At 41.8% G+C, this 57,671-nt stretch carries 49 protein-coding genes and 2 pseudogenes (1 of these 51 running past the window's edge); 23 read left to right on the forward strand and 28 right to left on the reverse strand.

Annotated features, from left to right (window positions below; all coding sequences use genetic code 11):
- Nucleotides 1-330: 330 nt before the first annotated feature.
- From V7K31_RS31930 to V7K31_RS22835, 3 genes and pseudogenes are all read right to left on the reverse strand, one after another.
- Nucleotides 331-492: pseudogene (locus tag V7K31_RS31930) on the reverse strand (IS982 family transposase); the annotation flags it as partial.
- Complete coding sequence (gene ptsP / locus V7K31_RS22830; RefSeq protein ID WP_335097226.1) at nucleotides 480-2,984, reverse strand: phosphoenolpyruvate--protein phosphotransferase; 2,505 nt, start codon at nucleotides 2,982-2,984, stop codon at nucleotides 480-482. The gene ptsP and the pseudogene V7K31_RS31930, both read right to left, overlap by 13 nt.
- Nucleotides 2,985-3,051: 67 nt before the next feature.
- Nucleotides 3,052-3,333, reverse strand: a complete 282-nt coding sequence (locus V7K31_RS22835) for a hypothetical protein (RefSeq protein WP_335097040.1) — start codon at nucleotides 3,331-3,333, stop codon at nucleotides 3,052-3,054.
- A gap of 569 nt (nucleotides 3,334-3,902) precedes the next feature.
- Between V7K31_RS22835 and V7K31_RS22840 the strand changes: the two genes are divergently transcribed.
- The 3 genes from V7K31_RS22840 (at nucleotide 3,903) to V7K31_RS22850 (ending at nucleotide 8,180) form a co-directional block, all read left to right on the forward strand.
- Nucleotides 3,903-4,286 carry a hypothetical protein gene (locus V7K31_RS22840; RefSeq protein ID WP_335097041.1) on the forward strand — a complete coding sequence of 128 codons (384 nt, stop codon included), beginning with the start codon at nucleotides 3,903-3,905 and terminating at the stop codon, nucleotides 4,284-4,286.
- Between the two features lie 254 nt (nucleotides 4,287-4,540).
- Nucleotides 4,541-5,719 (forward strand): GNAT family N-acetyltransferase, encoded by a 1,179-nt coding sequence (locus V7K31_RS22845; protein WP_335097042.1) that lies wholly within the window; start codon nucleotides 4,541-4,543, stop codon nucleotides 5,717-5,719.
- A 523-nt stretch (nucleotides 5,720-6,242) separates the two neighbouring features.
- Nucleotides 6,243-8,180 (forward strand): acetate--CoA ligase family protein, encoded by a 1,938-nt coding sequence (locus tag V7K31_RS22850; protein ID WP_335097043.1) that lies wholly within the window; start codon nucleotides 6,243-6,245, stop codon nucleotides 8,178-8,180.
- A 488-nt stretch (nucleotides 8,181-8,668) separates the two neighbouring features.
- Here the strand turns inward: V7K31_RS22850 and V7K31_RS22855 are convergent, their stop codons facing one another.
- On the reverse strand, nucleotides 8,669-9,235 hold the full coding sequence (locus V7K31_RS22855) for a PadR family transcriptional regulator (RefSeq protein ID WP_335097044.1): 567 nt from the start codon (nucleotides 9,233-9,235) through the stop codon (nucleotides 8,669-8,671).
- Between the two features lie 453 nt (nucleotides 9,236-9,688).
- Here V7K31_RS22855 and V7K31_RS22860 point away from each other — a divergent pair, with 453 nt between their 5' ends.
- Entirely contained in the window at nucleotides 9,689-10,102 is a 414-nt protein-coding gene (locus tag V7K31_RS22860) for a hypothetical protein (protein ID WP_334943985.1), read from the forward strand.
- A gap of 327 nt (nucleotides 10,103-10,429) precedes the next feature.
- Here the strand turns inward: V7K31_RS22860 and V7K31_RS22865 are convergent, their stop codons facing one another.
- Nucleotides 10,430-11,176: a creatininase family protein gene (locus V7K31_RS22865; protein ID WP_335097046.1), complete on the reverse strand. Its 747-nt coding sequence runs from the start codon at nucleotides 11,174-11,176 to the stop codon at nucleotides 10,430-10,432.
- Nucleotides 11,177-11,381: 205 nt separating this feature from the next.
- Between V7K31_RS22865 and V7K31_RS22870 the strand changes: the two genes are divergently transcribed.
- Complete coding sequence (locus V7K31_RS22870) at nucleotides 11,382-11,567, forward strand: hypothetical protein (RefSeq protein WP_335097048.1); 186 nt, start codon at nucleotides 11,382-11,384, stop codon at nucleotides 11,565-11,567.
- Here the strand turns inward: V7K31_RS22870 and V7K31_RS22875 are convergent, their stop codons facing one another.
- Both V7K31_RS22875 and V7K31_RS22880 read right to left on the reverse strand, forming a co-directional pair.
- Nucleotides 11,568-11,840, reverse strand: a complete 273-nt coding sequence (locus V7K31_RS22875) for a cupin domain-containing protein (RefSeq protein WP_335097050.1) — start codon at nucleotides 11,838-11,840, stop codon at nucleotides 11,568-11,570.
- Nucleotides 11,841-11,862: 22 nt separating this feature from the next.
- The gene (locus V7K31_RS22880; RefSeq protein WP_335097052.1) at nucleotides 11,863-12,222 is read right to left on the reverse strand and encodes a Mo-dependent nitrogenase C-terminal domain-containing protein; all 360 of its coding nucleotides are present in this window, start codon (nucleotides 12,220-12,222) and stop codon (nucleotides 11,863-11,865) included.
- 749 nt (nucleotides 12,223-12,971) lie between these two features.
- On the opposite strand from V7K31_RS22880, the gene V7K31_RS22885 reads away from it, so the two are divergent.
- A complete protein-coding gene (locus V7K31_RS22885) occupies nucleotides 12,972-15,632 on the forward strand; it encodes a sensor histidine kinase (RefSeq protein ID WP_335097054.1) in 2,661 nt (886 codons plus the stop codon).
- Between the two features lie 505 nt (nucleotides 15,633-16,137).
- Here the strand turns inward: V7K31_RS22885 and V7K31_RS22890 are convergent.
- Nucleotides 16,138-16,893, reverse strand: coding sequence for a superoxide dismutase (locus V7K31_RS22890; protein ID WP_335097055.1), 756 nt, complete (start codon nucleotides 16,891-16,893; stop codon nucleotides 16,138-16,140).
- Between the two features lie 238 nt (nucleotides 16,894-17,131).
- Nucleotides 17,132-17,374 (reverse strand): hypothetical protein, encoded by a 243-nt coding sequence (locus tag V7K31_RS22895; RefSeq protein WP_335097056.1) that lies wholly within the window; start codon nucleotides 17,372-17,374, stop codon nucleotides 17,132-17,134.
- 408 nt (nucleotides 17,375-17,782) lie between these two features.
- Between V7K31_RS22895 and V7K31_RS22900 the strand changes: the two genes are divergently transcribed.
- Complete coding sequence (locus tag V7K31_RS22900; protein WP_335097057.1) at nucleotides 17,783-18,205, forward strand: hypothetical protein; 423 nt, start codon at nucleotides 17,783-17,785, stop codon at nucleotides 18,203-18,205.
- Nucleotides 18,206-18,467: 262 nt separating this feature from the next.
- Here V7K31_RS22900 and V7K31_RS22905 read toward each other — a convergent pair whose 3' ends face one another.
- The gene (locus V7K31_RS22905) at nucleotides 18,468-18,725 is read right to left on the reverse strand and encodes a hypothetical protein (protein WP_335097058.1); all 258 of its coding nucleotides are present in this window, start codon (nucleotides 18,723-18,725) and stop codon (nucleotides 18,468-18,470) included.
- Between the two features lie 111 nt (nucleotides 18,726-18,836).
- On the opposite strand from V7K31_RS22905, the gene V7K31_RS31935 reads away from it, so the two are divergent.
- On the forward strand, nucleotides 18,837-19,022 hold the full coding sequence (locus tag V7K31_RS31935) for a hypothetical protein (RefSeq protein WP_442941356.1): 186 nt from the start codon (nucleotides 18,837-18,839) through the stop codon (nucleotides 19,020-19,022).
- Between the two features lie 105 nt (nucleotides 19,023-19,127).
- Here V7K31_RS31935 and V7K31_RS22915 read toward each other — a convergent pair whose 3' ends face one another.
- The 4 genes from V7K31_RS22915 to V7K31_RS22930 are packed head-to-tail and all read right to left on the reverse strand — an operon-like array spanning nucleotide 19,128 to nucleotide 21,460.
- Nucleotides 19,128-20,225 carry an ABC transporter ATP-binding protein gene (locus V7K31_RS22915; RefSeq protein WP_335097060.1) on the reverse strand — a complete coding sequence of 366 codons (1,098 nt, stop codon included), beginning with the start codon at nucleotides 20,223-20,225 and terminating at the stop codon, nucleotides 19,128-19,130.
- A gap of 51 nt (nucleotides 20,226-20,276) precedes the next feature.
- On the reverse strand, nucleotides 20,277-20,543 hold the full coding sequence (locus V7K31_RS22920) for a hypothetical protein (protein ID WP_335097062.1): 267 nt from the start codon (nucleotides 20,541-20,543) through the stop codon (nucleotides 20,277-20,279).
- The gene (locus V7K31_RS22925; RefSeq protein ID WP_335097064.1) at nucleotides 20,536-20,706 is read right to left on the reverse strand and encodes a type II toxin-antitoxin system HicB family antitoxin; all 171 of its coding nucleotides are present in this window, start codon (nucleotides 20,704-20,706) and stop codon (nucleotides 20,536-20,538) included. The genes V7K31_RS22920 and V7K31_RS22925 overlap by 8 nt, the downstream gene beginning before the upstream one ends.
- A 25-nt stretch (nucleotides 20,707-20,731) precedes the next feature.
- Complete coding sequence (locus V7K31_RS22930; RefSeq protein ID WP_335097066.1) at nucleotides 20,732-21,460, reverse strand: GUN4 domain-containing protein; 729 nt, start codon at nucleotides 21,458-21,460, stop codon at nucleotides 20,732-20,734.
- Nucleotides 21,461-21,736: 276 nt separating this feature from the next.
- On the opposite strand from V7K31_RS22930, the gene V7K31_RS22935 reads away from it, so the two are divergent.
- Nucleotides 21,737-23,158, forward strand: a complete 1,422-nt coding sequence (locus V7K31_RS22935) for an NADP-dependent isocitrate dehydrogenase (protein ID WP_335097067.1) — start codon at nucleotides 21,737-21,739, stop codon at nucleotides 23,156-23,158.
- A gap of 310 nt (nucleotides 23,159-23,468) precedes the next feature.
- On the opposite strand, the gene V7K31_RS22940 is transcribed toward V7K31_RS22935, so the two are convergent.
- From V7K31_RS22940 to mtnA, 6 genes are all read right to left on the reverse strand, one after another.
- Nucleotides 23,469-24,104, reverse strand: a complete 636-nt coding sequence (locus tag V7K31_RS22940) for a hypothetical protein (RefSeq protein WP_335097069.1) — start codon at nucleotides 24,102-24,104, stop codon at nucleotides 23,469-23,471.
- Nucleotides 24,105-24,107: 3 nt separating this feature from the next.
- Complete coding sequence (locus V7K31_RS22945; RefSeq protein WP_335097070.1) at nucleotides 24,108-25,520, reverse strand: hypothetical protein; 1,413 nt, start codon at nucleotides 25,518-25,520, stop codon at nucleotides 24,108-24,110.
- Nucleotides 25,521-25,568: 48 nt separating this feature from the next.
- Nucleotides 25,569-26,258 (reverse strand): ATP-binding protein, encoded by a 690-nt coding sequence (locus V7K31_RS22950; protein ID WP_335097072.1) that lies wholly within the window; start codon nucleotides 26,256-26,258, stop codon nucleotides 25,569-25,571.
- A 7-nt stretch (nucleotides 26,259-26,265) separates the two neighbouring features.
- A complete protein-coding gene (locus V7K31_RS22955) occupies nucleotides 26,266-26,481 on the reverse strand; it encodes a hypothetical protein (RefSeq protein ID WP_335097074.1) in 216 nt (71 codons plus the stop codon).
- On the reverse strand, nucleotides 26,478-26,675 hold the full coding sequence (locus V7K31_RS22960; protein ID WP_335097227.1) for a DUF4347 domain-containing protein: 198 nt from the start codon (nucleotides 26,673-26,675) through the stop codon (nucleotides 26,478-26,480). Before V7K31_RS22960 ends, V7K31_RS22955 begins: the two co-directional genes overlap by 4 nt.
- Before the next feature lie 159 nt (nucleotides 26,676-26,834).
- Nucleotides 26,835-27,899 (reverse strand): S-methyl-5-thioribose-1-phosphate isomerase, encoded by a 1,065-nt coding sequence (mtnA, locus tag V7K31_RS22965; protein ID WP_335097076.1) that lies wholly within the window; start codon nucleotides 27,897-27,899, stop codon nucleotides 26,835-26,837.
- 508 nt (nucleotides 27,900-28,407) lie between these two features.
- On the opposite strand from mtnA, the gene V7K31_RS22970 reads away from it, so the two are divergent.
- Both V7K31_RS22970 and V7K31_RS22975 read left to right on the forward strand, forming a co-directional pair.
- Nucleotides 28,408-32,841: a nitric oxide synthase oxygenase gene (locus V7K31_RS22970; protein ID WP_335097078.1), complete on the forward strand. Its 4,434-nt coding sequence runs from the start codon at nucleotides 28,408-28,410 to the stop codon at nucleotides 32,839-32,841.
- A gap of 287 nt (nucleotides 32,842-33,128) precedes the next feature.
- Nucleotides 33,129-33,389, forward strand: coding sequence for a hypothetical protein (locus tag V7K31_RS22975; protein ID WP_335097234.1), 261 nt, complete (start codon nucleotides 33,129-33,131; stop codon nucleotides 33,387-33,389).
- On the opposite strand, the pseudogene V7K31_RS22980 reads toward V7K31_RS22975, so the two are convergent.
- A pseudogene (locus tag V7K31_RS22980) lies at nucleotides 33,299-33,502 on the reverse strand (S-methyl-5-thioribose-1-phosphate isomerase); the annotation flags it as partial. The gene V7K31_RS22975 and the pseudogene V7K31_RS22980 sit on opposite strands and share 91 nt — an antisense overlap.
- A 980-nt stretch (nucleotides 33,503-34,482) precedes the next feature.
- On the opposite strand from V7K31_RS22980, the gene V7K31_RS22985 reads away from it, so the two are divergent.
- From V7K31_RS22985 to V7K31_RS23005, 5 genes are all read left to right on the forward strand, one after another.
- Complete coding sequence (locus tag V7K31_RS22985; protein WP_335097079.1) at nucleotides 34,483-38,973, forward strand: hypothetical protein; 4,491 nt, start codon at nucleotides 34,483-34,485, stop codon at nucleotides 38,971-38,973.
- Nucleotides 38,974-39,084: 111 nt separating this feature from the next.
- The gene (locus V7K31_RS22990; protein ID WP_335097080.1) at nucleotides 39,085-39,408 is read left to right on the forward strand and encodes a hypothetical protein; all 324 of its coding nucleotides are present in this window, start codon (nucleotides 39,085-39,087) and stop codon (nucleotides 39,406-39,408) included.
- A gap of 515 nt (nucleotides 39,409-39,923) precedes the next feature.
- On the forward strand, nucleotides 39,924-40,931 hold the full coding sequence (locus V7K31_RS22995; RefSeq protein WP_335097081.1) for a DUF2235 domain-containing protein: 1,008 nt from the start codon (nucleotides 39,924-39,926) through the stop codon (nucleotides 40,929-40,931).
- A 150-nt stretch (nucleotides 40,932-41,081) separates the two neighbouring features.
- A complete protein-coding gene (locus tag V7K31_RS23000) occupies nucleotides 41,082-42,722 on the forward strand; it encodes a peroxidase family protein (protein WP_335097082.1) in 1,641 nt (546 codons plus the stop codon).
- Nucleotides 42,723-42,816: 94 nt separating this feature from the next.
- Nucleotides 42,817-43,998 carry a catalase gene (locus V7K31_RS23005; protein ID WP_335097084.1) on the forward strand — a complete coding sequence of 394 codons (1,182 nt, stop codon included), beginning with the start codon at nucleotides 42,817-42,819 and terminating at the stop codon, nucleotides 43,996-43,998.
- A 329-nt stretch (nucleotides 43,999-44,327) separates the two neighbouring features.
- Here the strand turns inward: V7K31_RS23005 and dxs are convergent, their stop codons facing one another.
- Nucleotides 44,328-46,235 (reverse strand): 1-deoxy-D-xylulose-5-phosphate synthase, encoded by a 1,908-nt coding sequence (gene dxs / locus V7K31_RS23010; protein WP_335097085.1) that lies wholly within the window; start codon nucleotides 46,233-46,235, stop codon nucleotides 44,328-44,330.
- Between the two features lie 485 nt (nucleotides 46,236-46,720).
- Between dxs and V7K31_RS23015 the strand changes: the two genes are divergently transcribed.
- The gene (locus tag V7K31_RS23015) at nucleotides 46,721-46,939 is read left to right on the forward strand and encodes a hypothetical protein (protein WP_335097086.1); all 219 of its coding nucleotides are present in this window, start codon (nucleotides 46,721-46,723) and stop codon (nucleotides 46,937-46,939) included.
- Nucleotides 46,940-47,120: 181 nt separating this feature from the next.
- Here V7K31_RS23015 and V7K31_RS23020 read toward each other — a convergent pair whose 3' ends face one another.
- On the reverse strand, nucleotides 47,121-47,570 hold the full coding sequence (locus V7K31_RS23020) for a hypothetical protein (RefSeq protein WP_335097087.1): 450 nt from the start codon (nucleotides 47,568-47,570) through the stop codon (nucleotides 47,121-47,123).
- A 194-nt stretch (nucleotides 47,571-47,764) separates the two neighbouring features.
- On the opposite strand from V7K31_RS23020, the gene V7K31_RS23025 reads away from it, so the two are divergent.
- The 4 genes from V7K31_RS23025 to V7K31_RS23040 all read left to right on the forward strand — a co-directional run bounded on the left by V7K31_RS23025 (nucleotide 47,765) and on the right by V7K31_RS23040 (nucleotide 51,147).
- Nucleotides 47,765-47,926 carry a hypothetical protein gene (locus V7K31_RS23025; RefSeq protein WP_335097088.1) on the forward strand — a complete coding sequence of 54 codons (162 nt, stop codon included), beginning with the start codon at nucleotides 47,765-47,767 and terminating at the stop codon, nucleotides 47,924-47,926.
- 18 nt (nucleotides 47,927-47,944) lie between these two features.
- Entirely contained in the window at nucleotides 47,945-48,067 is a 123-nt protein-coding gene (locus V7K31_RS23030) for a hypothetical protein (RefSeq protein WP_335097089.1), read from the forward strand.
- A gap of 606 nt (nucleotides 48,068-48,673) precedes the next feature.
- Entirely contained in the window at nucleotides 48,674-49,414 is a 741-nt protein-coding gene (locus V7K31_RS23035) for an RNA methyltransferase (protein WP_335097091.1), read from the forward strand.
- Nucleotides 49,415-49,584: 170 nt separating this feature from the next.
- Nucleotides 49,585-51,147, forward strand: coding sequence for a serine hydrolase (locus tag V7K31_RS23040; protein ID WP_335097092.1), 1,563 nt, complete (start codon nucleotides 49,585-49,587; stop codon nucleotides 51,145-51,147).
- A 323-nt stretch (nucleotides 51,148-51,470) separates the two neighbouring features.
- Here V7K31_RS23040 and dprA read toward each other — a convergent pair whose 3' ends face one another.
- Complete coding sequence (dprA, locus tag V7K31_RS23045; RefSeq protein ID WP_335097094.1) at nucleotides 51,471-52,589, reverse strand: DNA-processing protein DprA; 1,119 nt, start codon at nucleotides 52,587-52,589, stop codon at nucleotides 51,471-51,473.
- 579 nt (nucleotides 52,590-53,168) lie between these two features.
- Between dprA and V7K31_RS23050 the strand changes: the two genes are divergently transcribed.
- Entirely contained in the window at nucleotides 53,169-54,353 is a 1,185-nt protein-coding gene (locus tag V7K31_RS23050) for an alpha/beta hydrolase (protein WP_335097096.1), read from the forward strand.
- Between the two features lie 209 nt (nucleotides 54,354-54,562).
- Here the strand turns inward: V7K31_RS23050 and V7K31_RS23055 are convergent, their stop codons facing one another.
- Nucleotides 54,563-55,252, reverse strand: coding sequence for a YdcF family protein (locus tag V7K31_RS23055; RefSeq protein ID WP_335097098.1), 690 nt, complete (start codon nucleotides 55,250-55,252; stop codon nucleotides 54,563-54,565).
- Nucleotides 55,252-55,908: a DUF2301 domain-containing membrane protein gene (locus V7K31_RS23060; protein ID WP_335097099.1), complete on the reverse strand. Its 657-nt coding sequence runs from the start codon at nucleotides 55,906-55,908 to the stop codon at nucleotides 55,252-55,254. Before V7K31_RS23060 ends, V7K31_RS23055 begins: the two co-directional genes overlap by 1 nt.
- Before the next feature lie 606 nt (nucleotides 55,909-56,514).
- Between V7K31_RS23060 and V7K31_RS23065 the strand changes: the two genes are divergently transcribed.
- Nucleotides 56,515-56,940, forward strand: a complete 426-nt coding sequence (locus V7K31_RS23065) for a hypothetical protein (protein WP_335097100.1) — start codon at nucleotides 56,515-56,517, stop codon at nucleotides 56,938-56,940.
- A 259-nt stretch (nucleotides 56,941-57,199) separates the two neighbouring features.
- On the opposite strand, the gene V7K31_RS23070 is transcribed toward V7K31_RS23065, so the two are convergent.
- Together V7K31_RS23070 and trxA are read right to left on the reverse strand one after the other, a co-directional pair.
- Entirely contained in the window at nucleotides 57,200-57,364 is a 165-nt protein-coding gene (locus V7K31_RS23070; RefSeq protein ID WP_335097102.1) for a hypothetical protein, read from the reverse strand.
- Nucleotides 57,365-57,602: 238 nt separating this feature from the next.
- Nucleotides 57,603-57,671: the 3' portion of a thioredoxin gene (gene trxA, locus V7K31_RS23075; protein WP_335097104.1), read on the reverse strand. 249 nt of this gene lie beyond the right edge of the window; only the last 69 of its 318 coding nucleotides appear in the window; its start codon lies beyond the right edge, outside the window — the gene reads right to left on this strand; it ends in the stop codon at nucleotides 57,603-57,605.

A 57,671-nucleotide genomic window follows, 5' to 3' on the forward strand; every position in this document is an offset into this window, starting at 1 on the left:
GAGCAATTAACATTTGAGCAGGTAATATCTGTCTCCTCTTATAACTTTATATTAGAAGCTCTTTTCTATGCAGCTTCATATTAAATTGGTATAACTCCCCTGAAAAGATTCACATTACTATAGACAGTGTACCTAATAATGAATACCAAAATCAATCAGAAATATTGACTCAAAAAACTACAATTGAAGGACTTTCTCATAAGGAAATAACTGAATTAACTTCTTATTCTATTAAAACTATTAGAAGTAAAGCAAGTAAAGGTGAGTCTCTCACTACTAGGGACGGCTTTACCTACCGCTATGATAAAGACCCAAAAGTGTTGAAATGGGTTAGAGTCTAGCAGGCACAAATGCTTGCTTCAAAGTAAAAGCAAAAATAAATACTTCTAATTTCATTAAAAACCCTTGATATGTGACTGCGTGACTAAACTTGGGAAAAACACAAGTAATAGCGTTAAACACAGTCTCAATCTAATGCCTTACATATTGTTTACTGAAGTTGAGATTAGCTCTCTGACATTAACTGCGGAATCTTGTTGCAATGCTGACGCCACGATCGCCTCACTTTCAACTATACTAAACCGAGCGATCGCCTGTTTGATTGCAGGTATACTTTGAGGATTTACGCTCAATTCATCCAGCCCTAAACCTAACAAAATTGGTATTGCTAAAATATCTGCTGCCAATTCTCCACATAATCCCACCGAAATCCTCGCTGCATGGGCAGCTTGGACAGTTTGCTGCACCATTCGCAACACTGCTGGATGTAGTGCATCAACCAAATTTGCCACGCGGGGATTAGTGCGATCGCTAGCCATGATATACTGACTAAGGTCATTGGTGCCGATACTAAAGAAGTCTACTTCCGCCGCTAACTGATCAGCGATCGCTACTGCTGACGGTACCTCCACCATAATCCCCACTTCCATCGCGGCATCAAAGGGGATACCAGCTTGATTTAGTTCCGTCTGCACTTCACCCAAGATTACCTTAGCGGCACGTACCTCGCTGACAGTCGTAATCATCGGCAACATGATCTTAATTTTGTGTCTGACACTAGCTCTCAAAATTGCCCGTAACTGAGTTTTGAAGAGTTCTGGATGATCTAAACAGAAACGAATTCCCCGCCAGCCTAAGAAAGGGTTAGCTTCTCTTAACCCTACTCTCAGATAGGGGAGTGGCTTATCACCACCGACATCCAAGGTACGAATAATCAACGGACGATTATCTAAAACTTGGGCGATCGCTTGATACACTTCAAATTGTTCTTCTTCTGTGGGGGCGCTTGTCCTCTCAAGATAAAGAAACTCAGTGCGGAGTAGTCCCACACCTTCTGCACCGCTAGCCACAGCAACTTGGACATCACTTATACTACCAATATTGGCGAAGACGCTCACTTGCCGACCATCACGAGTAATTGCTGGCTGGTGTGCCGTAGCTTGTGCTTCCTGTTGGGCAGTTTGCCAAGCTTTTTGCTTTGCCTCCAGTAAATCTAGGATATCTGATTCTGGTTCTACCCAAGCTTTGCCACTTTCACCATCAAGTGCCATCAGTGTACCATTTGCCAAGTGCAACACCTGGGCATCCACTCCCAAAACTGCGGGAATACCCAATGTCCGGGCGATAATTGCGCTGTGGGAGGTAGCGCTACCAGAAGTAGTACAAATACCCAACACCTTTGTCGGATCTAATCCAGCCGTATCTGAGGGGATTAAATCAGTCGCCACTAAAATTACAGCTTCCTGAAGATGCAGATTAGCAGGGGCATTCCCAGCTAATAATCGCAGCACTCTTTGTCCGACATCTAGAACATCGTCAACTCGCTCTTGCAGGTAAGAATCTTCAAGTGTGTGGTAGGAAGTCACTACTTCATCGACTACGGCTTGCCAAGCTGCTTCAGCATTTAGATGGTATTCTAAGATCCGCTTTTTAGCCGCTTCCAGCAGTACTGGATCTTCTAAAAATAGTAGTTGGGCATCAAAGATGGCGGCTTCAGCGTCACCAATTTGAAGAGATGCTTGTGAGAAAACTGCTTGAATTTCCTGTCTGGCAGTGTGGATTGCTGCTTGTACTCGTTGCCACTCTACCTCAATATTATCTACGTGGTATTGCGTAACTGAAATGTGGGTAGGCTGATAATGAACAATGGGTGCGATCGCTATTCCAGCAGAAGCTGCTATTCCCAAAAGTTCGCCGTGAGTTGCTGGGGTAACTGTATGGTGAAATGCGGGTCGATAATTCAAGGCAGCATTATCTTCACCAAAGTTATTTGCAAATAATGCCTCTAATGCCGCCAGCGCCTCATCTGCGTCAGAACCGCTAGCAGTAATTAGTAATTCGTGTCCTTGACGCACTCCTAAAGTTGTGACTTGGTTAATACTGTCACCCCTGACTAGCTGAGTATTTCTCGTTAAATTCTGCACTAGAATTTGGGATTTAAATCGGGCTGCGGTTGCCACAAACTGCGCTGCTGGACGGGCGTGTAATCCTAAGCGATTGCTCACAATCAGCCGGATTTCTCGCGTAAGTGATTCTACATGGGTTGTTGGGGTGACAATTGACAACGCCCTACTAACTACACCCAATTGAGTTGCTTTTGCTAAAAGTGCGCCGCGTGCTTCCGCCATAACTTGGTGAATATCTCTACCAGCCGCCGCCGCCACCACAGCAGCGATCGCGCCTTCTACTAGAGGTGCTTCACAGAGATACACTTTTTGCTGCTGTGCTTCTGGCAGAAACTCGATTGCCATTTCTGCACTCAGCAAAGCACTACCCAAATCCATTAACACCAAGACACCATCATCAGAAAAAACAGAAGCGATCGCTTCATAAACCTGAATAGGATCTGTACCCAGTGGGTTTTCTGGATCTTCAATACCTGCTGCAACAGCGATGGAAACTTGCCCTTGAACCATTTGCGCGGCGAGTTCCCGCACACCCAGAGCTAGTTTTTTACTGTGAGAAACGATGACAATTCCGACCACTGCCACACTGTCAACCTTGTTGAGAGGTTTGCGTTTAGCAAGTTATCCATTTCATTTTCCCATTCCGCTACAATTGCAACTGCCCGAAAACATTCCGGTCTTTCCAGCTATAAATGCGAACAAAATAGCCTTCTTTTACAGGAATACGTGGTGTCCACTCATCAACTCCATCGCTAGCAGTACGGGAAGAAATGTTTTGGATAAATTTCTTTCCATCGTACAACTTAATCGAGACATCGCCGTTGAGATTATCCCGCCAGAATATTAAATAAGGCTGATCCTTCTTTAGAGGATGAATGAATAAGTCGTAAAGTATACTATAAACTACGCTCCTATTCTTGTCCCCCACAGGGCTACGGTATACACACAAGTCTTTTTGAACGCAATTTACAGTTAAGTTTCATAGCCACTGAGATACCTCACCCTGGTTTTACTACGTAAAACCTGTCCCTCTCCTTACTAAGGAGAGGGATGTCCGATAGGACACCATTCTCGCACTTCGTGCCGCTACCTAAAACTTTAGTTAATTTTACATAACGTCGAAATATGATTTTTAACTTCACTCCGCCTTTAACTTTGGTCAAAGTCTCCCCTCTCCTTACTAAGGAGAGGGGTTGGGGGTGAGGTTTTGTATTTTATTAAATCCGCGTTCACTAGGAAAGTTTTTAATTTTAGGTAGTAAATAGATTTATAAATTAATTGCAATGATTGCTGCAATGATTTAAGCGTTGCTTATAAATGAAGCAACATTAGGTGTAAATGTTAAAGCGGTTGCAGAACTAATTTATACATTTCTTGCAATGACTTGAGCATTGCTTATAGATGTAATAGCATTTGTTGCAAAAGATGAAGTATTTTTAGCAGTTACTTATAATTGACCCTGCATGGCATTCAAAAATTTTCATCCTTTGCGTAAATATGATAACTGGTAAAAAGCTGCTTTACGTGCTAATTTTTTTGGGGATGGGGGTTAACGGTTATTTGTATTTGGGCTGGTTTTTATCACCTCCTAACCCTGATCGCGTAGGCTACTGGTTCGGGATATATCTATTCGTATTTCCCTACCTTGGCTTTTTGGGAATTGCTTCTTTAGCACTAAAAGATGTACTAAGGATTCCTTTGAGTATTGGTATTGTTCTGTTGCTATATGTCGGAATTCTAACAATTCTGGCAAACTCATTTCAGCTAGGCTTAGGCTGGATGTTGAGTTGGTTACCTAATTTAGGGTATGAGTTTTTCCATGTGATTCTATTCGTTTTAGCACTGTTATGGCTGATTGTCGGTGTGCAACGGCGATATTAACTGTTTAAGATCATCTCCATGAATAATGACTTTTTCTCCAGAGATGAACATTACTGAATAGTTACTGACCACCCAAGGTGTTTCCGAAGCATGGATATTTGGCTGCGTCTGTTATATGGCCATTATGAACCGCGTACAGCAGAACACATGAAAATCTTTCTTCCCCAGTCCCCATTCTCCAGTCAGTTGGTGAAGCATTGAGGCAACCCCTGCTGTAGTATGATTGTGGTTTTATCCTACTAATGGTATAAGAGATGACGGCTCAATTTGAATACAGCACTCTCGCCCATCCACAGGATATTCAGCACCTGGGGTATATCTTTGAGCAATGTTTCATCAGCGCACTTGGTGGCGAGGAAGTTTACATCAATCTAATTGGTGTAGAAAATTTCCGCATTATCCGTAAATTGGAGCAAGTAGTTGGTGGATTGGCAACTCTGGATATGGGTCAGTGGTGGGGTGGTGTGCGTGTACCAATGACAGGAATTGCCGCCGTAGGTATTGCTCCAGAGTATCGCGGTTCGGGAGTTGCGATCGCTCTGATGCAGCACACCCTCAAAGAACTTTATGCTAGGGGCGTAGCAATCTCCGCTCTATATCCAGCTGTTCAAAGCCTGTACCGAAAAGTCGGGTATGAGCAGGGAGGTAGCTGGTGTATTTGGGAAGTTGCTACCAAGAATATCCAAGTGCGGGAGCAACCCCTACCTTTGGAACCAGTAGGTTTGATTAATCATCAAGTCTTTCATGAACTATATCAGCAGCAGGCAAGACTAACGCATGGATATTTAGACCGACATCCAGCAATTTGGGAGCGCTTAATCCAGCCAGGTGAGAAAGAAACAGTCTATGCGTATTTTATTGGTACTAAAGACCAACCCCAAGGTTACATCATCTTCACTCAAGAGCGAACAGAGGATGGTGAAATCCTCTCGGTGAAAGATTGGGTACTCAATACAGTTACTGCTGCACAAACCTTCTGGTCTTTTCTAGCAAATCATCGTTCTCAAATTCAGCAGGTGCGATGGAAGAGTTCTGCGATTGATTCCCTGACATTGCTATTACCAGAGCAAACTGCCAAAATTAAGGATACGAATCGTTGGCTGCTGCGGGTAATAGATGTAGTCAAGGCGCTGGAGGCGCGGGGTTATCCATCGCAAATCCAAGCTGAACTGCACTTAGAAATTCAAGATAATTTGCTAACTGGAAATAATGGAAAATTCATTCTTTCTGTCGCCAACGGACGTGGTGAAATTAGAAAAGGTGGAAAGGGTGAGTTGCAGCTAGATATCCGGGAATTGGCATCATTGTATACAAGTTTGTTCACCCCCTACCATTTGCAACAAGTGGGAAAACTGCATGGGACAGAAACGGCTATCTTAGCAGCTACGCAAATATTTGCAGGTGCGTCGCCTTGGATGGCTGATTTCTTTTAAGAGACTTCCAAACAGAAAAATAAGTACAGCAGATTGCAGGTTTATGAAGTACAGTAGCAACAGTTTGCAAACCAGTTTCGTAAATGCTTAGGATTGACTAAATCGAGAGCAGTGGCAATTATAATATCAACCATTTTTGTTGTACTTGGAGAGAACTGACGTAAAAAAGACTTATAGCGGTTCTCAGTTAAGTGAGGTACAAGAACCCCACCCCCAACCCCCTCCCCGCTCTTCGAGAGGGGGCTATGATGTACCTCATGTGATTAGGAAACTCTATAACTTCACACCAATGGCAGGATGCCCACCCCACAAGAAGTAGTTGAGTATTTTTTTATTTTGAAGTCCCTTATGCCTTGAGATAGTTGAAAATGCTTACTAATAGGGTTAGGGTGAGTTCTGAATTAGATCAATGGCTTTGCCATCACTCTCTAAAATTAATCTGAATCAATCTACAATCAATAAGTCTGAGTACCCATAACTCAGTATCTCAGTTTCAGGGTGTTTAGCCAAAGGTTCGTAATCAATGGTCTTACAAAAAAGCAGTGATTTAGTCCGCATTAATGCTAGAAGAACAGATGTATTTGATATTTTCAACTTCAAGCATTATATTGGGCCTAACCCCTATTTAGATACAGGGGCGCTAGTATTTGACTTTGCTTTAATTGACTCTAGAAAGCCTTTGCCCATTGAAGATTATATTGCAAGGATTGGCACAGACGCACAGAGGCTTGTCGAGAGACATCACTATCGACACCTGGCCAGCCAAAGCTACGAATCCCATGCCCATCTATTTGCCCAAGTTGTGTCCGAAGTCGGAAAACTGGACATGGATTTGCACCTTAACCATTCTAATGTCAAGGCATATCCAAATTGCACGCGGATTAGTGTCCAATCGCTACATGAACGCACAACTAGGGAGGTAGTTTATTTTGTTTGGGATTGGTTTGAAGCCATTACCCAAGACGAAGACTTTAGCTTTGATGAGCAGATAGTAAAGCTGCAAAATAGATTCCGCGCATCGGTCTACGGTGGCCCTACGGTTTACGCCCTATTGCGAACAGCCTATGAAAAAGGTATTCCCGCCTTTTATTTGCGGGAAGAAGGATTGATGCAATACGGCTTGGGAAAAAAACACGTCCGGGGGGTAGCAACAACATTTAACTGTGATAGTCATCTAGATTCGGAGTTCACCACCCGCAAAGATGACTGCAAGGCATTTTTAAAAACCTTGGGTTTCCCAGTACCTGAAGGTGATATCGTCTTTTCCGAGAAGGAAGCCCTGGCAGCAGCGAGACAGATTGGCTACCCAGTGGCAGTTAAGCCAGTGGTCGGTCACAAAGGAATTGGTGTCACGGCTGATGTGCAAGACTCAAAAGAACTGGTATCTGCTTATAATAGGGCAGTGGCAGCGATTCCCGAAGATCAGCTAACTCGGATAATTGTTGAAAAAAGTATCTCAGGATCAGATTTTCGCTTGTTGTGTGTCAATGGTAAATTTGTTGCTGCCACAGAACGGCGTCCAGCATCGGTTGTCGGTGATGGGTATTTAACACTTGCAGAGTTAATCCGCCAAGAAAACCGCAAACCTGCACGTTTAGACACCCCAACCTCGCCGATGAGTAAAATTCAGATTGATGAAGCGATGGAACTCTACCTAGACGAACAGCGCTTATCATTAGACAGCGTGATTGAGAAGGGACGCACTGTTTACCTGCGTAAAGTTGCCAATCTTTCAGCCGGAGGTATAAGCATCGATGCAACCCAGACAGTTCATGATGACAATATTATCTTGGCGCAAGATATTGCCCAACATTTCCAGCTAACTTGCCTTGGGATTGATATCATGGCCAAAAGTCTCTCAGAATCTTGGAAGTTCAGTAACTTGGCCATTCTCGAAATCAATGCTGCACCAGGCGTTTTAATGCATCTTAAACCTTCTGTTGGTGAAAGCGTTGATGTGCCTTCTCGGATCTTAGAAACCTTTTTTGAGTCGGGTACAGATGCGAGGATACCGATTATTACCTTTAATAAAATCTCAGTTGAAGAACTGGAAGCAACGATTGACCATATCCTTTTGCAACGTCCCAACTGGACAATAGGCGCTGTTTCTCGTGATGCAGTTTTTTTGAATCGCTCGAAAAAAGTATTAAGCAAAAATTACAACGGCAATGTCCAAACTTTGCTGCGTCATCCCAAACTTGATTTGCTAATTGTCGAGTATGCGGAAGACATCCTAAATGACGAGGGTATGTTTTACCAGAGTAGTAATATCGTAGTTTTGGATAATCCCACAGAAACTGAGATGATGCTAGTGCGGAACGTTGTCGATGCTTCTACTGTGGTGATTAGAAAAGGCAACGGCATTTCTGTCGGTCGCCAAGGATTGATTGAAGATTATACTTTGGGTGAAGATGAACCATTTACACGGGTTTATTTGAAAGAAACTGGAGCGATTTTGTGAGCTAAGTAAATAGGCGCTCAACCCAATATTTCTGAATCCAAGGGTTAATCAACAGTACTCAATAAGCTAACAATTACAACTATTAGAGCAGAAAGCCCACCAGTAAGAACCTGAAAGCCAAGAACGTTTCAGGTTCTTACGTCCTTAAAGCTATTTTCAGGTAAATAGACCACGCAGTAAGGGCACAGCATTGCTCATTGGTGTCAACTTAACCTGAGAACCTGCCTAGAAGCAGCTTTTAGATTATCTCGTTAAGAGTCTCCGACTGGGAATGCGGTTCTAGAGGCTCCGCCTCCCTCGCTGGCGGCAGAGCCGCCAAGAGCAGCATTTCCAGCCTCTGGCTGGAAACGAGGGTTTAAAGGAGTTTTACCTTAAGTTGACACGCATGAGCAATGCTGCGCCTCTACGACAGATGTGGTTCAAATAGATGAAAACTGCTGTAAGAGGTGGGACGAGTTGCTACAAGTGGGCATTAGTGTTAGGGAGTGTCAAAGAATCTGGTAATGTGATAGAGATGGCTTTTGATGATTGATCACATTGATCGCTATCTTCAACCAATCAAGATAAGTCTGTTCTCTTCGGATCACTAACTCCAGCACGAGCCTTTGCATCACCTGCTCACGATTGGCAGACTCATCAGCGAGTGATGGCAAATAGATGGTTTCACATTCAGCAAGCTTTTTGCTTCGAGCCGCAACTTGTTGCTCCAGTAGGTGAATAATGGTTTCATTGGACAACTGATCTGCAAAATGCAACTGGACTAGCATTGGTTCTCGGATAGTCGGTAAGGGCTGATGAGTCCCAAGCCATTGGGCGAATTCGGCTTTTCCAGGCTCCGTCACACTGTAGACTTTGCGGTTGGGGCGATCGCGCCCAATCTCAATCGTACAGGTAATCCAGCCTTGTTCAACTAGCTTATCAAGAGTTCTGTAAATTTGTGCCTGGTCTGCTGGCCACAAATGGGCAATGCATTGATCAAAGCAGCTCGTTTTGAGGTCATAGCCCGTCATTTCTTGCTGCTGAAGAAGACCTAGAATTACATATGCTAGGGACATGAAGACTGTTTTTCCATAATTAACATTTTCTTGATCGGTTCTCCACCATGTACTTCTTCTAAGTTTATGCTAATATATGATTAATCCAATATAAGATATAACGGTTATAAAAAGATATGTTGATTATAATGCTTCTTAGCAAGGAAACCAAATACATGAACTGAGGTTGGGCAGATGGCTAATGGTGCTATTTGTACAAGACAGTAAGGAAGTGCCACTCCCTTACTCCTACGGGGAAGCAAGCTATGTGGAGAGTCTTGAAAAAAAGAGAAGGAGAAGTTCTGACAAGAGTGGCCAGCCTTCTAGCGAGGGTCTACGCCACCATTGGTTATGCTATTCATCGCTAGCGGATCACTCAACAAACCAGTTGTTCGCTACGGTCTATCGTGATGAATACCGACGCAGAATTTATTTAAGGCATCGAACACTATTATAACGAGAGGATGGGTAACATTGACTTCTAACATACTTTCAGAAAGAATACGTCAACATCAATATCTGCGTGATTTACGAAACAAATTACTTCACCTTCACAAGATGTTGCTGGAGACAGAACGCATTGCCTACGAACAGGTTAGTGGACGAGTATCAAGTGGAGAACTTCTTCAGCTCGTTATCGCTCATGAACAATTTGCTTGGCTACATCGCATTTCTGAGGTGGTTGTGCAAGTTGATCAAATGCTCGAAGCAGATGAACCGATAGCGCTGGACGATTTCCAAAAGTTGATTGCTGATGTCCGCACGCTGATTGTACCGTTAGAGACGGGCAATACCTTCGAGCGAAAATATTACAACGCTCTCCAGCGCGAACCTGGTGCTGTGTTGGCACATGCGGAGATATCAAGATTTCTCACGTCTAAGGTTTAAGGGTAACTTAGAGCGATTTTCAATAGCCATACAGCAGATTTTATCTGAATCGGCCACAGTAAGTAGGGTGGGCATTGCAATGTCCACCCGACAATAACGAACTATTAGCTGTAGTCTACGGATTTGAAAACCCTTGCTCTTTCGATGGTTCCCGATTTAGGGATCAGAATTAAATAACATACAATTTATTTCCCTGGCTTACCTCACCCTTAATCCCTCTCCTTATAAAAAAGAGGGAAGCTGGAGACAGGATGAAGTTTTGCATTATTATTTAATCCACGTTCCTTAACGGGAAAAGTCAGATCAAATAACTATTCTCAAGATATTTTATTCCGCGTTCACAAATTCCAAATACCCATTGCTAAGTTCTTTCACCGCCAAGTCATAAAATTGCTTACCGTGTTCAGGCGTTGCTAAAGCCGGATTTGATCCCATGCGTCCATCTGGATAACGCACTCGAAAGTCAGCTGCGCTATAAATTCTGTGTCCGCTTGCAACTTCTACTGAAAGGGGTGCTTGCTTAATCGCCTCTGGATAAACGTATTGGGTAAGGGCTACTTCACTTGGGGTTGCATGAGAACCTTCTTGATCCCCATATAATTCTTTGGCTAGTTTATATACAGAACCGCACATAAACCAGTTTGCCACTTGACATTGCACCTGTTGAGCATTGGCAATCTGCAAATCTTCTAAATGAGCATAAGTTTCTGAAAAAGCCGCTTTCAGGGTAGCGATGTTACCGCCGTGTCCGTTAATAAAGTAGAACTTGTTAAAACCAGCTTTGGCTAAACAAGTTACATAATCTCGCACTACTTGAATTAAAGTGCTAGGACGCAGACTGATTGTGCCCGGAAAGGAAGTATGGTGTAGTGCCATCCCCACATTGATTGTAGGTCCAACGATCGCCATCGTTGCATCACCTACACCACGAGCGATCGCTTCTGCACAAATAGCATCAGTACCAATTAACCCCGTTGGCCCATGTTGTTCTGTGGAACCAATAGGGAAAATTATACCCTTTGACTGCTGTAAATAAACTTCGACTTCTTGCCAAGTACTTAAATGCAGTAACATTTTTGATAATTTTCCTCAATAAAATTGCGGTGGGACGAAAGCTTTTTCTGCTAAATAGCATCTTCTCTAATTACAGCAGAATTCAAGTATTTGAACCACATCTATCGTCAGGGCACAGCATTGCTGTGCCCCTACCGCGTAGCCTATTTACCTGAAAATAGCTGTAAACTCCCACTAACACGATTATGAACTCCCAAGATTCCCAGTGGTAGCGAAAGCACAAGATCCCCGACTTGGTAAAAGTTGTCGGGGATCTATGTCCACTGCCATATTTGGAGGAAATGAGACTATCTATTTCTATCAATATTGTTTAGGGGATGGAGTCACAATCAGTTTCAACAGATATGGATATAAGCAATTTACTGATTCTGCGATCGCTTTTGTCTATTGACTAATCGAAGTAATAATGCTTCTTTACGTCTCTTGTAATTTCCCATGTGCAGGACATGCCAGCAGGAAAAGTCACCAAATCACCTTTACCCATTTGCACTGGCTGTCCACCATCAGGAGTAACAACTACATCACCTTCCAAAAAGTAGCAAGTTTCTTGAGAATCGTAAGTCCAAGGAAATTTTGAGACTTCCTTTTTCCAAATTTCCCATTTATAGACACCCAATTTATTGAGATGTTCTTGTTTGGGTTGATGCTCAATTTGAATTTCCATATTGTGTTTTCTCTAGTTATGTTTAGCAGTAGGATTGAATATCCTCTCCACACTGATCTACTAGATAACACAAAGCGCGAAAACGCAAGTAGACAAGTTCGTTATAAAGCGGATTGAGTTTGCACATTGGCGGAATGTGGCCTATTTTGCGACCAAAAAGCATGAGATCACGCTCGAATGGACATTGGGCAGGAATCAGTTTAGCAATAAATTTGGCTAATTTCCGATTCTGAATCTCAATCTTGTCCAGCCGTTGACGTAATGGTTGCAGTAAATCTAATTTAGGTTGAGCAAATTGCTTTTTACTACCTGTTCGATTCTTTTCTTCAAAAGGGTGAATAAAAGCAGCCAGAAAAATACGCTGATTAATTGTTTTAAGCATCGTTTTAGGCAAGGTTTTGCTTGTGTAGATGAACTATTTGCCGATTAGGAATCTTACCATGTAATCTTTCTGGCCAATTTGCATTGTGCTTGTAAATTCAGAAGTAAAGTAAGCAGAATGCAAATAATTTACATGGATCTTTGGGGAGAGAAATGGCTTAACTAATTGTTATTTAACCCCACCAAATGATCAAGAACTGTCCCGTTAAATACAAAATAACAAAGAAAATATAAAAATGGCATTTCTTTAACTTATGGATTTCTAATTATAAAGATAGGAATCTTATATATTATATTTAAATGCCTGGTTCTGAAACTGCCTAGTATCTAGAGATGTAGTTTATGGCAGACAAACACAGTTTTTTTATGACCCCATATACATTTCGCTAAGATTAGCCCCTAATATCTCTCCATTTTAGGGTATTGAATATCCATAAATTTGTCTGATATACTACGCAAATTAACCGTTGCGGATTGATGGTTGAAGTTTAAACGCAAAGGAGCGCAGAGGCACGCAGAGAATCCGCTACCAATTAATGAAATGTTGTACTTAGTCTTTTTGAAGATCGCAATATTTGGCTGGTGAAATCTACAGGTGCAGTTAACTAACGTTTTGTTCTTTTACCAGAAGTGGTATATTGGCACTTGACCCGACCGAGTATAAACTATGCATAAGCCCACAGAACAGCGAAGTCGAGGTGTTGTACTCACTACTAGAGGACAGGCAGGGGTAGCAGGGAGAGTGGGCAGATGAACAAAAATACTGGGCAAGGTGGTCTTTTTTCCCTGTTTAAAGGCGTACCCCTCAGTTGCATCCTGCTAGCCTTGTTCATGCTGCAAATCTTCCTAGCTGTGGGATTGACTGCATATTTATCAATCCACAACGGGCAAAAAGCAGTCAATGAGGTAGCTAGCGAATTGCGCCGTGAAGTTGCCAATAGAGTCGAGCAGAATTTACAAACTTATCTGTCAACCCCGCGTCAGGTACTACATAGTAATCAAAATATTATTGATATGGGGTTGCTGAAGATAGAGAATCTTGCAACCTGGGAGCCATATTTAATAGAGCAGTTAAAGATTTTTCCAGATGCGTTGGCCTTAACGGCAAGCAATGAACAGCAAGAATACTTAGCTGTCCAAAAGCTCAACGAGCGCCAATTTTTGCTAAGATATGCCTCTAAGTCAACTGGGTACGATCTCTACACTTACAGAATTGACTCTCAAGGTCAACGTACCCAACTGCCAGAGGTGATCAAAAACTATGATCCGCGATCGCGTCCTGATTATCAAACAGCAGTTACCGCTAAAAAATTCAGCTTTAGTCAGATTTTTACACCCCTGACTGAACCAACACTCTTCATTAGTGCATCTCAACCCATTTATAACTCGCAAGGTGAGTTACTCGGAGTCAACAGCACTCTAACTCACTTATCAGAAATTGGGGATTTGCTGCAAAATATCAAAGTTGGTAAGTCTGGGCAAATTTTTATTATCGAGCGATCGGGGCTATTAGTAGCAAGTTCGACAACGGAAGAACCATTCCGCTTACAAAATGGTAAACCGATTAGATTGGCAGCTTCCCAGAGCGGGAATTCCTTTACTCAAGCAACCGCTAAATATTTAGCAACTAAATTTAGTAACTTTGACCAGATTCAAAGTTTACAGCAATTAGATTTCTCCTTTGAGGGCAAACGACAATTTTTAGAAATTAGACCGTTAGAAGGCGAACGAAATATCAATTGGTTGATTGTAGTAGCTGTCCCAGAAGCAGACTTTATGGGGCAGATTGATCGCAACACTCAAACTACAATCTTTGTCTGTCTGGGAGCATTGGGACTAGCTACTATATTGGGGATTGTCAGCGCCCGTTGGATAACTAAGCCAATTCTGGACTTCAGCACGGCGACAAAAGATTTAGCCGATTTTACCAATGGCGAAGACTCAGTGATCAAAGTACAGGGCATTAAAGAACTAGAGGGGCTGTGTGAATCTTTCAACGAGATGGCGCAGCAGTTACGCAAAACCTTTACTGCACTGACTACCAAAAATCAAGAGTTAGAATTGCAAGTTAAGCAGCGAACTCAAGAATTACAGCAAGAGATTCAAGAACGTATCAACAGTGAGCAAAAACTAGGCCAGCATAGTCGAGTACTGGCAGAACTGGCAAATCACAAAGCGGTTTTTGAAGGAAATCTGGAAACAGCATTTAAAGTGATCACAGAGAAAGCAGCGAATGCCTTAGAAGTAGAGCGAGTGGGTGTGTGGTTATTTAATAGCGATGCATACGGCGGGCTGCGCCAACGCACCAAACTACAATGTATAAATCTCTATGAACGTAGCAACCAGAGACATTCGACAGATATAGAACGCAACCTTGCAGATTATCCGATCTACTTTAAAGCTCTGGCGGCTGCCCATACCATCACCGTCACCGATACTCGCACCGATCCCCGGGTACAAGAATTATGGAATGAACTGCTAGAACCAAATAACATCTTATCCCTAATTGATACCAAGCTTTGGGTTGGGGGCGAAGTGGTGGGAACAGTATTGTATGAGCAGATTGGTATTAAGAGGACATGGGAACTAAGTGAGCAAAACTTCGTTAGTTCAATTGCGGAATTTGTCGCCCTGACTTTAGAAGTTTGCGATCGCAAACGGGCAGAATCCGCGCTGCGTGAGGCTAAAGAAGTTGCCGAAATGGCAAATCGTGCCAAAAGCACCTTTTTAAAAAACATCAGCTATGAACTGAAGACTCCCTTAAACTCCATTCTAGAAATCTCAGAATCACTCCAAAATGAAGTGTACGGCTCTGTGAGTGAAGAACAGCGCCAGTCCCTAAATATCCTCGAATCCAGTGGTAAGAACCTATTAGAATTGATTAACCAGATCCTTGACCTTACCGATATCGAATCCAGCAAAATAGAACTGCAACTAGCTACTACTTCGATTCGGGGATTATGTGACTCCAGCCTAAGTTTTGTTAAACATCTGGCGTTCCAGAAAAATATCCACCTGAGTCTACAAATACCGGAAGAACTCGAACCCATCCAAGTCGATGAACGCCGCATCCGCCAAGTATTTATCAACTTGTTGACTAACGCTATCAAGTTTACTAAAGAAGGAGGCAAAGTCTGGATTGAAGTCCAGCCAAATTTCACAAATCAATATATCTTTTTCAGCGTGGTAGATACAGGTATTGGTATGCTTTCCGATGATCTTTTCAAATTATTTCAACCTTTTATACAAGTTGAAAATTCCTCTACCCGTCGTTCAACAGGCAGTGGTTTAGGATTAGTGATGGTGCAAAAAATTGTCGAGTTGCACGGTGGAACTGTCCATGCCGAAAGTCAGTTAGGAAAAGGCAGTCGATTTACAATCAAACTTCCTTGGAAAAAGTTAGGGGAGTAGCGAGTGGGGAGTTATATTATGTCCGTTTGATTGCTCATTAAACCCGAAGAACCCCACCCCCAACCCCTCCCCGCTTGCAGGGAGGGGAGACAAAGCACAGCTTTGGCGGGGTGGGGTTCTTTTATTTTGGGTAATTTGACGGACATGATATTAGAATTAATTATTATAAGTAAGTGGGTCAAATTAAATATAAAACCTCACCCTGCCTCCGGCTTCCCTCTCCGAACTCACGGAGAGGGATTGAGAGTGAGGTTTGATCTTATATTTAATTACGCCTACCTACTTATAGCGTTTCCTAATCAGATGAGGTACATCATAGCCCCCTCTCGAAGAGCGGGGAGGGGGTTGGGGGTGGGGTTCCTTGTACCTCACTCAACCGATAACCGCTATAGCAGTTTTCATGTTTGGTCAAACAATATTTGGGATCACATCAAAAAACTGGCAGCAGAATGTTGTTTCTATTACCAGTTTTTAAGCGCCTATAACTCTAAATTGTTGTCTGGTTTCAGGCAAATTTACTTGCTGTTGCAAATCGGTTGTTAATCTCATCCCAATTAACCACGTTCCACCAAGCATCTAAATAATCCGCACGGCGATTCTGGTAATTCAGATAATATGCATGTTCCCATACGTCATTACCCAAGATGGGATATTTGCCTTCAGTTAAGGGACTATCTTGGTTAGCTGTAGTTGCCACTTCCAACTTGCCACCTTTGTTACGTACTAGCCAAACCCAACCACTACCAAAACGACCAGCACCAGCTTCGTTAAACTGTTTTTTGAAAGCAGCGAAAGAGCCAAAATTTTGATTAATTGCGGCGGCTATACCTCCTGTTGGTTCTCCCCCACCTTTCGGCTTCATAATTTTCCAGAACATTGAGTGGTTGACATGGCCACCGCCATTATTGCGTACTACTTTGCGAATATCTTGTGGTACACTGTCAATTTTTTGTAACATTTCTTCAACACTTTTGCCTTTGAGTTCTGGGTGTTTGTCTAAGGCTGCATTCAGGTTTTTCACATAAGTTGCATGGTGTTTATCATGGTGAAACCGCATCGTTTTAGCATCGATGTGTGGTTCCAGTGCTTCGTAGGCGTAAGCTAAAGGCGGTAGTTGGATAGCCCCTGTTGTATTTGCTGTTGTGTCGGCAGTTACAGTGTTTCCATTAGAAGATTTCTCTGCCAATGCACAAGCATCTAACGCAAAAGTACCCGCACCTGCTGTGAGTAAGAACAAGAAATGGCGTCGATTAATAGTCATATAAGGTTTTACAGCGAATCCATTAAATATGTATTGCAATTTTATTTTCTTAGATTCTGACTACAAAAAATTGGGAATTGGCAATTATTTTTGGCAGTTTAAGAAACTTTTTTTAGACTTGTAATATTAAGTACTCATATTCAAAACGTTATGTATTTTTACTTAAACTATCTTTTTACAACTAATCATAGGTTCGCACCCAACCACCAAAAAATAAACCCCATCGCCACAAGAGACGCTACGGGGTGTTAAGGGAATTATCGGGAATAGACCGACTCCGCAAAGGCACTGGCAACCTGATCACACCGCAAAGGGCTATCAGGTGATAATCGAGTGAAAGAGCCATACTAGCGCCAACAAAACAAGGTGTGAAAGCAATGCTTCCCTCAATAATGGGATGAATGCGACCACTAGAAGTAGAGAAATAAAACCAGCGATCTTCAGTTGAAGAATAGTCATTAAATACCTGCCTTATTTTCAAGTATTTAGTCAAGTCCCCATGAAAAAACCTGCCTAAGTTTCCCTTGGCAGGTTTTAAGCGATTCCGCGATCAGGCAAGGTCTAAAGGTCGGCTAGTGCCTACCGTGACAACATCACCCACTCCCTTGGTGGCAAGAGGGTATTAACTCCTTAAAAATCGTCATAATTACCGAGGTAGTAAAAACTATTCAATGTGAAGCTAGAAATAAGTTTTTTATAGCAATATGTCAATTATAGATTTTCTAGTTGCTGTTAATGGCTTTCTATTGGGTAATTTGTAACAGTTTCAGGTTGCAATACTGTTAGTAACTTAATAACAAAATGCTGAGATATAACACTTAGCTTATCTATCATCGCTCTATCCATGCCCTGTATGTGAAGCTTCTTAATATTTTCATGATAGGTTTCTATGATAACTAAAAAAACTCAATTGATTATAGCTGCCTCTGTTATTTCTTTGGTTATAGTTTTAAATGGATTGAATCAACCTCGTAATAAGAATCCTGAAGATTCAATTTCAAAGCCAGAGACAGTAAAGCCGTTCTCACCTCGTGAATACGCTAATAGCGTAAAAGCAAAGCTTAAAACTATTGAAGGTCAACAATATTTTACTGATTTTTCTGATGATTCCTTTGTGTCTTTAAAGGAAACTCAGTGCGATTTAATAAACAAATATGGAAATAAATACACAGCAAAAGATGTTTTTGCTCACAAGTTTAAAACAGAACTATCTCACAGAAGTATTTTTGTTGATGATGCGTTCGCCAAAGATATTGCTGAAGCTTTAGTTTATACCGCAGACGAATATGGGTGTGAGGAAGATTTAGACTAACTTGGAAGCGTAATTCTTAGAGAATCCAATCAGCGATCGCACTCCCTACCAACAAGTTTTTAAACCCAAGTAACCCCTACTTGGGCTTTGGATATTGGATATGGTGCGATCGCTGTAGAAATAAAAGCTGTAAAAGAGTAATTAAAGGTTAGTAGAAAGATACTGTTACAGAGAATTTACAAAAATTAGTTGAAGAGTTTGGAATTATTGTTGTGTTTTTTCGTAAAACGTTCAGCTATCGATTAGCTTTTTCAATGTGACACTATTCATCCTCTGGAAAGGGGATAAGTGTTATGGGGTATTGTTCGCTGAGTTTAGACAATAACTCTGTATCTGATGTGTAACAAGTACTTTTTGAAACTGGGCCGACCATTGGTCCATCTTCATTGTGAGAAAATTTAACAGTTTTCACTCTATCGTTTGGCACTTCGGTGTTTTCAATAACTTCTCCAACTTGATTTTTAAAGAAGCCTTTTATCCATCCATTTTTCGTTAGGTGATATATCTGTTTGATTTTCATTAAAAACCTTAAAAGAGCTAACCGTTTATAACACTGTTTTTAGTTAGCTGGCTACAAATATTTAATTTAGCTAGCAAATTTTGACTAATCCGTGTCAAGTCGTTGTCGGCTGTGGATCGCAGGGTCTACAGTCTGACGATGAAAATAAATCGGCATGGACGCGCCAAGGTTCTTACTCAGCAAGAGATACAGCAAATTTTCGCTATTGGGTTAACAAATGACCGCGATGGCTACGCCCGCCGCAGGCATCGCACGACGCAAGGGCAAGGTCAGAGTTACGGTCAAAAATTGGATTAACGGCGGTGTGGTGATGATTCTGGATGCGACGAATTACAGCGATTGCCCCTACACCCCGTCAGAGCGATCGCACACAAAACAATTATATTTTATACTCCGAAGCGCTTATAATATTCTGTCCCCAGTTTTGGGATCAAACACAAACAACTGATTTAAATCCAGTTGTAGAGAAAGCCGATCGCCTGGACGCAAACGCACATCCCCGCCCACCTGAATATTCAACACCACTACCGAACCAGGTAAACTAGCACGAATCAAAGTTTCCCTTCCCAAAGGTTCCACCACCTTAACTTCAACGGATAACAGTCCTGAGTTTTGAGTACTTAGTTCGGAGTCAGTATTAATTTTTATATGCTCTGGACGAATCCCCAAATCAAAACTGTATCCCTGACGCAACTGTAATTTTTCTTTCACATCTGCTGGAATTGCTAATAACTGTCCACTGATATTAAAACCGTTATTTTGATAGATTGCAGGCAAAATATTCATAGGCGGACTGCCTAAAAAACTTGCCACCATCTGATTAATGGGGCTTGCATAAATAGTTTGGGGATCGCCGATTTGTTGAATCCGCCCTCGATTTAGCACGACAATTTTATCAGCCAAAGTCATTGCTTCAACCTGATCGTGGGTGACGTAGATTGTTGTAATACCTAATTCTTGATGTAGCTGTTTCAATTCTGCCCTTGTATCATCGCGCAATTGGGCATCTAAATTAGATAAAGGTTCATCAAGTAAAAACACTTGTGGTTCACGAGCGATCGCTCTCCCTAATGCTACCCGTTGTTGCTGTCCCCCAGAGAGTTGTTTGGGTTTACGATCCAGCAAGTGATCCAGAGAAAGCGATCGCGCCACATTCATCACCCGTTCTTGAATGATTCTCCGGTCAACCTGACGCATTTGCAAGCCGAAGCCGATGTTTTGCGCCACACTCATGTGAGGATAGAGAGCGTAGTTTTGGAAGACCATCGCCACATCCCGTTGTCTGGCTGGGATATTATTCACCAAGCGATCGCCAATAAAGAGTTTGCCAGATGTAGCGGTTTCTAAACCCGCGATCGTTCGCAAAATTGTCGATTTACCACAACCCGATGGCCCGACTAAAACCCAAAACTCGCCATCAGGAATTTCAAAGGTAATGTCTTCAATAGCGGTGACGTTATTAAATCGACGCTTAATGTCTTCTAAACGAACGTTTGCCATTATCTGATTTGATATTTTAGGTTTAGGTTCTGCGGCACTTCCAACTCACTATTAGGGGCTTTTATTTGTCCCATCCGAGGAACTGTGAGGCTGCTTTTTAAGTGCAGAAACTTGGTTTTCCTGCACAATTCTAATCAGAAATCTTAGAGCCTGATTGACGGCATCAGCATTAGGAAAAACCTCTGCAACATCAGGTTCTAAACGAATTGTTGTCTTACCAAAGCTGTTGCGTTCAGCGCCAAACTTTCTGACCTTTAGGCTCTTTAAGTCATACTCTGAGCGTAGACTATAGCCGGAAATTTTTGACTTTTCAGACATACTCTAAACAAAGTTCAATTACTTCTTTCATATTAGCCATCAACTCATCAATTGTTTCTCCCTGACTGTAACAGGCTTGTAACTGAGGGACTTCTCCGACATAGTAACCATCTTCATCCCGTTCAATGATCACGTAGAATTCTCGGTTGTTGGGATTGATCATAATCTATTTGTACGTAGGCTCAAAATCATTTTTCTGGATTATTCGACCAAGCTGGGTGAGAGAGTAAAGAAGCAAAGACTCGTACCCCCCGAAGTTGATTAGAGAGGGGTAAGTGACCTCTAGGCGCACTCAAATTCCAGGTAAACTCGTTAGGGTATCGCGTCCAGATGTTACCTGCTTTCCAGCCAATTTTCGGCCAGAAATTCTCCCAATTTTTACCCAAACTTAACCAGATTTCTCGCTGCACTGAAAAGCCAAATTTACCTTCGGAGTGGACTAACCAGAGGTTGTTAATGGTTTGCAAGTCAACAGCCGAGGAATTTTCTACCTCACTAAAATACAACCATTTTCGTTGTACAGCCGTTGTCCCTGATAGTTCACACATTTTTTCTATGGTGACACGATCGGCTGCTTGGAAGTCTTGAACAGCCAGTAGTTGTTGCAAAGAATTGTAGTTAATCCCGCACTCTGATTTTAGAGGTACAATTCCCTCAGGAAAACAAGAGCGTAAAAATTCTTGAGCTTGAGGTGCATCAGAGTTATAGAGAACTTGGTAAGCTTTGCCATCAACCCAAGTCGCTGGGTTCTCACGTCGTTTCAGTAAAAATTCCATCAACACGTCTAATCCTTCATTACCCAACTCAGCCAACTGTGGGATTATCTGCTGTTGGACTTTTTCAGACCCAGTGAGTAACGGTAGTCGCAGGGAGTCGATGTCATTAGCAGGGCTTGATAAAATCATTGGGTCTGTCATGTAATTCTGGTGTTAGCGGTCAGTGAAAGAGTGGTAAGCTATTGGGCTTCTCCAAGGTGAAGCACTGATAGCGAAAAGTAGTTTACTATTTTTGATCGTACAAAATTGCGATCGCTTCACTGAAATCCCACACTTAATCCCCAAATAATGTACAAGGGGAATAGGGGGAAAATCTGCGCCTTATGACTTGGTAAACAAAAGACATAGTAAAATATGCAAGCCTTGCCACATAAGGATTTTTTGACTAGCAGCGTATCCATTAGGAGTGTGTGAACTATGTACGACAAGATTACCCCCCCCACAACCGGAGCAAAAATCACCTTTAAAAATGGTGAACCAATCGTACCGGACAATCCAATTATCCCCTTTATTCGGGGCGATGGTACAGGTATAGACATCTGGCCTGCTACTCAAAAAGTGCTAGATGCTGCGGTAGCCAAAGCATATAAGGGTCAGCGTCAAATTAGTTGGTTCAAGGTTTACGCTGGGGATGAAGCCTGCGATTTATACGGTACTTATCAGTATTTACCTCAAGATACTCTCACGGCAATTGAAGAATATGGTATAGCTATTAAGGGGCCTTTGACTACTCCCGTTGGGGGGGGAATTCGTTCTTTAAATGTAGCGCTGCGCCAAATTTTTGACTTGTATACCTGCGTGCGTCCTTGCCGTTACTATGCAGGTACGCCCTCACCCCACAAAAATCCCGAAAAGCTGGATGTAATTGTTTATCGGGAGAATACGGAAGATATTTACTTAGGGATTGAGTGGCGACAAGGTAGCGAAATCGGCGATCGCTTAATTAAAATTATCAATGAAGAACTGATCCCCGCCACCCCAGAACATGGGAAAAAACGCATTCCTCTTGATTCTGGCATTGGCATTAAACCCATCAGCAAAACTGGTTCCCAGCGTCTAGTTAGACGTGCGATCAAACACGCCTTGCTATTGCCCAAAGACAAGCAACAAGTGACTTTGGTGCATAAAGGCAACATCATGAAGTACACCGAAGGGGCTTTCCGCGATTGGGGTTATGAACTAGCAATTAGTGAATTTCGCCCAGAAACTGTCACTGAACGGGAATCTTGGATTTTGAGTAACAAGGAAAAAAATCCGAATATTTCCTTGGAAGAAAACGCCCGCCAGATTGATCCTGGGTTTGATAGTCTCACTGAAGAGAAGAAAGCGGAAATTGTCAAGGAAGTTGAAACTGTTCTTAACTCAATTTGGGCAACCCACGGCGATGGCAAATGGAAAGATAAAATTTTAGTGAATGACCGGATTGCTGACAGTATTTTTCAACAAATCCAAACCAGACCGGATGAGTATTCGATTCTGGCGACGATGAACTTGAACGGCGATTATTTGTCTGATGCGGCTGCGGCCATTGTTGGTGGATTAGGTATGGGTCCAGGGGCAAATATTGGTGATGCTAGTGCCATATTTGAAGCTACCCACGGCACTGCACCCAAACACGCCGGTTTAGATCGGATTAATCCTGGTTCACTAATTTTGTCTGGTGTGATGATGCTGGAATTTATGGGTTGGCAAGAAGCCGCAGACTTAGTTAAGAAAGGTTTAAGCGATGCGATCGCAAATAGTCAAGTCACCTACGATTTAGCAAGGTTGTTAGAACCACCAGTTGAACCCTTAAAATGTTCGGAATTTGCCGAGGCAATTATTCAGCATTTTGGTTAAGTCTCATAGCCTCTGAGAAACCTCACCCTGGTTTTGCCAAAGCAAAACCTGTCCCTCTCCTTACTAAGGAGAGGGAAAAGTTTTGAACTTTTGTTCAACACAGGGAGAGGTTCATCGAACTCACGTTCAATTAACTCCTTAGCCCACTCAAACGAACTCAAACTTTTGCTCAGTCTTCTTTAGAAGACTTTAGCTATTAGCTTCAGAATTCATTTTGAGGCAGTTGTTAGAACTGGTGCAAGATTTCAGTTTCAATCATCGTGTAAATATTTGGCTATGTTATTAACAACTGACAAAAAAACCGGAATTTTTAGAGAAATTGAGAAGCATTCTCCGATCTAAAAAACTGATTTTTTGTTAAATCAACTTTTTCATCTCTTAATGCCGCGTTTATATTTTCCTTCTCAAAATTTTTCTCCTTCTGCAAATTTTTCTCCAAATCCATTAAAATGTCGTCTGAAACACTTCTCAGTATTTCGCTTTCATAATCAGCAATGACTTTGAGGAATACCTGATTAACCTCTTTCTGTAAATCAGATAATACTCGCGTTGGAGTGTTCAACCTCGTAAGAGGAATATTGCCATATTTTATTCCTTTAGCGTTTACTATTAGCCACCCTGATAGCGAATCTCTTAGCAAGACTGCGAATGCTGTTTTATACCCTTCCTTCTCTTTTTTTTTCAATCCTTCCACATCCTTCTCACCAAGCTGCACAGTACCTTTAATTGTTGTCTTTACTTCAACAGAGAAATTAGGATAGTGTGAGTGATTCCAAATGTCTATGTCTACGCCCTGAGAAAGATAATTTTCTACTTTAAACCCCAATCGGCAGAAAGTGATAGCCAATAAAATCTGGCAAGCCTTTCCAAATCCATTATCTTTTTTAGATTGGGCATTCAAGTGTAGCGAAATCTTCTTCAGGGCATCGTAGGTATATACATCCATTTCCTACTCCACTCTGATGGACGGACCATCATCTTCAGTCCAATTTTCTAGTCGATAGACTTTTTTTGGCTTGGTTAACTTGCTATTCAAGTGAGTAGCAAAATCATCTTCGGATGTAGCTATGATTAATTGCTTGTTTTTCAGTACGTCATTCAAGACACCAGCCAGCCTTTCTTTATGTGCTGGATCAAGGTTTTGAGATGGATCATCTAAAACCATGAAGCTGATGTTGTGAGTTAAATTGTTAGAGGTCGCTAATCCCAGGAATATACTCAATGCTGCACAGTTAATGTCGCCTTTATTTAAAATCCGCAAGGCAATTTCAGTCTCTCCCTTTCCAACTGCCATCACTTCATACTTGTCCGAATCTATTTTGATATCTGGATAATCAGTGCGGACAGCTAATTGGCGATAAATGTTGGAGATGAGATTTTTGGTGGATTCTATTTTCTCTTTGGCAGAAGTTTTGAGTACATCTTCAATAGCTTCCCCAATAGTCACTACAGAGTCGCAAAGAGAAGATAATTTATCGCGTTCAGATTCAAATTGCTTATATTCAGGGCTATCTTGAATCTCAAATAGCTTTTCAACTTCTTGCTGCCGTTGGAGTATATTGGTAATTTGTTTGATATCTTCTAGTTGTTCTTCAATGATATCAATTCGATGATTTCCTTGCTGAATAGCTTGTCGAATCTCTGCTAAATCTTTACTCACCTCAGTAATTGCTTGTTCGAGTAAAACCAAAGGATCTGCCTCCTCGGAAATTTCTGTTTCCAAAGCTACTGCAATAGCCTTTTTTGCATCTCGAATATCTTGGCGTTTGTCTTCTAAGTCGCCTTGGAAATGCTCAAATTTCTTGATAACTCCCGACAACGCTGATAATTCTGTTTCAAGTCTGCTTATTTCTGTTTCAAACGGCTTTATCTGTGATTGCATTTCCTTTTGCAATGCTTCTATTTGCTGCCGAAGCTTACTAGGAGTAATTTTATTAGAACAAATTGGACAGTGCGACTCGGTATCTTGTCCAGAATCCAAAAACTTGAGTGTCTCCCGAATCACCCCTGCCTTGTTATTGATTGTGTAAAGCCCTTCCCTGGCTACTGGTAGGTGTTCGTTCTCAATTTGATTTTTCTTAGCTAATACAGATGAGGGAGTTCCGTGTTTATCTTTAAATTTCTGAATCTGCTCATCTTGTTGCTTTTCAGCATTCCGTTTGCCATCGAAACTAACTTTTAAACGAGTTAGTTCATTTTCCTGACTGAGCAAGGCTTTTTGCCTTTCAACGTCCGGCTGCTCATTGCGTAGCTTCTTGATAGCTTGCTTACCTGATTTGACAAACTGTTCTAAGTCCTCATTAGTCTGATATTTAGGCAGTATTGGCAACAACAAACCATAGTCATTAGCAAACCTCTGCATTGTTTCAGTAACAGTTTTACAACGGGATTTTGCCCCGCTTAGTGTTAGTTATTTTTCTGCAATGTCATGGGTCATTGCCTCCTCTTTAGCAGTAGCTAAGTCTCTTTGTTTAATTGTTTTTGCGGTTTCTATGTTATGATTAATTTGGGCATAATCCTCATCTATTTTCTTGAATTGTTCGGTGGCTTTAGCATTTTTAATCCCTTCGCCAAAATTACGCCAATTCGTTAATCCCATGAGTCTGTCAAGGGCATTGCGCCGCTCTTTGGGTTCTTGGACAAGTAATGCATTTATCACCTCTTGATGAAGATAAATACAACTCATATAGTCACTTAATTCGACACCAAGTAACACTGCCAAACGGTTTTCATCTTCATGAGTTCCATCATTGGTTTGATAATAGAATGATGGTTTCCCCCTTCGCTTACGATCGCAACGATATACTTTGAGTTCTTCCCCGTCGTCCCGCTCAAAGGTAACTTCGACAGTTGCTTCGCTTGACGTTTTATTTTTGACTAGCCAATCCTTGCGCTCATCAATTTTTGTAGCAGACTTATTGGCAACTTTATCTCCAAACAAACACCATTCGATTGCATTGAGTGTACTGCTCTTAGCTCCACCTTGGATGCCCAATAACAGAGTGCAGGAGTTATCAAAAATAAATTCTCTCTCTCCGGCGCGGTCTGGAAAGCCTCGAAATCCTTTGACTTTAAGCGAGATCAGCTTGTAGTTTTCCATGTCCATCCTATAAACCCATTGCTACCGTTAAAGCTTTTAAACTTCGGTTGTAAACTTTACGCTGTTGCTCAATTTCACTGCTAATCATTTCAGTCACTGCTTTAGACGACCCATCTTCAAATTCGGTAATAAGTTGCTCCCCCAAGTCTGCCAATGCCTGTTCGTGATCTGAGTCAATCGCACGATTTTTCAATTGTTCTGCAAGCTTCTTCTGGTCTTTCATATCAACTCCCATCTAGTTTTTTCTAAGTTTTCTGTGCCTGGGGATGGGACGCATCTCTCCTGCCGACGCGGTTTTTTGATTCCGATGCCCTGATTATTCCCCGTTTGAACCTCTAAATCCCAGTCTGCCCCTAACTTGGCATTCCCCATAATATCGATCAAAGCGGCAACAGTAACCACCGTAATTTTACTGATCGATTAAAGTCTTTAATTACCGATTGATACTTTTATTCAAAATGGTATTGCTTCTGAAAGTGGTGATTGGGTTAGGTGCAATCACCACTTTGGAGCCTGCGATCGCATTCAATAGTATATTTGTATTTGATAACCCGCAATTTGGGTTATTAATTGATGTTAAACGACTTGCTTTAGGCGTGATTTCACCAATTCCCCAGGAACAAATACTCCATTTTCTGTAATGATCGCTGTAATCAATTCAGCCGGAGTCACATCAAAAGCTGGGTTGTAAAAATCTACACCCGCAGGTGTGAGAATTGTATCGCCAACTTGATAGATTTCTGTTGGTTCGCGTTCTTCAATGGGAATTTTGCTGCCATCGGCTAATTCAAAATCAACTGTGGAAAGGGGTGCAGCCACAAAGAACGGTATATTATGGGCTTTAGCAGCGATCGCTACACTATATGTACCAATCTTATTAGCAGTGTCGCCATTAGCAGCAATTCGATCAGCACCCACAACTACAGCATGAATCAAACCCTGTTTCATGCAATGGGCTGCCATATTATCAGTAATTAATGTCACTGGAATACCTTCTTGCACACATTCCCAAGTGGTGAGTTTTGCGCCTTGCAAACGGGGACGGGTTTCGTCGGCAAATAAACGCTCTAAACGTCCTTCCCTCCAAGCGGAACGCACAACACCCAAAGCAGTGCCATAACCAGCAGTAGCTAGCGCCCCAGCATTACAGTGGGTAAGAATCGTCAGCTTTTCTGGGGTAATCGGCAACACTGCCAAACCATTGTCACCGATCGCCCGACAGGTTTGCAAATCTTCAACGTTGATTGCTTGGGCTGTTTGGAAAAGGGTTTGCTTAATCTCTTCTACAGTTCCCAACGTTTCGTAGGCGGCTGTCATCATCCGGCTAATTGCCCAAAATAAATTTACCGCCGTCGGACGCGTAGAACGCAACAACTGGGCTACTTTATCTAAGTGTTGCAAAAATTCGTGGCGATCGCTTGTTTCAATTTCCCTCGCACCAAGATACATTCCATAGGCCGCAGCCACACCGATTGCCGGCGCACCTCGCACAATCATCGTTTTAATCGCCCGCGCCATATCTTCGCTGCGGTGAATTTCGACAAATGTATATTCGTTGGGTAAGCGGGTTTGATCAATTAATGACACCGAGTTGTTGTGCCAAATAACCGGATAAACTTGGTTTGGAGAATTTGTGATCATAATTATTACTAAATTTAAATTATAGGTAAGTCTGCGTTAAAAAAATTAAGCCATCTGACGAGATGTAAAATCAGCGAACAGCTTATAAATCGGTGATTTCACCGTTTTTATAAAACTAAACATACATGAGTTTTATCGTGCCCACCTCCTGACGTTTACCCGTAATCATACAGGGGTTCTCACTTGCATAAAGTACACAAAACCCTTATCTGGCAAGAGATTTACTCTTTAAAAGTGTATTTTACCAGGATAGGAAACGCTATAACTCTTTGCCATTAGTTATTTGATCAAAAAATTGCTCCGAGTTATTCAAATTATTAAAACAGTTAAGATAGTGAAATCAGTCAGAAACATATATAAAATTTGGGTGAATTTTACTGATAAACACCCTGTAAGCCTAGACGAAATATACGTTGGGCGAGTAACATAACCAACTTCATAATCCTTGCGTTACAAAATGCAGGGCACTCAAGGCAAACCATCTGCTTACTAGCTTTACAGTTCAAGTATGAATCACGATCAGCGAGTTATCCACTTAATAGAGTTATCTGTTACTGATTTTCCAACTTCCAAAGAATATAAGTATAAATGCCGTGTGCAAGTCATTTCTAATGATGGACAACCTTTATTGCACAAGGATCTTTTTGCGAGGATGCAGCCAAGCTGGTTGGTAGATTTGAAAAACCAGGGAGACTGCACGATCGCTATTACTTTATGCTATCGGCAAGGCGATATCAGCCACTCTTGGGAGGATGCTGGAACGGTAAGTTTTGCTACTCAGGATTGTCTGAATGGACAGACTAGCGCCGACATAGAATTGCCTATCTCAACTTGGAACGTGGCACCCCAGTTAAAGCTGAAAACTCGGTTGACACAAAGCGCAAGTGAAGCAAGTAGTAACAGCACACTGGCGCTGTTTGGCAATCAAAACGGTAATCGTCGCGTTCATGGTCAACACGCCCAGGTAACAGAGGTGGAGGTTAAAATTCCAGAAGCCGTACCTTTGACACCGCCAGAAGAAGTAATTGTCAAGGACGTGTGGAATAAACTGCGATCGTGGAAAGAATTGCAAATGGAAAAGTTCCTAAAGCGTTTATTGCTAGAGGAACCGGAATTGGAGTATGTTTTTGGGGAAGCGATCGACAGCATCAGTGATTATTTCTATGAGTTGCTGGACTTTTGTATCCATCAACTTCAGCCATACACCCAGAATGTCATCGCCGAAGCCCTAACAGGTGTGCCACCAGAAAAAGGAGATGGCTTAGACACAGTTGAGGATTACGGGGCGCTGTTTGCCGATATCGGGATGCGTCCCCATCACTGGTTGAAAGCGCGGCAAGTCTGGATGTGGATGCTGCCATCAATTCCTTATTTAGAAGAGTACGATCGCCAGGATTTGGCAAAAGGAACCAACTCCGCTCTCTACCGCTTCTTCAATACCGACATCATTGTGCCGATGGTGTCAGCCATCCGTCGCTATGAGTCAGCTCTGCCACCAGAAATGCTGCAAGAGATGGCGAATTCCTGGGAGGTGTTCAGCCAGAACAAGCAGCAGATGGGCATGGAGTTTTATCAAATTTTGTTTGAAAAATATCCTTTCGTGCTACCAATTTTTGGACGAGCAGATATGGATTATCTGTCTCTCCACCTGTTCCAAGCATTAGAGTTTCTGATTCGTTGCTTGAAAACTGGCAGCAGTGATCAATTGCTGCAAGAACTGCGTGTATTAGGTCAGTTTCACGGTAGCATCGGGGTGCCATCATGTGCTTATCCTGCCATTGCAGATACTATGTTTACGCTGTTTGAGAAGTATGTGCCAAATTTCACTATTGAGGTGGAGTACGCATGGCAGACGTTGTTCAATCGCGTTACCAATGTGATGAAACTGCCGATGGTGAATGAGGAGCGATTGCTCAAAAAAGCAAAGCAGTTCCTAGACACAATAGCCAGCGAGCAAGTATGGGAACCGGAGAATAAAACCCGGCGTTGGGTAGAAATTCAACAACAAGTAAAAGCAACAGGCATTTATACCCACACCTATGAGGAACTCGCTTATGGGGCGCAGTTGGCTTGGCGCAATGCCTCTAAGTGTATCGCTCGGATTCAGTGGAATAATATGGTAGTGCGCGATCGCCGCCACATCACAGATCCCGATGAAATGTTTCGGGAGCTAGAAGAACATCTGCGGTTTGCTACCAATGGCGGCAATATTCAAATCACCATGACCGTTTTCCGTCCCAAGCAGCCTAAAGAACGTTGGGGTCCGCGCATTTGGAATCCGCAGCTAATCAGATATGCGGCATACGAACAAGAAAATGGGAGTGTGATGGGCGATCGCGCTAATCTCGAACTGACCAAAGCGATTATCAAACTCGGCTGGCAACCGCCCAAACCGTGTACACCCTACGATATCCTACCCCTGGTCATTGAAGCCGCCGGGATGGAGCCAAAGCTTTACGAGTTTAATCATGATGAGGTGTTGGAAGTCGAGATTGAGCATCCGACAATTCCAGAATTGAAATCGCTGGATCTGCGTTGGTATGGCGTCCCTGCCATCAGCAACTTCCGCATGGATATTGGTGGTATCACCTACTGCTGCCTCCCCTTCAATGGCTGGTATATGGGTACAGAAATTGCCCGCGATTTCCTAGAAGAGTGGCGCTATGACAAAATGGAGGACATCGCCAAAGTACTGAAGCTGGATATCAGTTCCGAACAAACCCTGTGGCGCGATCGCGTGGCTTTGGAACTGAATGTCGCCATCCTCCACTCCTTCCAGAAAGCCAAGGTGACAATGGTAGATCACCAGTCTGCCTCTCGTCAATACCTCGCTCATGACCTCCGCGAAAAGAGAGCAGGGCGGGAGTGTCCGGCTGATTGGAGTTGGGTTGTGCCGCCGGCCGGAGGTAGCGCCTGTCCAGTTTGGCATCATGCAACGCGCGATTTTTATCTAGAGCCAGCCTATCACAATGCTGCTGATCGCTGGGCAGTTGAAGACGGCATCGACTTGGCAAAATTCGTCAGCGTTGCCGACGAGGAAGACCAGAAACAAGACCGCATCTTAATTCTTTATGCCTCAGAGACAGGTACGGCTGAAGGTTTGGCACGGAAAGCTGCTCGTCAACTGCAACGCTACCGTCCCCAAGTCATGTCACTCGATGAATACAGTGTCAATACCTTGAGATCAGAAAAGCTGTTGCTCGTTGTGACATCTACCTTTGGCAATGGCGAAATCCCTGGAAACGGTAAGCGGTTCCTCAAGTGGTTGAAGCAAGAACCTGTAGGCTCCCTCAATACCTTAAACTATTCTGTACTGGGCATTGGCAGCACGGTTTACGAACATTTTTGTGCTGCTGGGATTGCTCTAGATAAGACCTTAGCTAGGGTGGGAGCAAACTGCATCGCCCCCCTGCACAAAGGGGATGAAATTAAGGGACAGGCGGATACTTTTAAAGAATGGCTGGGGTTGATCTCGCGTGTACTGGGTGAAGATGTTACCTCTGGCGATGCGACAATAAAAGCCGCTCCTCAACTAAATGTCACGTTTTTGAATCAAGCAGAAGCAGCAAATTTAATACCTGTGGGAGTAAATGGCGATCGCGGCATCGCAGTCCCCATTGTTGCTAATCAGGAATTGCTTCAAGAAGTGATTTCTGGCAGTCGTTCTACTCGCTTGATTGCTTTTGATCTCTCCAAAAGTGACCTGGATTATGAAACAGGGGATCACGTTGCAATCTATCCCTGCAATTCACCTGAACTTGTCAACCGTCTGTGCGATCGCCTTTCTGTAAACCCTGACACCTACTTCACAGCTTGTTATCAGACACCAGATGGCACGGAAGTAGAAGATAAACCTCCTCTTTCTGTCCCGACAACCGTCGGTAAACTCTTCTTTGAAGAACTCGATCTGACTTTGCGAGAACCCTTCAATGAGCTTTTAGCTTACTTGCAATCTGTAGCAGAAAATCCGCAAGAGAAACATCGCTTAGAAACATGGCTAGAAATTCTTCAGCAGGAGAACGACTACCCCGATAGAATTATCCTCAACAAAACCATCACAGACAACTTGATAAGCGTTGCCGATCTGTTCGATGAGTTTCCCTCAGCGCAGATTACATTAACAGCCTTACTAGAGTTACTGCCTAAACAAAAGCCCCGCCTCTACTCCATTTCTTCCTCTTCTCTGCTCCATCCTCAGCAAATTCAAATCACTGTTGGGGTGCTGCAAATTAGCACCGATACAGGCAAAATCCGTCAGGGACTCTGCTCCAACTACTTAGCTGGACTGGAATCTGGGGCAATGGTTCGCATTAGTGTTCGCACTTCTACTTTCCGTCCTCCCAGCGATCCAGATGCAATCATGCTGATGGTGGGACCTGGAACTGGCGTTTCCCCCTTGATCGCTTTTCTCCAGCACCGACAAGCTTTGTTGCAACAAGGACAAGTATTAAGCGATGCCTGCCTGTATTTTGGCTGCCGCAACCAGAATGATTTCCTTTATCAGGAGCAGTTGCAAACGTGGCTGAATCAAGGTGTGCTTTCGGGATTAGAGGTAGCATTTTCGCGCCAAGGTGAGCAAAAAATGTATGTCCAAAATCTGATGCAGCAAAATTCCCAGGATATCTGGAAACTGCTCAGTCATCCTCAGTGTCACTATTATGTGTGTGGTGATGCCAAGATGGCGGATGATGTGTTTGAAGTGTTGCTAGCGATCGCTAAAACTGAAGGTAATTTCTCACATTTTGAAGCTGTTCAGTTCTTTGACCAAATGAAGCAACAAAAGCGTTTCTCCAACGACGTTTGGGGCGTAACGCTGAACTATAAACAAGCGATCAAACAGGTACAAAAAGATAACTACTCCAAAGCCGAACGCTGGCTAAATCGGGTGCAACATACTGATAGTCAAGCATCCTTGCCGGAGGCGCAACCAGTAAGTGTCTGAATGTAGATATTTATATAGCGCTTCTCAGTTAAGTGCAATACAGACCTAACAAGAACAGCCCCTTCCCTACTAGCGTTAGGGAGTAATATTCAAAGCGTCTCTCCTAAAAGGAAAGAGGTTTGGAGAGAGGTCAAAGTGTATTGCATACAAACGAAAAGCGCTATAGTTGGTGATTTTGTTGACAGTCCCACGGCGATGAAACTATAGCATTGGCTCAGTTTCATCGCCGTGGGATTCTTGTTTCACAGGGATTCTAATAAATTTACCCTCAGCAAGCAATACGCTTGGTGTTAGACCTAAAAACCTTAGACTGCGTAGGTTGGGTTGAGGAACGTAACCCAACATTTTCGGCTATTTGTTGGGTTTCACTTGGTTCAACCCAACCTACTATTATCGTTAACCCAAGCGTATTGCCTCAGCAAGTATCGTCAGTTTTTCTAAAATCAGTAGAGATAGCAGCATCAAGATACATTCTATATCCCGCAGCCACACCAATTGCCGGCGCACCTCGGACAATCATCGTTTTAATCGCCCGCGCCATATCTTGACTGCGGTGAATTTATACAAATGTATATTCGTTTGGTAAGCGCGTTTGATCAATTAGTGACACTGAGTTGTTGTGCCAAATAACGGGATAAACCTGGTTTGTGGAAGGTATCATAAACAATTCCAAATTCAAAATAAAATTCATCAAAATCAGAGTGGTCTATTTTACTCTGACGAAAGCAATAAAAGTGCAACAAGTAGCTGGTTAAAAATATTATGTGTCGTTGGAAGTTAAGTCAAGTAATTATCAAGTCTTATGATTGACTAATTTTAGTATACTACATTAACTCTAATATACTTATGTTTATTCACACCTTTATAAGTTTATGTACAACTTAACTCCCCTTGTTTTAAATAATTCTTAATATTTCAATGTTTTTTTTTGTGACATTGATATTGCATTGATTCTGAGATCAGTGGTATAAGATTTTAAGAGTTAAGCGAAATCAGCTTTTCTCCTAACTCAAGTTGCTAGTTATCAAAAAGCACTGTGATTTCAGTACAAAATTTGGATTGTTAGTATTTACCAATACTTTAATGTGCGCTTTTTGGATCTATCAATTAGATATGGTTTATGAGGAATAACTAGCAACTTACGTAACTCTAAAATGAGCAAACTTGACATTTAAACCAGAATCGCATAAGTATAGAGAAGCATTTCCTAACTGGTTCCAGAACTAAACTTTTCTAGGAGTTTACCAATACCAGATTTTGATTACGGGTATAAAAATATGCCTATAAATTGAAATAAAGGTATTCGGAAAGAGTATACTCATTTGGGTTTTCAAAAGGGGGCTAAGTAGTTAAAATACAGGGTTGACATCTATCTTAAGTGATAATATTAACTAGCCTTTACATTTGGATACAGCAAGCTTATTGCAGATTTGAACAAGGGTGTGAGTATTCCAATCTTTGGATATTTGGATAGAATGAAGGCAGTTGAAAAAATTGCCCAACTGAGTGTTTACAAAAGTTAATTTATCCAAAAGAATGTCTAACACTTGGATTTTCATTACGTTTCAAAATTGAAACTCATTAACCTCTTCAAGTATGAAATTATTTAGTTTATTTCAAAAGAAAAAAAAGGAACCAAGCATGAACAAACAAGCAAGTTCTATACCTGCTGTTGATTTAGTGATCGTCATCGATACTAGTCCTTCGATGAAAGATGAAGCCCAGAGTTTGAGTGATGCTGCTGCTAGTGCGATCGCTAAAGCTAAATCTAGTTGTCCTTCAGAATTAAGAGTAGTTTGGTTGGGTATAGAAGGGACTTGGAAAGGGACAAACTTCGACCAAACTATCAGAGCTTATTTAACTCAAAAGTCTAAGGTATCTGAATCCAAACTCCGGGGTAGAAAAAGAGGAGAATTAAAGTCCGCAGGAGCGCAAGAAGATGCGGCTCGTGCCATTGAAGATATCTCAGAATACTTTGATTGGCGCGAAGGTGCAGCACGAGCTATCTTTTATCTCGGCGATGAAGCGCTCGAAGGAGGTGGAGATAAAACAGAGCAAAAGGATATCACAGCTGCTAATTTGGCTATCCAAAAAGCCCAAACAGCAGGAGTTACCGTTCATACCTATTTTGGAACTTCTAAGAGCAAGTATCAAGCAGGTATCAAAACTGAATACGCTAGAATCGCAACCTCAACCGGTGGACAATCTTTTACAGATAAAGACGCTATCAGTGGTTTTAGTGCAGTCTTAGAAAAAGTTATCTGTGGTAGTCGCACAGCTAAAACAATTAAGCTCAAACCAGGAGCAGTTTATATCCAAGATTGTGTCTCCAATGAATTAAGCAAACTTTATACTCTAGATTTAGTCACAGGTAAAGCTACTTTTATTGGCGAGATAGTTACAGAGGTTTCTGACATTGCTTTTGTCGGTTCCCAACTATATGGACTCGATCGAGAGGGCGATAAGACCAGACTAGTTAAAATTGACCTCAATTCAGGTGATGCTACTGTAATTGGTGATATTGGCTTTGCTACATCTGGTTTAGCATATAATCGCCAGCGTCATACCCTCTACGCCACAACTGCTAAACAACTGATTGCGATTAATCTCGAAACAGGAAAAGGTACACCAGTAGTAACGGTAGCAGATAAAGACTACAACTGTGGCGAAGTTGCCTTTGATGCTGATGGCAAAGCTTATATTACCTTGATTGGTTACGACAAGAAGAAATTACTAGCAAGTTCTAACCTCGATACAGGTGAAGTCAAAACTATCGGCGATATTGGCTTTGCTGATCTTGCCAGTATAGAATTTGTTGGTGATGTTCTCTATGGCGTGACTGGCAACTTCTTTAAGTTAGGTAAAGACGGTCAATTAATCCGTATTAATACTACCACGGGTATTGGAACTTTAGTTTGCATAACCGATCCTATCGGTCGTTGGGCAGGTATTACTATTTATGAACCAGCTACGGCAGTAATAACAGAAATAGCTCCCGAAGTAAATTCCAACGAAAAATTGGAAGAGACAACATCTCAAGAAATTAAAGTGATCAAGGAAGACATTATGAGTATTTTAACCATCGATACCAAAAACAATTGTTACGTTATCGACCGCGATCAAATGAACAACCTGCAACAAAATGTTGCAACTTCCTTTACTTTCGAGAAAGGGACTTTTGATATCAAAATTAGTGATGGTCGCTACAGCTATGCCCAGAGTAAAACAGAAGGAGAACCTTTTGTCTTACTCTGGATATATGGGGCTGATGGTAGTACATTTATCAATAAAAGCACAGGTTTTGAAGTAGGCGCAACCTGGACAACCTTAAATGGATATAATGATAGTCTGAAGTTAGAAGTAAAAAAGAAAGCAGTTCTCAACGCCTTGTTTTTTGATGTCAATAATGCTGATAACAGTGGAGCAATTAATCTTTCTATTACCAGTAATAAACCATTTTTCAACCCTCAGACTTTAACAGTAGACAGCAAACGCAATTGTTATGTGTTGGATGAAAAAAATCTGTCTAAGTTGAAACAATCTGGTTCCAATTTTGTGGAATTAACACCTGGAAATTATAAGATCAAAATTCGTGAAGCTAATGCCACCTATTGGTCGGATAGTAAGAAGTTTAATATAGAACCTTGGGCTTTAATTTTGGCTCAAGGTGGAAAATTTATTACAAAACTGACTGCCATAGAAGTTGAAGAAAGTTGGATTTCATTGAATGGTCTAAAAGACGAAATAATTTTAGAGGTCAAAGAAAAAACTACCTTATTAGGTTTATTTATTGACACCTACAAAGATGATAATGAAGGTCAAATTATTCTGGCAATAGAGCCAGTAAGCGCAACTGAACTGACTGAGAACTATAAAAAGCAGGAGAATAATAAGGTAACTGTTGCAACGGGATCTGTGACAAATAGTACAATCAAAACTGCTACAACGGAGTCTGTCACAAATAGTACAACCGAGACTGTTACAAATATTCAAGGCTCAGGTGGATCTGTGAGTCGTGAAGCAGTAGGTGCGAACAGCTCAGTAGAGTTTACCTTCCGTTTTAATGAAGATGAGTTTAAGAAGAAGTGGGAGGAGCAGTTACAGCAAATTAATGCCTCTATCAACGTCATAGATGAAGCTGATGTGACGCTGGAGGCTAAGTATTGGGATCAGCTGGAAAATTGGCTGCTGAAGAACTACGAAAAGCACTTTAAGAATTTGGCTGTAGAAGTGGCAAAGGTCAGATTCTCAATGGATGCTTATATACAGCAGATGGAGTTTAGTCTTAACCAGCACCTGCAAGGCTGGTCTGGCTATTTAGACAAGCTTGTAGAAGATAAGATTAACGTTGAGATATCAAAGAGAATTAATCAGCAGATCAACCAGTATGTAGACCAGACTTTTGAGCAAAGGATACGTAACAATGTTGGATTAATTATCAACAACATTGTGAATAAGCAAGAACTCAACCAGTACATTGATCGGCATGTTGATCAGCAAATCGACCAAAACTTTGAGCAAAAATTACGTAACAACGTTGGATTAATTATCAACAACATTGTGAATAAGCCCGAACTCAATCAGTACATTGATCGACATGTTAATCAGCAAGTAGATCAAACCTTTGAGCAAAAAGTACGTAACAACATCGAATTAATTATCAACAACATCGTCAATAAGCCGGAACTTAACCAGTACATTGACCAGCATGTTGATCAGCAAATCGACCAAAGCTTTGAGCAAAAGATCCGCAACAATATCAGCTTAATTACTCAGAATATCATCAATGATAATACTGAAATTAAACAGTACTTTAACCAGGAAATCGACCAAAGTTTTGAACAAAAAATACGTGACAACATCGAATTAATTATCAACAACATTGTCAATAAGCCGGAACTCAACCAGTACATTGACCAGCATGTTGATCAGCAAATCGACCAAAGCTTTGAGCAAAAAATACGCAATAACATCAGCGTAATTGCTCAGAACCTTGTCAATAATACTGAACTGAACCAGTACTTCAACCAGGAAATTGACAACACCTTCGAGCAAAAGATCCAAAATCACATGCAAGTGATTACCCAGAACATTATCAATGATAATGATGTATTAAACCACTACGTTGACCAACGCTTACAGCAAAACGTAACCAACAACACTGAACTTAACGACAGTATTGTGAACCTTGTTACTAACAGCACTGAAATTAACAGCAAGATTGAGAATGTCCGCAACGAGTGGAATGAGACATTTATCAGTTTGGTTACACAGCAAGTCGATGAACTGATCAACATAATAGGTGGCAGAGAAACATTTATCAGATTAATTACTCAGAACATCGTCAATAACAATAGCGATATTAATCAGTATGTCAGCAAGCAAATCGATGACACCTACGAGCAAAAGATCCAAAATTATGTCAAGTTAATTACTCAGAACATTGTCAATGAAAATGACGTATTAAATCAGTACGTTGATCGCCGCTTACAGCACAATGTAACCAACAACAACGTCGTCATTAACCAAATTTTTGATAATGCTCAATTAACCCAGAAGATTCAGAATATCTTGAGCGATAATTCTCAAATTCATCAGCAGATTGAGAGCGTTGTTATCAATAGTAGTGAAATTAACAACAGGATTCTGAACTTTGTTGTCAACAGCTCAGAAATTAATAACAAGATTAATAATGTCTACAGAGATATTGACATCAAGATTGAGAACGTCCGCAACGAGTGGAATCAGACATTTATAACTCTGGTTACACAGTATGTGGATGAAGTGATCAACATCATAGGCGACAGAGAATCATTCAACATCCAGGTAGCGAATGTAATCAACATCAAGGTGGATGAGCTTCTCAACCAAATCTTGAGAATCAGGAACGAACTGACTGTGATCATTAATAACGCAGACAGACATCTCTATGAGTGGACTCTGGGAGAACTCATGGCAATCAAAGGCTGCTTAACCGATCGCCAAGCTCTTGTTGAGCAGTTAGTTACTTTCAGCGCTGAACTCAGAGTCAAGTTGGATAGTACCGCTTGTGTAGATATCAACACATTCAAGCCATTCAAACCCATCTCAGGAAATCCTGTACAACCGCAGCAGTTACCAGGAAACAAATAACTAGACTTTAGCCCTAAAAGCTAAGTTGACTGAAATTCGATGACGTAGAGATTGCGTTAAAGCAATGCAATAACGCACTCTACTTCCATAAAACATCTAAAAGTGAAAAAAATGACGCAACAAATTATTTACGGAACAGTTAGTGAAGACGGAACAAAACAAACTGGACAAGGGTTTGAAGTTAAATCACCGGAAACAGGAACCTATGTAATTACTTTTTTACAACCTTTTGTTGAACCTCCCAGCGTAGTAGCTACTTTGAAAGATTGGGGTGCTGATAATCAAATTATTGTTAAAGATATAACTCCAAACAAGGCGGAAGTTGCTATCTGGGATTTAGGAATTAAACAACAATCTGGTACAGGTTCTCCAGAAATCGCAGTGACGAAAGAAAAATCAGCTTTTAATTTTATTGCTATTGGTGAAGGTAGTTAAGTGGGAACATTTCCCTGAAATTGATGCAGCGATCGCTCTACTACAATCTTTTTTTCTTACTTAATGAGAAGTTATCTAACAAACCAATAACATCAGAACGCTATTAGATGAGCAAACTTTTTTAGGTCAATTCCCAAACTCAAATTGGAATAAAACCAGAAGTAAAGTCTCATGAAAAAGTCTTTTTTAAAAAGGCATCTTTGTTATTTACTTCTCTCTTCTCTAATACCCTTACTAACGTTGCCAATTGCTTTTATCTGGGTTTCAGGCGTTTTTGGGCATTTGGTGTATTTTCCTTGCAGGGCATGGGTTTGATGCTTATTTTTCCCTCAAAAATGTTTAAGTCCCGTTATTAGTGAAGTCTGGATTTAAAATAAAGTACGCTCGCCTTAATTTATCTTCACTATATATTGCGATCGCTCTCATAAAATCTTCTCTTACTTAGTTAGTAAGAAGTGGTCTAAAAAACCAACAACATCGTTGATCTAATTACTAAAAAGCTTTGGAATAGAACTATGAAACGTCTTGTTATATGCTGTGATGGAACCTGGCAACAATTAATAAGTCCTTACCCAAGCAATGTGGTTAAGTTAGCTCAATCCGTGAAACCGATCGCCAGTGACGGGGTTACACAGATCATATTTTATGACGCGGGCATTGGAACCGAGAGTCAAAAAGTTTTAGGGGGAGCTACCGGACAAGGAATCGATAGAAATATAGAAGATTGCTACCGATTTCTTAGTCTCAATTATGTTATTGGTGACGAAATCTATTTGTTCGGCTTCAGTCGCGGTGCTTACACAGTTAGAAGTCTCGCAGGGATGATCTATTGCTCCGGTCTTCTAGACCGCCCCCATGTCACCAAAGCACATGAAGCTTACGACCTTTACCGTAACCGAGGTATTAAACCCAAGGATAAGACAGCAGTAGAATACCGTAAAGACTACGGAGAGCGCGTCCCTATCACCTTGATCGGTTGTTTTGATACCGTCGGTGCCCTTGGTATTCCTGGGATACCCGCCTTCAGCAAGTTGAACGAGCAGCTGAATAAGCGGTACAGATTTCATGACACTACTTTAAACAAATGTATTGAGAATGCATTGCACGCTGTGGCGATCGACGAAATCCGCGAAATCTTTGATGTAACTCCTATGAAAAAGCATCCTGAGGCTGAAAAGCAGCGGGTGATTCAAAAGTGGTTTCCAGGTCAGCATGGTTGCGTTGGCGGTGGAACCGAAGAATACAGCGGGTTATCAGATGCTGCCTTACAGTGGATGATTGATTCAGTCGGTGTCTTAGGATTGGGGCTTGACTTAGATCCAAGTGTGATACCCACAGGCATTAACCCCAATTATGAATGTGACTTTAATAACGATATTGGATTCTTTAAATTGGCAGGAATTAAGTTTCGTGAGGTCGGTGATGTCATTGAAGATATTCATGAAAGCACGCTCAACCGTTTGAAAAGTCGCAAGGACTATCGACCCAAGAATCTACAAAAGATTATCGACAAACTGAATTAATTTCCTAATAATGTTGTTTCAAGGAATGTCTACTGCTTTAGCGCTCCTACTGATGTTTTAGTCTTCCCAAAACCATCAGCAGAAATAACCCTTATTTTCAAGCAAAAGTAAGCGATTAAGTCCGTAAGCGATTATAAAGGAGAAACAATTATGACTGCAAAAAGAGACACATCAAAAGATGGGTTTAGAAACAAACTTGAGACGGCTATTTTAACCGGTTTTAAACCAATTTGGAACTTTATTCAAAGTAACCCAGGTCTCGCCAAAAAAATCAACAAAACTCTCACTAACAATGCCATCTTAAAAATTCCGACTCGTCCATATCCGTTTAGTACAATGTCTCCCTATACATCCTGGGATTCGTTAATCGATCGAACATATTCGGGACTCCAACTACCACCGCTAGATTGGAAACCTTTGACTAATGAAAACTATATCGGCATTAATTTAACGCCTGCTGAAAAGTTTGAAAAAAATCTGCCGCCGATTAAAGATTTGGAGATTTTGTATCGCAAAACTGGGGAAACGAAATACTCGCCTAAATCTTCTCTAATTTTCCCCTATTTTGTTCAATGGTTTACAGATAGCTTTCTGAGAACCGACCGCCATGATCCACGCAGAAATAGTTCTAACCACCACATCGATATGTGTAATGTCTATGGGTTAAATCCAAAGATTACGCACCTGCTGCGATCGTATGAAGGTGGGAAGCTAAAAAGCCAAATTATTAATGGGGAAGAATATCCTCCCTTTTATTATGACGAAGATGGAAAACCCAAAGAAGAATTTAGAGGGTTGCCGCATCTTTACACCGACGAGTCTATCCCAAAAGCAGAAACGTTCCCTCCAGAAAAGAAACAGAAGTTGTTTGCGATGGGGTTGGAAATAGAACGAGCAAACGTGCAAATCGGCTATGTCATGCTGAATGTTCTTTCCTTAAGGGAACATAATCGCGTGTGCGATCTCTTGACAAAAAATTATCCAACTTGGGAAGATGAACGCCTTTTCCAAACGGCAAGAAATATTGTCATGGCTGAATTTCTCAAGATTGTTTTAGAAGATTACATCAACCACATAACTCCCTATCACTTTCAATTTTTCACCGATCCCCCCGCCTTCAATAATGAAAAGTGGTATCGCCATAATTGGATGTCGGTGGAATTTAGTTTAGTTTATCGTTGGCATAGTATGCTACCCGATACTTTAATGTATAACGGACAAAAGCTTCCCATGCCTGCCTCGATGTGGAACAACGATATGATTATCAACAAGGGATTAGGAGCCATCTTTGAGGAAAGCTGTTCCCAACCCGCAGCGCAACTGAGTTTATTCAATACACCTGAATTTCTAATTCCCACCGAAATAGCTAGTATTCATTTAGGTCGGACGGCAAAATTAAGAAGCTATAACGACTACCGTGACTTATGCAGCTATCCCCGCGTCACCGACTTCGATCAGATTAGTAGCAATGAAAAAGTCCAAAAAGAACTGCAACGATTGTACGGTCATGTAGATAACATTGAGATGTACGTCGGACTCTATGCAGAAGATTTGCGTCCAAATTCAGCCTTACCACCTTTAGTCGGACGACTGATAGGAATTGATGCTTTTTCTCAAGCGTTTACCAATCCTCTACTAGCGGAAAATATCTTCAATCCAGAAACTTTTTCACCAGTTGGTTGGGAGGAAATTCAGAATACAAAAACCCTCTCCCAAGTGGTACATCGCAATATTCCTCAAGGTAAAAACTATAGAATTTCTTTTTATCGCCACGATTGGCAGCCAGTTTAATTATCGAATGAATTAGGGTGTGTTACGAATGATAAAACACACCCTAATTGTTAAAGACACATCAAGTATTTTCTAATTAATCCTACCTAAAAAAATGAAACTATTTACCGAATACCCAGAAAAAGACGAAGCCAAATATTGCGCTCTCATGAGTGAGCTAGTCAAAAAGAACATGGAAAATCTTTACGGAGGTGAGAAGAAAAAAACTGCAAAGAGAGATACCCATTCTAAAACCCACGCTGCTGTTCAAGGAATTCTAGAAATCTTTGACTTTGATGAAACAGCAATTAAGGAGGAATTGAGTAAACGCACCTCATTATCTAAAGTTGAACTTTCTGCCATTTCCCTGAAACAAGGATTATTTGCCACACCGAAACAATATCCGGTTTGGCTACGATTTGCAAATGGTGCGTTTTCAGTAAAGAATGATTATGAAGGAGATACGCGCTCCATGGCCGTAAAAGTGATCGGCGTAGAAGGAGAACGACTACCACAAAGTCACGAGTTAAAAACCCAAGATATTATTACCCACAATACCGAATTTTTTTTTGTTAGAACCATCAAAGACTTCCACAGCTTTTTTTTGACGGTTTATCGAGCAGGGTTGTTTCCACTTTTTAAGCTGTTGGTGCTTTTTTGGCTAAAGTTGCATCCTTACGAATCCACTCTTTTACAAACTAGTTTCAAACGGTTTCCCAAGAGTTTGCTCACAGAACGCTATTGGAGTGCTTCAGCATTTTCTGTGGGACTCAAATCTGATTTTGACCCATCCCTACCAGGTCGAGTTCCTGTGGAATATCCGGCTGTGATTAAATATGGATTTACTCCAGTTTCCAGTCAACTACCTCATCAACAACTTCCTCTTGAGTCCAGACCAGAAAGTGAGCTTCAGCGTGCCAAAGCTTCAGGTTCAGAGGACAACTACTACCGAGAGGATATCATTCAAGCTTTAGCAAAGCCGGATGCTGAATACTATTGGAACTTCCAAATCCAATTTCAAACTAATCCAGAAATGTCCATTGATGATACTACCATTGTTTGGAATGAAGAGAAATCACCCTTCTTTACAGTTGGTCGCCTAACAGTTAAGCATCAGAAGGTTAATTCTCCCAACGAAAATGACTTTGGGGAAAATCTCAGTTTTTCTCCTGGGAATGGTCTAGCAGTACATCGTCCTGTGGGTGCGATCAATCGATTACGCAGCATAGTTTATCCTATCGTTGCTGATGACCGTCACAAAAAACGAGGAGTCAAATACCAAGAACCAACTGTCTGAGTTTTCACACGAATTATTAACTATAAATAGGCTTCTTTTTCTTTGCATCTTTGCGTGAGGCTAATTCATATTTTAAATCAGCAACGCTGATTGTACTGGGTACTGGGAAAATTTGTATGAGGATAAATCTTGGCTCAAAATATTGTCTATTGTTTGAAGTGAAGCAATGACAAAATGGTGTGATTGCTGGTAATTACGAAAGAAAAATCCGCTTTTAATTTTATTGCGATTGGTGAAGGTAGTTAAGTAGGAAAATTTTCCTAAATTTGATGTAGCGATCGCCCACACCTGAATCACAAGTGTGGGCGATTTATTCTACAAAGAATTAGCTAAACAACAGTAGATAGTTGCCGTTTAAAGAAAGCTTCTAAAACTCTCTCTGCTATTTGATGACTAGTTAAACCTAGTTCTGTCTTAGATTCATTGGGTTCAGCATGATCTACTAACACATCTGGTACACCGAATCGCTTGACAGGAACGAGAATATCTGCATCTAGTAAAGCTTCAGCGATCGCACTACCAAAGCCACCCATGATACAACCTTCCTCCAAGGTGATAACGCGGCCGATTCTCTTAGCCAAAGGCAAAATCAACTCGGTATCCAAAGGTTTAACGAAACGGGCATTAATTACAGTTGCTTCAATGCCGTGTTCGCTGAGAATTTCAGCAGCTTGCATTCCTGGATAAACCATTGTGCCATAGGCGACGATTAACACATCATCGCCAGTGCGGAGAATTTCGCCTTTGCCGATTTCCAGAGGTTCCCAACCTTCTTCCATCAGAGGGACACCGTAGCCATTGCCACGAGGATAACGCATTGCGATCGGTCCACTGGTATGGTTAACACCAGTTACGATCATGCTTTGCAGTTCTGCTTCGTCCTTGGGTGCCATCATTACCATGTTGGGAATGCAACGCAGATAGGCAATGTCATACATACCTTGGTGGGTGGGTCCATCAGCACCGACAATTCCTGCCCGATCCAGGCAGAAGAATACTGGCAAGTTTTGGATGCAGACATCATGAATTATCTGGTCATAGGCGCGTTGCAGAAAGGTAGAATAAATAACGGCTACGGGGCGCATCCCTTGAGTTGCAAGTCCTGCTGCTAAAGTGATTGCGTGTTGTTCAGCAATGCCGACATCAATATATTGATTGGGCAATTTTGCTTGCAGTTTATCTAAACCTGTCCCCGTTGCCATCGCCGCAGTGATCCCGATGATTTTTGGGTTTTGTTCGGCAAGTTTTACCAGAGTGTGAGAAAAGACTTTGGCATAAGCCGGGGGTTTGGGTTTACTGGAAGGAATAGCTTTGCCAGTTGCTACGTTAAAAGGGCTTTGGGCGTGGTAGCCAACTTGATCTAGTTCGGCAATTTCATAGCCTTTGCCCTTGACTGTTGCTACGTGTACCAAAACTGGGCCTGCTATCTGATGTGCCTGTTGGAAAGTGGCAATTAATTCTTCGAGATTATGCCCATCCACTGGCCCAATGTAGGTAAAGCCGAGTTCTTCAAAAACTGCACCTACCTTGGGAACAGCCAAGCGCTTCATACCTTCTTTGATGCGCCCAAGTTCGGGAGATAAAGATTCGCCAACGAAGGGAATTTGCTTAAGTTGTTCCTCAAGATTATCTTTAATAAATTGCACCGGTTGGCTGAGGCGCATTTTGTTGAGATAGCGGGGAATCGCGCCGACGTTGCGAGATATAGACATATCGTTGTCGTTGAGAACAACCAACACGTTAGTTTTTGGCATATGTCCAGCATGGTTGATGGCTTCTAAAGCCATACCCCCAGTCAGCGCCCCATCGCCAATCACAGCAACGGCTTTAAATTTTTCTCCTTTTAAGTCTCGCGCTAAAGCCATGCCCAATGCGGCTGAAATACTTGTAGAAGCATGTCCAGCCCCAAAGTGGTCGAACTTATTTTCACCGCGTTTAAGATAACCCGCAACTCCGTCTTTTTGTCTGAGGGTGTGGAAGCGATCATAGCGTCCTGTCAGCAGTTTGTGAGGATAAGCCTGGTGTCCTACATCCCAAATCACTTTATCCCGATCTAAGTCCAGTGTCTGGTAAAGTCCTAGTGTTAATTCCACAACACCCAACCCTGGCCCCAAGTGTCCACCGTTAACTGCTACCGTTTGGAGATGCTTATCTCGAATCTGACGGGCAATCTGTTGCAGTTGGCGAACAGATAAACCGTGCAACTGATTAGGATGGGTGATTTCGCTCAAATGCATATTATAAGGTTTTCCTCTCTAATTTCACGTTTTCGGTATTTTGATTTTCCCACGGTCGGGTTGTCCACAGATTCAAACTCTTACATTGTTACTAAGTTGTAGTGGAAAGTATAACTTCGTAATTAATAATGGTGAAAAATTTGTTACCCATTAACACTTCGTCAAATGAAGTTACAATCAGTTAAACATATAACACATTTGTCAATAAGTAATAATACCTAAATCTAGCCTGTAGCTCGTATATAAAAACAAGTTTTTCAGGAGCAATTTGCGGAAGTTCCCTAAGCAGATTACTCAGTTTTGCCTTTTAAAGTTAGTACAAAAGAAAATTAAATATCTCATTTCTAACTATATTTTCAGCATCTCTCTTAGAACTGCGTTATAGCAATGGCAATGAACATTTTACGCCGATAGGACTACCAGAAACCATTGAAAATCCTGATGTCGGGGAAATCATTTATGTTGCTGGTGAGTCAGGGGAAGTAATGTGTCGTCGCTGGAATTGGCGCAATGGACATAAAACCCGGATTACAGAAACAACTCAAGCGATTGTAATGAATATTGATGCTTTCGGAGAAAACAGTGAAGACAGAGCGATTACAACCCAAAATTCGGTAGCTGAAATGTTAGCAAAATTCTGTCAGGCTCACGTCCAAACGACGCTTCTATCGCCCGAAAACCCGTCCTATCAATTGGAAAACTAAGCGATCGCGGATGGGCTAACTTTAATTCGGAAGCGTAGTTAAACCCTACTGTTTGTTGACCAAAAAGAAATTTTCTGGTATTAGCAATAGCCATCTCCAGAAATTAATTTTGCGTTGCGCTAAGTCTTTGCTAGGCACAATTCATGAATTGTGCCTACCTCATTTTCAGTAGATGTTTTTTCTACTTGCTAAAAGCATCCTTGATGCTATCAACAGTGCGTTCAACAGCATTCTTTGTCTTGTCTACTGCTTTTTTAGTCCGAGCCGAATCTTCGTCTGCTCTTTTCTCAATTGTAGCCGCATCTCTCTTGGCTTTGCGTTCAGCAAAACTACCATTGTCATCCGTTGCTTGGTCAACTTTATTGGCATTGTTCTTGGCAGTTTGCTTAACTTTATCTGCCGTATCTTGGATGAAATTTTTGGCTCGTCCAGCATCTTCACTGGCTTTTTCTTGAACTTGATCGCCCGCGTCTTTGGATGCAATCAAGGCTGGACTGGGATCAGCCATTGCTGAGGTGTTCGAGAAAAATGCGCCTTGCCAAACAAAAGCGATCGCTAACATACAAAACAGTGTCGTAGCCATCCAGCGTTTTACCGTGGAAAACTGTTTTGTAAAATAATTCAGTTTCATAGAATACAATCTCATGTGATTTAGTATACTAGTTTTACTTCATTTTGCTTATTAGCCATATCGATCCCTAGATAGAGGTTTTTGCGTCAGAAGTTGTTATAGGAATTCACTATTTTGATAGATTGAATTTTGAGTAAAGATTTTTTTCTGGTAATCAAGGAGCAAATTAAACAGTTTAGAGCTTTTGGGCATGAGTGATCGCTGTTGAGTTAATGGCTGTTGCGATCGCAACAGGTAGCCTTGCCGTTCGCGTGGTAAGCGTTATGGCGCAGCAATTCATAGTGTCGCCTTACAATATGACGCGGGTTATGCTGCCCGAAGATAGGTTTAAAACTGGTCGGGTGCATGGTTGGTGACTGCTTTTTGCCATTGCTGTGCTAGTTTCTCAATTCGCCCTTGATTCACAGGCGATCGCTAGCAGCGGCGGGACTGATCAACTGCACATTGCGATCGCACATATTCAACATGTAAATGGCTCTTCAATTTGGGTTGTTTAATCATCAAGGCATGATCCTGGATTTTGCAACTAAGTACAGAACACGATAAAAAGGGTATGGAATTTAATCATTCGTAGGTTGGGTAGAACGTTCGCCTAGCGTCGCGTAGGGAAGTGAAACCCAACATCAAGTCTCAATATTTCCAAACCCCTTTTACGGTGAAGTGTACTTAGTTAAAGCCGTCCGTCAACGTCACCGATGAAGGGCTGCTCGCTCTCTTGACATCTGGGCTAATGCCTTAACTTGACACCAATGGATTAACGCCTACCGGACCTACAACAATTAGATTGCTACAAATAAATAGCGACGAACGACTAACTGAACGGTACAGATTGCGCTGAACTGTTCAGACCTGACGCAGGCATTCACTTACACAGCTAAAATGATTTCAAGGAAACTCTTCAGCAGAATCACAATGCTGAAAATTAGCCTGTAATATCATGTCCGCCAAATTACCCATAATAAAAGAACCCCACCCCCAACCCCTAAGAGCTCTTCGGGAGAGGAGACAAAGCACAGCTTTGGCTCTTTGGGGTTCTTCAGGTTTAATGAGCAATCAAACGGACATAATATAAGTATTATTAGTACGATCGCAGGAGGCAAAAAATGGGCTTGGCTGGATTAAGAATTGTGTTGGTAGAACCAGCTGGGCCGATAAATATCGGGGCGATCGCCAGGGTAATGAAAAATTTCGGGCTAGATCATTTAGTATTAGTAAATCCCCAATGCGATCCGCTATCGTCGGAAGCTTTGATGATGGCTGTTCATGCTACGGAAATTTTAGAATCTGCGGTATTAGTGCCGACCTTACCAGAAGCATTGCATGGATGTGTCAGGGCGATCGCTACCACTGGTCGCTTTCGGAGTTTGCAAACACCTTTAGAAAACCCCCGGACTGCACTACCCTGGTTACTGGAAGAACCAGAAAAACCCACAGCACTTATTTTTGGCAGAGAAGATCGGGGATTAAGCAATGAAGAATTAAATTATGCTCAGAGGTTTGTTTGCATTCCCACAAGTCAAGATTATCTAATCCTGAATTTGGCTACTGCTGTGGCAATCTGTTGTTATGAATTGTCACAATCTGTAAAACAACTTAATACTCAGACCCAACCCCAAACTGAACTTGCACCAATAGATGTTGTGGAAGCATATTACCAGCAATTAGAATCACTATTATTGAAAATTGGTTATGTATATCCGCATACGGCAGCTAGTCGCATGGAAAAATTTCGCCAACTGTATAATCGCGTTTACCTGAAAACAGGGGAAGTAGCCATGCTGCGAGGGATTTTGCAGCAGGTAGAATGGGCGATTAAAAACCAGAGGGATGGTGAAAACTTGTAATTATTCGTTTAATATATACGCAATCATCCCCCCAAAATAATTAGGCTTAAACTAAACACAAAAATGCTACATAGCGGCAAAGTAGAATTTAAGTATTAATATTGCTTAAAGATTAAGTTTTGGGTCAGGAGTCTGCAAGAAAACAGTCAAGTGGGTCACAAGGAGTAACTGTGTCAGAGTCAAGTGACGAACTAACAGCTTTCTCGCGGCGTCAACCCTTAAATCGCCGCCAGCGTCCACAAAAAGTTCAAAAAGTGGTAAAGAAGAAAGTTAAAGCTAACAGCCAGCAGCAAGGTGCGAATGGACGGCAAGCGGCGCTAACACGCCCAAAAAATCAAATCAGTCCTTCCCCAATCCCTGGTGCTACACGTCGGGTAAAATCGGGGTTAGTTATGCCATCGGCTGTAAAACCAATACCTACTGTGAAGGGGAAAATTCCTCCCTTTCGACCAGGTGCTGTGATGGTCAAATCAGTGCAGATGGAAAAGCCAAAAAGAGTCCGGCGATCATCGCACAAAACGCGGTTAAAGCCAATGGCCAAAACAATACTATATATTGTGCGGTTGTTGATTGTGGGTGTTGGGATGGGTGCAATTGTGGGCACGGTGTTGTCAGTATTAGACCCGGCTAATCGCATCAGTACAAATTCGACGCCACAATCTAATAGTAATGTGGTGCGATCGCAGCCACAACCTACTCAAACTCCCCCAGCCGCAGTTTCCAGCCTATACCTATCCCAGGAAATTATCCCTTTGAAAAATGCCGTGCAAAATTTGGTGGACAGCAACCCAAATCTTACAGCCGGAGTTTTCTTAGTAGATTTAGATACTGGTAATTATGTAGATGTCAATGGCTCAACCAGTTTTCCAGCGGCTAGCACAATTAAACTGCCGGTTCTAATTGCCTTTTTCCAGGATGTGGATGCAGGGAAAATTCGCCTAGATGAAATGCTCACCATGCAACAGGATATGGTAGCTGGCGGTTCGGGAACTCTGCAATATAAACCAGCCGGAACCAAGTACGCTGCTTTAGAAGTCGCCACTCAAATGATTACCATCAGCGACAACACAGCGACAAATATGTTGATTGCCCGATTGGGAGGAATCGATGCTTTAAACCAGCGTTTCCGCACTTGGGGATTGACAAACACAATCATTCGTAATCAACTCCCAGATTTGCAAGGGACAAACACCACTAGTTCGAGGGAATTGGGGAATTTGATGGCGATTGTGAGTCAGGGAAATTTGGTGAGTATGCCATCACGCGATCTCATGCTCGATATCTTGCGTCGCACTCAGAAAGACACTCTGCTACCATCGGGTTTGGGAACAGGCGCGAGAGTATACCACAAAACGGGTGATATTGGCACAATGTTGGCAGATGCAGGTTTAATAGTTGTTCCAACTGGCAAGCGTTATATAGCTGCTGTGATGGTACAACGCCCTAATAACGACCCTCGCGCCGAAAAACTGATTAGCTCAATTTCTCGTGCTGCCTACCAAGAGTTTAGCCAAAATGCTGTTACACCCAACAGTACCACAAGCACTATACCCGCAAATGGTTATCAGCCCCCTGTTGTGAGTCCTGTACCCAACAGTACCACAGGTACTCTACCGATGAATGGTTATCAGCCCCCTGTTGTGAATCCTGTACCCAACAGTATGGGAGGAACTGTACCGGAAAACGGTTATCAATCTCCAGTTATGAATCCGCAATATTACCCCCCAAGATAATTTGGGATTTTTGAATTTTGCATTTTTGCATTAGACATTTGCAGAAATTAATTATTCGACAAATACCTTTCTGTTTAATCTATTCGTACTCAGGTTTTAGATGATTAGACCTTTTGCAAAAGTCCCCTCTCGAAGAGCGCTACCGTGTACACACAAGTCGTCGAATTACACAAAAACCTCAAAGAGTCCTGACTTTAATCCCTCTCCTTAATAAGGAGAGGGACAGGTTTTGCGTAGCATAACCAGGGTGAGGTTTCTTTAAGCTATTCGATAAACTGTAAATTGCATAAAATAATTTTTTAATTGCCAATTAGACCATGCTTTTAACTTTTTTGATACCGCATCCCTGGCAGTTGCGAAATTAAACCCATAAGTTCCAACTGTAACAAGGCACCGGAAACCGAGCCAGCAGCCTGGCCGGTTTGTTGGACAATAAAATCGAAGGATAAAGGATCACTTGCGAACGCATTCATTACCGTTTGCAATTCTGGCGATAAAGTTGGTAAAGTTAACTGTTCTGGTGCTGTGGAAGCCTCAACTCCATCAATTTGTGGTATTGCTCCTAGCATGGTTAATAGTTCGTCTACTTCCTTAAGAATGAAAGTTGCTCCCTGACTCAGTAACTTTAAACACCCTTGGGATGGATGATCGTCCAGTCTTCCAGGTAGTGCATAGACATCTCTACCAAATTCATTTGCGTAGGTAGCTGTAATTAAAGCACCAGATTTTATCGGCGCTTCCATTACCAGGATGGCGCGGCTTAAACCTGCAATAATTCGGTTGCGACGGGGAAAGTGCGTGCGATCGGGTGGGGTTTTTGTGGGGTACTCACTCACGACTAACCCAGCCGTCAAAATTTGCTTGTAGAGATCCCGATTTTTATGTGGATAGATGACATCTACACCAGTTCCTAAAACTGCGATCGTGCGTCCACCTGCTTTCATGGCGGCGATGTGGCTTTCTGTGTCAATTCCCTCTGCCATCCCAGAAACAACTGTAAAGCCATTTTTAGCCAAAGCTGTACTAATTTGGCGAGTCCAACGGATGCCGTATTCTGAGGGTTGGCGTGTTCCGACAATCCCAACCATCGGTTTTTGTCCGAGATTTTCTTGGAGTTCGACTTCACCGCGATAGTATAAAATCGGTGGCGGACTTGGAGTTTCCAGCAATAAGCGGGGATAATCGGCATCTGCTGGTGTCCAGAAATGGGAATTTTCCTGCTGGTGCTTGATGAATAGTTGTTCTGGGTGCAAACGCGATCGCTGTTGTACTACTTTTTCTAATGTCTGAAAACCAAAACCCTCTACTTCTCCTAACTGTATCTTGGTAGCGTTCCAAGCCGTTGCCAGTGTACCAAAATGCTGTTGCAGCCGTCGCAGTAATACCGGGCCAATTCCAGAAATTTGCGTCCAAGCTAGCCAATATGCTCCTTCTTCTACCACGGTTTCATCCTCACGCCTATTGGATTGAGTATTCCCAAATTAGGGCTGGTTGTTGATATAAAGGGGGAGTGGAGGAGATGACAAAGTTTCTTACAGCTATTTTCAGGTAAATAGACCACGCAGTAAGGGCACAGCATTGCTCATTGGTGTCAACTTAAGAGCAAACCCTTTTAAAACCTCGTTTCTAGCCAGAGGCTAGAAATGCAAATCAATTGCGGCTCTGCCGCCAGTCTTGAGGCGGAGCCTCACATTAGGCATTCCCAGTCTTCGACTGGGAACGAGATAATCTACAAAAGCTGCTTCTAGAAAGGCTTTCACGTTAAGTTGACACCTATGAGCATTGCTGTGCTACTACGACAGATGTGGTTCAAATACTTGAATTCTGCTGCAAAACATGGAAGTTGAGCCTTTGGGGTTGAAAATTGAGCCTTTTACTATTAAATATTGACTCTTAACTCTTGACTATTGTCTCTTGACCATTGACTATTGACTATTGACCGACAAAGAAAAGGATACAGAAAAACTAAATTTATTTATAGGGATTGTTAATTTTGAATTTTGAATTCGGAGCGAAGCGACGTGACTATTCGACTATCTTCTGTGATGAAATATTTCTATCGTCTTTTAATATGCCTATCTGGGTGCTTAATATTTTTACTGCTGCATAGTGTCTTTGGTTTGTTGCCGAGTTTGGCTGCCGAAAAGATTGTTTTCAGGTATGGATTGTTTGAGCAATCGCTCCCAGTGGCAGATATACGCAACTATGCCGAGACGGAAAAGGTTTCTGCCGATCTGCAATCTTTCTTAGGTTATTTCAGCGCTAAGGATAAACAGAAGTTCCGAGATACTCTTCAGGTGAAAATGCCTCTTGATATTGCGGCTTTAGATAAGGTGATAAATACAGGAATGGGCAAGCAAATTTTATCTTTTGCTTCCCAAGGGACTGTCTTTCCGACACGCTCCGCGATCGCCCGTCCTGATCAAGGCAGTATACAAGCGCTACGATCTGCGATTATCTTAGGAGCAAAATCACCAGAAGGTCTAGGACTAATCAGCTTTCTAGAAGCCTATCCTAGTAATCAACTAGTTGTTGACGTGTCAAAAATTCAGAAGCTAGTCAGCATGGCAAATTCATCTTCTAGTTCTGCTGATGCACCTCCAAAAGACAATGTAAGTTCTTCACCTTTAGGGCAAATTGCACTACAATATCAGATACTTGCTACCCAAGGTAAACAGTTCTCAGGTTGTTTATTTGGCGATTCTATTTCAGCTGAACTTGGTAATACCCTTGGGAGTGGTAATTTTAATTTTGGGTTAAATGGTCTGAGTACAATCTCATTACTAGAACAACTTAAAAGTTTAATTCCTACCAAGGTGAAATGTGAAAAAGCGATTATTGCCATAGGTGGAAATGATGCTTGGTATGGAATTAGTGATGAATTATTTAGCAAAAACCTGCAAGAGGCGATCGCACTTATCCGCACAATGGGAAATAAAGAGATTTTTCTGATTCCGGCTTTTTATTCAACAGTTGCAGCAAGCTTAGATCCAACTGTATCAGCCCCACTTCCTAAAGTTGAGCAAATTAATGTTCTGATTAATCGAGTTGCTGAAACCGAAAAAGTGCCAGTTGCAGGCGCAGGACTAGCACCCTTGTATGAAAATAATGTTCTCAAAGAAAATTTGACCAGTGATGGCGACCATTTGAATGCAGAGGGTCTAAAAATTTATCGACAAGCATTATTACAAATCCTGGGTAAGTAAGTGGGTCAAATTAAATATAAAACCTCACCCTGCCTCCGGCTTCCCTCTGCGAACTCATGGAGAGGGATTGAGGGTGAGATTTGATCTTATATTTAATTACGCCTACCTACTTAGGTCAATCTAATTAAACATAAAACGCTCTGTAGATAGATACCCAACTTATTTGAGAAGTCGGATATCTGGAAATTACGAATTACGAATTATCACCTTTAGTCTTTCCAGTTCAAAAACCGAGCATAAATATAAGCGATCGCTTCATCAAGAATTGTCCGTACACCTTGGCTAGAACCCCACCATTTCTCTGGATCGTAATCTTGCGTTTTGGCAGCAATCACACCAACTTTGATATCAGGATTCAGTAATTTTTTGAAAATTAGCCAACTTCTACGGGTATGAACATCCAAAGAAAAAAGATTAATTGATTCTACCTGTAAATTGGAATTGGATAGCCAGCGATAAAATTCAGCAGCAGATGCATAACTACGATCCTTAACCACAAAAGGTGTTGGAACAGCTACCACTTTTTCTGCTTCTAAACCGAGTTTGATAAAGGTGGCGACTGACACATCTGCAAAGTTATTGTATCCAGTCAGATAACTTCCTTTTCCTAATGTACCTCCGGTACTAATTATTTGACGATAAGAACCGTTTTTAAATTCAGTCAATGCTTCTTCTATAGCGTAATCTGGTAGCCATCCTTCCACAACTAATACTTCTGCTGATTTGATCGGGGAAGTTACGGCGAGAAAAGAGTGTATATGAGTAATAGTGAAAAATATCAAATAAGCGATCAAAGCGATCGCAATCGCCCACCCCTGAGCCGTAAGTGTCCACATTTCTTGGCGTTTTATTAGTTTTATCTTCGGAAAATTTTGACGCCGGCGATTTTTGGTCTGCATTAAACCTTAGCTAAACGTTGCTCTTTCAAGTAGGTGAAGACAGACTTATCTCCAATATCAGCAGGAATTGCTTGCACTGTCTTTCGCAGCGCAAACACCAAAAATAACGTCGCCCAAATTCCTAATAAAACACTTTCCCCCTGAGTTGGTAAAACTCGCACTAAATGTCCTAATAATAGTAGCGGTACTATTACGGTTAATACTTTAGTTTCCAGGCGATTGAAACAAAAAGCCTCTTTAAAATAAATACCTGTCAAAGCAACGAAGATAAAACCAACTCCAAATAAGGTAAGAGGCTGATTGTAAATAGTCAGAGCCAAAGGTTTACTACTAGAGATTGCCAGAATCACTGATGCTATAGTACCGATCGCCCAAAAAACTTGCAACATTCGGTGCATTGATGCCATGTAGATATGAATAGTAAATAAACTTACACCAAGAGCAAGACTAAAACAAGCATATAGAGGTGTAAGTGCGGTAAAAACAGTCGGGTTATTGTTGAGCAAAACTAAAGCGCTACCTATGGCAAAGCTCAGTGCTGCTACCATTAACCCAGCGCGGTAGATAATTACGCCAGTGCGATCGCTCTGAGTAATTGTAAATTCTCCAAACTGACCTTGATAAACTTCTGGTGGATGTAGTGTTTGCGTAGTCATGGTTACAAATATAGTTAGGATTTACTAATAGAGTACAACGGTAAATTGCTGAAGGGTTACTTTTACTATTATCGGCAATCAGATGAACTTAGTGTGACAATCTCTAAATTCTTTTGCAAAAGTGTAGAAGCTTGCTCGGTTTGTCGTCAAATATCGCTCTTTATGGAGGATATGCGATCGCATTACAGAATGATTTCCACTTACAGCAGAATTCAAGTATTTGAACCACATCTGTCGTAAGGGCACAGCAATGCTGTGCCCTTACCGCGTGATCTATTTACCTGAAAATAGCTGTAAGTCGATAGCGATCGATCGCCACTAGACAAACTGTACAATTTGACCCTTTGCCTTCGCAAACCGTCTCGTTGGCGCAGCCTCTCGTAGAGAAGAATTCGTAGAACCGAACAGTTTTTGCGATCAGGGGATAAAGTAAAAGCACCCACATTACCACGAGGTATATGAGCGCTAATAAATAAAAATCATTATCGAGGATAATCTATCTGCTATGACAGACCGAAGTAACTATAAGAATAGCAGCCACTGGGTAAATAAACTGCAAGGGTAGTTACAAATGTTTTGTTAAAAATACTACTTCCCGTAAACGCGATGCTTGACTTAGCCAAAATTCAATCGATTGCTCAATCCTATTCTGCTCAAGAACTCTTTGCAGCCTTGGTTTGGCAGCGTCGGTGTCGGTTCAATGAGTTTGATGGCGAAGAAGTGATTACTGAACTTTCCAACCACAGGAATTTATGGGCAAGCTTTCTGTTCACCAAACCAATTTTTGCACCAGATGAAAACGGTTTAAGCTTTGGTGGTATGGTTGATACCCTGCTTGCAATGGCAAACTATCGTCCCATGCCTGAAACCAGCATCATCCATTTCATCGCTTATCCTGCCGATACGCTATACATCCTGATAGAGAACCAAGACACAAAAGTGTCTGAGCTTTTAGATTTGGGCAAAAAGTGGCCAGCTGACTCAGTAGAGGTAAGTGATGGCACGAATGAAGAATATCGGTTTGCGGCTTAAGCGCCGACTGAGAACTAGATTGGAAGGGGCGCTATGGGGTGAAGATGTTCACCAGGATTGTGATGCGGTGATTATTTCCTATTGGTGGGATTGAATTCTTGGACAGAAGTCTTATTGAAATATCTCAATAAGAGAAATATATGGAGTAAGATGTAGTGTGCAAAACTGGTGCGATGTCTAGCTTGGGCTACGCCTACGCTAAACTAAAAATAAAGTCCGATGCCGCATAGTCCATCGTAGGCATCGCCTCACAGATAAATTAATTGTTTCTTTTGCCTGGGTTATCAGTTTGATTTGAAAATTCGTACTTTTGTATAACCCGCTCAATCTGGCAAGTCACCGCATTTATTCTATGTTGAACTTTATCAAAATCAATATTTACCCAAATATAAGATTTGTCAGGTCTTTCCTGCTTATTATTCATAACTTGCTTTACTTGTCAAGATATTTTGTAATATCTATACAATATAGCCGTCTCAATTTCTAAACTACTTTCTCTAGACGTATAAGTAGATGTGCTTAACATTTCCTTAAGATTTTACACTTGTGTTGAGCGAAGTCGAAACACAGTGATTTGTAGAGCTACAAGCTGTGCTACCGCACTAAAAAAGACGCGATATTTCGCGCCTCTGGCAGCTAAAATCCAAATTCTCAGTGTTAGCTTAAACCTTTGTTTGTAGATATTGCACCAACTGCGGTGCTTGCATCACTCCCTCTATCCGATCCACAGG

Source organism: Nostoc sp., assembly GCF_036917675.1.
GTDB lineage: Bacteria > Cyanobacteriota > Cyanobacteriia > Cyanobacteriales > Nostocaceae > Nostoc.

Coding starts and splice junctions, on each gene's coding strand:
- V7K31_RS22840 (WP_335097041.1), top strand. CDS start 3,903: ATGATAACTGGTAAAAAGCTGCTTTACGTGCTAATTTTTTTGGGGATG.
- V7K31_RS22845 (WP_335097042.1), top strand. CDS start 4,541: ATGACGGCTCAATTTGAATACAGCACTCTCGCCCATCCACAGGATATT.
- V7K31_RS22850 (WP_335097043.1), top strand. CDS start 6,243: ATGGTCTTACAAAAAAGCAGTGATTTAGTCCGCATTAATGCTAGAAGA.
- V7K31_RS22855 (WP_335097044.1), bottom strand. CDS start 9,235: ATGTCCCTAGCATATGTAATTCTAGGTCTTCTTCAGCAGCAAGAAATG.
- V7K31_RS22865 (WP_335097046.1), bottom strand. CDS start 11,176: ATGTTACTGCATTTAAGTACTTGGCAAGAAGTCGAAGTTTATTTACAG.
- V7K31_RS22875 (WP_335097050.1), bottom strand. CDS start 11,840: ATGGAAATTCAAATTGAGCATCAACCCAAACAAGAACATCTCAATAAA.
- V7K31_RS22880 (WP_335097052.1), bottom strand. CDS start 12,222: ATGCTTAAAACAATTAATCAGCGTATTTTTCTGGCTGCTTTTATTCAC.
- V7K31_RS22885 (WP_335097054.1), top strand. CDS start 12,972: ATGAACAAAAATACTGGGCAAGGTGGTCTTTTTTCCCTGTTTAAAGGC.
- V7K31_RS22890 (WP_335097055.1), bottom strand. CDS start 16,893: ATGACTATTAATCGACGCCATTTCTTGTTCTTACTCACAGCAGGTGCG.
- V7K31_RS22900 (WP_335097057.1), top strand. CDS start 17,783: ATGATAACTAAAAAAACTCAATTGATTATAGCTGCCTCTGTTATTTCT.
- V7K31_RS22905 (WP_335097058.1), bottom strand. CDS start 18,725: ATGAAAATCAAACAGATATATCACCTAACGAAAAATGGATGGATAAAA.
- V7K31_RS22915 (WP_335097060.1), bottom strand. CDS start 20,225: ATGGCAAACGTTCGTTTAGAAGACATTAAGCGTCGATTTAATAACGTC.
- V7K31_RS22920 (WP_335097062.1), bottom strand. CDS start 20,543: ATGTCTGAAAAGTCAAAAATTTCCGGCTATAGTCTACGCTCAGAGTAT.
- V7K31_RS22925 (WP_335097064.1), bottom strand. CDS start 20,706: ATGATCAATCCCAACAACCGAGAATTCTACGTGATCATTGAACGGGAT.
- V7K31_RS22930 (WP_335097066.1), bottom strand. CDS start 21,460: ATGACAGACCCAATGATTTTATCAAGCCCTGCTAATGACATCGACTCC.
- V7K31_RS22935 (WP_335097067.1), top strand. CDS start 21,737: ATGTACGACAAGATTACCCCCCCCACAACCGGAGCAAAAATCACCTTT.
- V7K31_RS22940 (WP_335097069.1), bottom strand. CDS start 24,104: ATGGATGTATATACCTACGATGCCCTGAAGAAGATTTCGCTACACTTG.
- V7K31_RS22945 (WP_335097070.1), bottom strand. CDS start 25,520: ATGCAGAGGTTTGCTAATGACTATGGTTTGTTGTTGCCAATACTGCCT.
- V7K31_RS22950 (WP_335097072.1), bottom strand. CDS start 26,258: ATGGAAAACTACAAGCTGATCTCGCTTAAAGTCAAAGGATTTCGAGGC.
- V7K31_RS22955 (WP_335097074.1), bottom strand. CDS start 26,481: ATGAAAGACCAGAAGAAGCTTGCAGAACAATTGAAAAATCGTGCGATT.
- mtnA (WP_335097076.1), bottom strand. CDS start 27,899: ATGATCACAAATTCTCCAAACCAAGTTTATCCGGTTATTTGGCACAAC.
- V7K31_RS22970 (WP_335097078.1), top strand. CDS start 28,408: ATGAATCACGATCAGCGAGTTATCCACTTAATAGAGTTATCTGTTACT.
- V7K31_RS22985 (WP_335097079.1), top strand. CDS start 34,483: ATGAACAAACAAGCAAGTTCTATACCTGCTGTTGATTTAGTGATCGTC.
- V7K31_RS22990 (WP_335097080.1), top strand. CDS start 39,085: ATGACGCAACAAATTATTTACGGAACAGTTAGTGAAGACGGAACAAAA.
- V7K31_RS22995 (WP_335097081.1), top strand. CDS start 39,924: ATGAAACGTCTTGTTATATGCTGTGATGGAACCTGGCAACAATTAATA.
- V7K31_RS23000 (WP_335097082.1), top strand. CDS start 41,082: ATGACTGCAAAAAGAGACACATCAAAAGATGGGTTTAGAAACAAACTT.
- V7K31_RS23005 (WP_335097084.1), top strand. CDS start 42,817: ATGAAACTATTTACCGAATACCCAGAAAAAGACGAAGCCAAATATTGC.
- dxs (WP_335097085.1), bottom strand. CDS start 46,235: ATGCATTTGAGCGAAATCACCCATCCTAATCAGTTGCACGGTTTATCT.
- V7K31_RS23015 (WP_335097086.1), top strand. CDS start 46,721: ATGTGTCGTCGCTGGAATTGGCGCAATGGACATAAAACCCGGATTACA.
- V7K31_RS23020 (WP_335097087.1), bottom strand. CDS start 47,570: ATGAAACTGAATTATTTTACAAAACAGTTTTCCACGGTAAAACGCTGG.
- V7K31_RS23035 (WP_335097091.1), top strand. CDS start 48,674: ATGGGCTTGGCTGGATTAAGAATTGTGTTGGTAGAACCAGCTGGGCCG.
- V7K31_RS23055 (WP_335097098.1), bottom strand. CDS start 55,252: ATGCAGACCAAAAATCGCCGGCGTCAAAATTTTCCGAAGATAAAACTA.
- V7K31_RS23060 (WP_335097099.1), bottom strand. CDS start 55,908: ATGACTACGCAAACACTACATCCACCAGAAGTTTATCAAGGTCAGTTT.
- V7K31_RS23065 (WP_335097100.1), top strand. CDS start 56,515: ATGCTTGACTTAGCCAAAATTCAATCGATTGCTCAATCCTATTCTGCT.
- V7K31_RS23070 (WP_335097102.1), bottom strand. CDS start 57,364: ATGAATAATAAGCAGGAAAGACCTGACAAATCTTATATTTGGGTAAAT.